Annotated in this window: 44 protein-coding genes and 2 tRNA genes (1 of these 46 running past the window's edge); 16 read left to right on the plus strand and 30 right to left on the minus strand. The window is 74.1% G+C overall.

The window, feature by feature from the left end; all coding sequences use genetic code 11:
• From B5D80_RS13480 to B5D80_RS13495, 4 genes are all read left to right on the plus strand, one after another.
• Positions 1 to 1,542: glycosyltransferase family 2 protein (locus tag B5D80_RS13480; RefSeq protein WP_211291483.1), on the plus strand; the 1,542-nt coding region annotated here is incomplete at its 5' end.
• Entirely contained in the window at positions 1,539 to 2,537 is a 999-nt protein-coding gene (locus B5D80_RS13485) for a glycoside hydrolase family 26 protein (RefSeq protein ID WP_088644205.1), read from the plus strand. The genes B5D80_RS13480 and B5D80_RS13485, both read left to right, overlap by 4 nt.
• Before the next feature lie 109 nt (positions 2,538 to 2,646).
• Positions 2,647 to 3,873 (plus strand): type VII secretion protein EccE, encoded by a 1,227-nt coding sequence (locus B5D80_RS34795; RefSeq protein WP_158224168.1) that lies wholly within the window; start codon positions 2,647 to 2,649, stop codon positions 3,871 to 3,873.
• On the plus strand, positions 3,870 to 5,045 hold the full coding sequence (locus B5D80_RS13495) for a hypothetical protein (RefSeq protein ID WP_088644207.1): 1,176 nt from the start codon (positions 3,870 to 3,872) through the stop codon (positions 5,043 to 5,045). The genes B5D80_RS34795 and B5D80_RS13495 overlap by 4 nt, the downstream gene beginning before the upstream one ends.
• On the opposite strand, the gene B5D80_RS13500 is transcribed toward B5D80_RS13495, so the two are convergent.
• A complete protein-coding gene (locus tag B5D80_RS13500) occupies positions 4,996 to 5,754 on the minus strand; it encodes a PBS lyase heat domain-containing protein repeat-containing protein (RefSeq protein WP_088644208.1) in 759 nt (252 codons plus the stop codon). The two genes, B5D80_RS13495 and B5D80_RS13500, sit on opposite strands and share 50 nt — an antisense overlap.
• A gap of 104 nt (positions 5,755 to 5,858) precedes the next feature.
• Here B5D80_RS13500 and B5D80_RS13505 point away from each other — a divergent pair, with 104 nt between their 5' ends.
• Entirely contained in the window at positions 5,859 to 6,569 is a 711-nt protein-coding gene (locus tag B5D80_RS13505; RefSeq protein WP_088644209.1) for a DUF3800 domain-containing protein, read from the plus strand.
• A 133-nt stretch (positions 6,570 to 6,702) separates the two neighbouring features.
• On the opposite strand, the gene eccCa is transcribed toward B5D80_RS13505, so the two are convergent.
• A complete protein-coding gene (gene eccCa / locus B5D80_RS13510) occupies positions 6,703 to 10,650 on the minus strand; it encodes a type VII secretion protein EccCa (protein ID WP_088644210.1) in 3,948 nt (1,315 codons plus the stop codon).
• A gap of 217 nt (positions 10,651 to 10,867) precedes the next feature.
• On the opposite strand from eccCa, the gene eccD reads away from it, so the two are divergent.
• Together eccD and eccB are read left to right on the plus strand one after the other, a co-directional pair.
• The gene (gene eccD / locus B5D80_RS13515; protein WP_245854532.1) at positions 10,868 to 12,244 is read left to right on the plus strand and encodes a type VII secretion integral membrane protein EccD; all 1,377 of its coding nucleotides are present in this window, start codon (positions 10,868 to 10,870) and stop codon (positions 12,242 to 12,244) included.
• 7 nt (positions 12,245 to 12,251) lie between these two features.
• Complete coding sequence (eccB, locus tag B5D80_RS13520; RefSeq protein WP_088644212.1) at positions 12,252 to 13,646, plus strand: type VII secretion protein EccB; 1,395 nt, start codon at positions 12,252 to 12,254, stop codon at positions 13,644 to 13,646.
• Between the two features lie 24 nt (positions 13,647 to 13,670).
• On the opposite strand, the gene B5D80_RS13525 is transcribed toward eccB, so the two are convergent.
• From B5D80_RS13525 to B5D80_RS13535, 3 genes are all read right to left on the minus strand, one after another.
• Positions 13,671 to 14,891, minus strand: a complete 1,221-nt coding sequence (locus B5D80_RS13525) for a S8 family serine peptidase (RefSeq protein WP_158224169.1) — start codon at positions 14,889 to 14,891, stop codon at positions 13,671 to 13,673.
• Positions 14,892 to 15,051: 160 nt separating this feature from the next.
• Positions 15,052 to 16,032, minus strand: a complete 981-nt coding sequence (locus tag B5D80_RS13530) for an SMI1/KNR4 family protein (protein WP_245854534.1) — start codon at positions 16,030 to 16,032, stop codon at positions 15,052 to 15,054.
• On the minus strand, positions 16,029 to 16,958 hold the full coding sequence (locus B5D80_RS13535; RefSeq protein WP_088644214.1) for an SseB family protein: 930 nt from the start codon (positions 16,956 to 16,958) through the stop codon (positions 16,029 to 16,031). Before B5D80_RS13535 ends, B5D80_RS13530 begins: the two co-directional genes overlap by 4 nt.
• Before the next feature lie 128 nt (positions 16,959 to 17,086).
• Between B5D80_RS13535 and B5D80_RS13540 the strand changes: the two genes are divergently transcribed.
• A complete protein-coding gene (locus tag B5D80_RS13540) occupies positions 17,087 to 17,557 on the plus strand; it encodes a hypothetical protein (protein WP_088644215.1) in 471 nt (156 codons plus the stop codon).
• Positions 17,558 to 17,577: 20 nt separating this feature from the next.
• On the opposite strand, the gene B5D80_RS13545 is transcribed toward B5D80_RS13540, so the two are convergent.
• The 10 genes from B5D80_RS13545 to B5D80_RS13590 form a co-directional block, all read right to left on the minus strand.
• Complete coding sequence (locus tag B5D80_RS13545) at positions 17,578 to 18,126, minus strand: hypothetical protein (RefSeq protein WP_245854536.1); 549 nt, start codon at positions 18,124 to 18,126, stop codon at positions 17,578 to 17,580.
• A complete protein-coding gene (locus B5D80_RS13550) occupies positions 18,123 to 18,683 on the minus strand; it encodes a hypothetical protein (protein WP_245854538.1) in 561 nt (186 codons plus the stop codon). The genes B5D80_RS13545 and B5D80_RS13550 overlap by 4 nt, the downstream gene beginning before the upstream one ends.
• Positions 18,680 to 18,910: a hypothetical protein gene (locus tag B5D80_RS13555; RefSeq protein WP_088644216.1), complete on the minus strand. Its 231-nt coding sequence runs from the start codon at positions 18,908 to 18,910 to the stop codon at positions 18,680 to 18,682. The genes B5D80_RS13550 and B5D80_RS13555 overlap by 4 nt, the downstream gene beginning before the upstream one ends.
• A 103-nt stretch (positions 18,911 to 19,013) precedes the next feature.
• Positions 19,014 to 19,676 carry a hypothetical protein gene (locus B5D80_RS13560; protein WP_088644217.1) on the minus strand — a complete coding sequence of 221 codons (663 nt, stop codon included), beginning with the start codon at positions 19,674 to 19,676 and terminating at the stop codon, positions 19,014 to 19,016.
• A gap of 104 nt (positions 19,677 to 19,780) precedes the next feature.
• Entirely contained in the window at positions 19,781 to 20,548 is a 768-nt protein-coding gene (locus B5D80_RS13565; protein WP_144081658.1) for a hypothetical protein, read from the minus strand.
• Between the two features lie 2 nt (positions 20,549 to 20,550).
• Positions 20,551 to 30,708 carry a WXG100-like domain-containing protein gene (locus B5D80_RS13570; protein WP_088644219.1) on the minus strand — a complete coding sequence of 3,386 codons (10,158 nt, stop codon included), beginning with the start codon at positions 30,706 to 30,708 and terminating at the stop codon, positions 20,551 to 20,553.
• 48 nt (positions 30,709 to 30,756) lie between these two features.
• Entirely contained in the window at positions 30,757 to 31,128 is a 372-nt protein-coding gene (locus tag B5D80_RS13575) for a hypothetical protein (protein ID WP_088644220.1), read from the minus strand.
• Positions 31,121 to 31,522 (minus strand): YbaB/EbfC family nucleoid-associated protein, encoded by a 402-nt coding sequence (locus tag B5D80_RS13580; protein WP_088644221.1) that lies wholly within the window; start codon positions 31,520 to 31,522, stop codon positions 31,121 to 31,123. The genes B5D80_RS13575 and B5D80_RS13580 overlap by 8 nt, the downstream gene beginning before the upstream one ends.
• Before the next feature lie 110 nt (positions 31,523 to 31,632).
• Positions 31,633 to 31,923 carry a WXG100 family type VII secretion target gene (locus B5D80_RS13585; protein WP_088644222.1) on the minus strand — a complete coding sequence of 97 codons (291 nt, stop codon included), beginning with the start codon at positions 31,921 to 31,923 and terminating at the stop codon, positions 31,633 to 31,635.
• Positions 31,924 to 32,002: 79 nt separating this feature from the next.
• On the minus strand, positions 32,003 to 32,362 hold the full coding sequence (locus tag B5D80_RS13590; protein WP_245854545.1) for a WXG100 family type VII secretion target: 360 nt from the start codon (positions 32,360 to 32,362) through the stop codon (positions 32,003 to 32,005).
• A 248-nt stretch (positions 32,363 to 32,610) separates the two neighbouring features.
• Here B5D80_RS13590 and B5D80_RS13595 point away from each other — a divergent pair, with 248 nt between their 5' ends.
• A complete protein-coding gene (locus tag B5D80_RS13595) occupies positions 32,611 to 33,657 on the plus strand; it encodes a WXG100 family type VII secretion target (RefSeq protein ID WP_088644223.1) in 1,047 nt (348 codons plus the stop codon).
• A 15-nt stretch (positions 33,658 to 33,672) separates the two neighbouring features.
• Entirely contained in the window at positions 33,673 to 35,697 is a 2,025-nt protein-coding gene (locus tag B5D80_RS34800; RefSeq protein WP_088644224.1) for a WXG100 family type VII secretion target, read from the plus strand.
• A 41-nt stretch (positions 35,698 to 35,738) separates the two neighbouring features.
• On the opposite strand, the gene B5D80_RS13605 is transcribed toward B5D80_RS34800, so the two are convergent.
• The gene (locus B5D80_RS13605) at positions 35,739 to 36,572 is read right to left on the minus strand and encodes a phosphoribosylaminoimidazolesuccinocarboxamide synthase (protein ID WP_088644225.1); all 834 of its coding nucleotides are present in this window, start codon (positions 36,570 to 36,572) and stop codon (positions 35,739 to 35,741) included.
• A gap of 134 nt (positions 36,573 to 36,706) precedes the next feature.
• Here B5D80_RS13605 and B5D80_RS13610 point away from each other — a divergent pair, with 134 nt between their 5' ends.
• Complete coding sequence (locus B5D80_RS13610) at positions 36,707 to 38,038, plus strand: ABC transporter substrate-binding protein (RefSeq protein WP_245854547.1); 1,332 nt, start codon at positions 36,707 to 36,709, stop codon at positions 38,036 to 38,038.
• A 36-nt stretch (positions 38,039 to 38,074) separates the two neighbouring features.
• Here the strand turns inward: B5D80_RS13610 and B5D80_RS13615 are convergent, their stop codons facing one another.
• From B5D80_RS13615 to B5D80_RS13645, 7 genes are all read right to left on the minus strand, one after another.
• Positions 38,075 to 38,344 carry a hypothetical protein gene (locus tag B5D80_RS13615; RefSeq protein WP_088644227.1) on the minus strand — a complete coding sequence of 90 codons (270 nt, stop codon included), beginning with the start codon at positions 38,342 to 38,344 and terminating at the stop codon, positions 38,075 to 38,077.
• 156 nt (positions 38,345 to 38,500) lie between these two features.
• A tRNA-Met gene (locus tag B5D80_RS13620) sits at positions 38,501 to 38,574 on the minus strand.
• 257 nt (positions 38,575 to 38,831) lie between these two features.
• A tRNA-Met gene (locus B5D80_RS13625) sits at positions 38,832 to 38,905 on the minus strand.
• Between the two features lie 57 nt (positions 38,906 to 38,962).
• Positions 38,963 to 39,907, minus strand: coding sequence for a hypothetical protein (locus B5D80_RS13630; RefSeq protein ID WP_088644228.1), 945 nt, complete (start codon positions 39,905 to 39,907; stop codon positions 38,963 to 38,965).
• Positions 39,897 to 40,406: a SigE family RNA polymerase sigma factor gene (locus B5D80_RS13635; RefSeq protein WP_088644229.1), complete on the minus strand. Its 510-nt coding sequence runs from the start codon at positions 40,404 to 40,406 to the stop codon at positions 39,897 to 39,899. Before B5D80_RS13635 ends, B5D80_RS13630 begins: the two co-directional genes overlap by 11 nt.
• 146 nt (positions 40,407 to 40,552) lie before the next feature.
• Positions 40,553 to 43,549 carry a UPF0182 family membrane protein gene (locus B5D80_RS13640; RefSeq protein ID WP_211291484.1) on the minus strand — a complete coding sequence of 999 codons (2,997 nt, stop codon included), beginning with the start codon at positions 43,547 to 43,549 and terminating at the stop codon, positions 40,553 to 40,555.
• Positions 43,550 to 43,678: 129 nt separating this feature from the next.
• Complete coding sequence (locus B5D80_RS13645) at positions 43,679 to 44,692, minus strand: YlbL family protein (RefSeq protein ID WP_088644231.1); 1,014 nt, start codon at positions 44,690 to 44,692, stop codon at positions 43,679 to 43,681.
• 113 nt (positions 44,693 to 44,805) lie between these two features.
• Here B5D80_RS13645 and B5D80_RS13650 point away from each other — a divergent pair, with 113 nt between their 5' ends.
• Positions 44,806 to 46,104 carry a zinc-dependent metalloprotease gene (locus B5D80_RS13650; protein WP_088644232.1) on the plus strand — a complete coding sequence of 433 codons (1,299 nt, stop codon included), beginning with the start codon at positions 44,806 to 44,808 and terminating at the stop codon, positions 46,102 to 46,104.
• Between the two features lie 132 nt (positions 46,105 to 46,236).
• On the opposite strand, the gene B5D80_RS13655 is transcribed toward B5D80_RS13650, so the two are convergent.
• Together B5D80_RS13655 and B5D80_RS13660 are read right to left on the minus strand one after the other, a co-directional pair.
• Positions 46,237 to 46,836 carry a hypothetical protein gene (locus B5D80_RS13655; RefSeq protein WP_088644233.1) on the minus strand — a complete coding sequence of 200 codons (600 nt, stop codon included), beginning with the start codon at positions 46,834 to 46,836 and terminating at the stop codon, positions 46,237 to 46,239.
• A gap of 135 nt (positions 46,837 to 46,971) precedes the next feature.
• A complete protein-coding gene (locus tag B5D80_RS13660; RefSeq protein ID WP_088644234.1) occupies positions 46,972 to 47,502 on the minus strand; it encodes a M48 metallopeptidase family protein in 531 nt (176 codons plus the stop codon).
• Between the two features lie 511 nt (positions 47,503 to 48,013).
• On the opposite strand from B5D80_RS13660, the gene B5D80_RS32915 reads away from it, so the two are divergent.
• Positions 48,014 to 48,181, plus strand: a complete 168-nt coding sequence (locus tag B5D80_RS32915; RefSeq protein ID WP_007464795.1) for a DUF5679 domain-containing protein — start codon at positions 48,014 to 48,016, stop codon at positions 48,179 to 48,181.
• A 132-nt stretch (positions 48,182 to 48,313) separates the two neighbouring features.
• Here B5D80_RS32915 and B5D80_RS34290 read toward each other — a convergent pair whose 3' ends face one another.
• A complete protein-coding gene (locus B5D80_RS34290) occupies positions 48,314 to 49,606 on the minus strand; it encodes a transposase (protein WP_245854557.1) in 1,293 nt (430 codons plus the stop codon).
• A gap of 458 nt (positions 49,607 to 50,064) precedes the next feature.
• On the opposite strand from B5D80_RS34290, the gene B5D80_RS13670 reads away from it, so the two are divergent.
• A complete protein-coding gene (locus B5D80_RS13670; RefSeq protein WP_088644235.1) occupies positions 50,065 to 51,162 on the plus strand; it encodes a ThiF family adenylyltransferase in 1,098 nt (365 codons plus the stop codon).
• Positions 51,163 to 51,357: 195 nt separating this feature from the next.
• Complete coding sequence (locus tag B5D80_RS13675) at positions 51,358 to 52,689, plus strand: ABC1 kinase family protein (protein WP_088644236.1); 1,332 nt, start codon at positions 51,358 to 51,360, stop codon at positions 52,687 to 52,689.
• A gap of 312 nt (positions 52,690 to 53,001) precedes the next feature.
• On the opposite strand, the gene B5D80_RS13680 is transcribed toward B5D80_RS13675, so the two are convergent.
• The 3 genes from B5D80_RS13680 to B5D80_RS13690 form a co-directional block, all read right to left on the minus strand.
• Entirely contained in the window at positions 53,002 to 53,367 is a 366-nt protein-coding gene (locus B5D80_RS13680; RefSeq protein WP_088644237.1) for a WhiB family transcriptional regulator, read from the minus strand.
• A 131-nt stretch (positions 53,368 to 53,498) separates the two neighbouring features.
• Positions 53,499 to 53,756: a hypothetical protein gene (locus tag B5D80_RS13685; RefSeq protein ID WP_088644283.1), complete on the minus strand. Its 258-nt coding sequence runs from the start codon at positions 53,754 to 53,756 to the stop codon at positions 53,499 to 53,501.
• Between the two features lie 124 nt (positions 53,757 to 53,880).
• Positions 53,881 to 56,061, minus strand: coding sequence for an ATP-dependent DNA helicase UvrD2 (locus B5D80_RS13690; RefSeq protein WP_088644238.1), 2,181 nt, complete (start codon positions 56,059 to 56,061; stop codon positions 53,881 to 53,883).
• A gap of 89 nt (positions 56,062 to 56,150) precedes the next feature.
• On the opposite strand from B5D80_RS13690, the gene B5D80_RS13695 reads away from it, so the two are divergent.
• Positions 56,151 to 56,393, plus strand: coding sequence for a mycoredoxin (locus B5D80_RS13695; RefSeq protein WP_088644239.1), 243 nt, complete (start codon positions 56,151 to 56,153; stop codon positions 56,391 to 56,393).
• Positions 56,394 to 56,457: 64 nt separating this feature from the next.
• On the opposite strand, the gene B5D80_RS13700 is transcribed toward B5D80_RS13695, so the two are convergent.
• On the minus strand, positions 56,458 to 57,671 hold the 3' portion of the coding sequence (locus B5D80_RS13700; RefSeq protein ID WP_088644240.1) for an MFS transporter. It continues 64 nt past the right edge of the window; only the last 1,214 of its 1,278 coding nucleotides appear in the window; its start codon lies off the right edge, out of view; the stop codon is at positions 56,458 to 56,460.

Below are 57,671 nucleotides of genomic sequence, written 5' to 3' on the forward strand. Positions count from 1 at the left end.
GCGACGGTCGACCCGTCGCTACCGTTGCCGCCGGACGACGACGAGAAGGCCGCCTACCGGCACCGCCGGCTGCCGGTGCTGATGATCGCCTCGTTCGTCAGCTTCACCGGGCTGCTCACCAGCCAGTTGCTCTTCGTCCGGATGGCGCCCTGGCTGCTGGCGCTGCTGCCGCTGTTCGGCTTCACCGTCCTCTACTACCTGATCTCGGCGACGGTGAACATCGGCACGCCCGGGTTCGACCTGGACCGGCACCGCCGGCTGGTCCGCGACTTCCAGCCGCCCGTGCACCCGTCGGTGGACGTGTTCCTGCCGGTCTGCGGCGAGGCGACCGAGGTGCTGCGCAACACCTGGGAGCACGTCAGCCGGATGGTCGACCACTACCCGGGCCGGGTGCACGTCTACGTGCTCGACGACTCGGCCACCGACGAGCGGGAGGCGATGGCGCTCGCCTTCGGCTTCGTCTACCAGCGCCGCCCCAACCGGGGCTGGTACAAGAAGGCCGGCAACATGCGGTACGCATACCAGCGCACGCTGGGCGAGCACATCCTGGTGCTGGACGCCGACTTCACCCCCCGGCACGACATGCTCGACGAGATGGTGCCCTACCTGGCCGCCGAGCCGGATCTCGGGATCGTGCAGTCCCCGCAGTACTTCCGGGTGCACTCCGGCCAGGGGTGGCTGGAGCGTGGGGCCGGGGCGGTGCAGGAGCTGTTCTACCGGATGGTGCAGGTGTCCCGGCAGCACCACGAGGCGGCGATCTGCGTCGGCAGTTGCGCGCTCTACCGCCGGGAGGCGCTCGACGCGATCGGCGGTTCCACCCTGATCGAGCACTCCGAGGACGTGCACACCGGGTTCGACATGCGGCGGCGCGGCTGGCGGCTGCGCTACCTGCCGGTACCGCTGGCCACCGGGCTGTGCCCGGCCGACGTCAACTCGTTCTTCACCCAGCAGTACCGCTGGTGCGCCGGCTCGATGAGCCTGCTCGGGTCGACGAAGTTCTGGAACACCCGGATGCGGCTGCGTACCCGGCTGTCGTACCTCTCCGGGTTCTGTTACTACCTGCACACGGCGCTGTTCACCTTCGTCGGCCCGCTGGTGCCGATCGTGCTGCTGGCCTGGTTCCCGCAGTCGGTGGCCCCGGCGAACTACCTGTGGATCGTGCCGAGCCTGGTCTACAACCTGGTGGTGTTCCCGCTGTGGCACCGGTGCGCGTACCGGGTGGAGGCGTGGACCGTGAAGATGATCTACGGCTGGTCGCACGCCTTCGCCATCTGGGACCTGCTGCGCGGGCAGAGCATGGGCTGGCAGCCCACCGGCGGCACGGGACGGAAGAACAGGACGGGTCGACTGTGGTGGGGAATGGCCGTCTGCACGGCGGGCAGCGGAGCACTGTGGACCGGCCTGGCGGCCCACCGGATGATCACCGACGACCTGTGGACCTTCGCGCCCGCCTTCCTCGGTGGCGCGTTCTACCTGGCCGTCGCGTTGCAGGCGCTGCTGGTGAAGCCGGCGCGGGACATCCGGCCGGAGCGTTCCCGGTGACCTCCCGCCAACTGTTCACCATCGTCACGCTGTTCGTGATCGGGGTGTTCGGCTACGCCGCGCTCGCACCCAGCCCGGCCAGCCGTCCGGCCCGGTTCGCCACCGAACCCAGCGCGTCGCCCTCCCCCACCGGCCCGCCCCCGGCGTACGACGTCCGCCCGCTGGTCCAGCCGCAGGGCCGCTACCTGGGGGTGGCGCTCAGCGGCGCGCCGCAGGACATGAGCCGGGTCGACCGGTTCGCCGACCTGGTCGGCAGCAAACCCAACATCATCACCATCTACGAGAGCTTCGACGACGAGTTCGCCGCCGCCGAGGTCCGCCGGGTCCACCGGTACGGCGCACTGCCGATCGTCCGTTGGGAACCGTTCAAGGCGAAACTGAAGGACATCGCCGCCGGGCGGCACGACCCGTACCTGGTGGAGTTCGCCGTCGCGGTACGGCGGCTCAACCTGCCGGTCGCGCTCACCATCGCGCACGAGATGAACGGCCACTGGTACTCCTGGGGCGCGCACGACAACACCGCCAAGGAGTTCGTCGCCGCCTGGCGGCACATCCACGCCGTCTTCGCCCGTGCCGACGCCACGAACGTGATCTGGACCTGGACCCCGAACGTGGTCAACCCGGTCCCGTCGGTGAAGCTCGCCCCGCTCTACCCCGGCGACGCGTACGTGGACTGGGTCGGCATCGACGGCTACTTCACCAGGCGCGGCGAGCAGACCTTCGACGAACTGTTCGGCCCGACCATCACCCAGGTCCGGAAGTTCACCGCCCGGCCGCTGCTGATCGTGGAGACCGGGTCCGAGCCGGGCGCGATGCGCCGCCGGGCGGTCGACGAACTCTTCACCGCCCTGCGGAAACGACCCGACCTGCTGGGTTTCGTCTACTTCAACCAGAAGGGCTCCGGCGACTGGGTGATCGACTCGGACCGGCCGGCGCTCGCCGCGTACCGGTCCGGGACGGCGGCCGACCCCCGGATCGGCTTCCGGGTCAACTGACCCGGGCCGCCCACCCACGGGCCCCGGGGCGCTGCGCCGGGTTCCTATGATGAGGGCGGCCCGCCGTGGGCGGGCCGAACGGGTCAACGCGTCTGGGGGGCAGCCGGAGATGACCGGAGCACCACGGCCGGCACGCGCCGCACTCCGGCCGGACGACCCCGCCGCCCGCGTACACCTGGCACCCCGCCGCCGGCCCGGCCGGATCGGCGAGTTGCACGTGCTGCAACTGCTCCTGCTGGAGGCGGTGCTGCTCGGCGTCCTCGCCAGTGGACTGTTCGGGATGCCGGTGCTGGTCGTCGCCGCGCTGTGCGGCGTACTCCTGCTGACCGTGGTGTTCCTGCGCTCGCGGGGCCGCTGGTGGCTGGAGAAGCGGGCGCTGGCCCGGCACCAGCGGCGACGGGCCGCGGCGGCGGTACCGGTCGCCGCCGACCCGGGGTTGGACGCCCTGCAACGACTCGCCCCCGGCCTGTCGGTGGGCACCGTGACGATGGCCGACGGCACGCGGATCGGGGTGGCCCGTGACGACGCCGGCTGGTTCGCGGTGGCCGCCGTCGACGGCTCCGGACCGACCGGTGACGCGCCGGCCGGCCTGCCGCTGGACGTGCTGGCCACCGCGCTGGCCGAGTCCGGCCAGCCGGGCACCGTGCTCCAGGTGGTGACCAGCACCGTGCCGGCCGGCGGCCCGACCGACGACCCGTCCGCCCCGGCGCGGGAGTCCTACCGGCAGTTGCTGGCCGGCCTCGGCGGCACCCCGGTCCCGGCCGGTCGGTCGACCTGGGTGGCGGTCCGGCTGGACGCCCGCGCGCTGGCCGAGGCGGTCGGCGACTACGCGGTCGACCTGGGCGTCGCCCCCTCGGTGGTGGCCGCGCTGGCCCGCCAGACCGGCAAGTCGCTGCGCCGCAGCGGGGTCGAGCACCGGCTGTTGGACGCGCACGGCCTGCTCGCCGCCGTCGGCCGGTCCTGCGGCTTCGCCCCCGGCGTCCCGGCCGGGGTCCGTGAGGAGTGGTCGGCGTGGCACTGCGGCCCGCTCGCGCACCGCTCGTTCTGGATCCGCCGCTGGCCGTCGGTCGACCGGGCGGCGGCCATGCTCGGCTGGCTGGAGACCCTGCCGGCGTCGCTGGTGACGGTGTCGTTGACGGTGGCCACCAACGGGCCCGGTGCGGATCTCGACCTGCGGGGCCTGGTCCGGGTGAGCGGGCCGGCGGAACTGCTGCCGCAGTTGTGCGGGCCGGCGGTCGACGGGGTACGACAGGCCGGCGGGGAACTCTTCCCGCTCGACGGCGAACACGGCCCGGCGGTGTACGCGTCGGCACCGACGGGAGGTGGCGCGGGATGACCGGCCCTGGCGACGAACGGCGTACGGCGGTGCCGGCCACCTTCGGCACCTCCCCCGACCAGCCGGCCGGACCGTACCGCGACCCGGCCGGCGGGCCGTACCCGCAGGTGCCGGCCGGTGAGCCGGACCCGTCCGGAGGACCGTATCCGCAGGGGCCGGCAATCGCCGGTGGGTACCCGGGCGGGGCGGTCGCCTCGGCCGCCGTACCGCCGCCGGTGGCCGCACCACCGGTCACCGCGCCCCCGGCCGCCACGGACGCGCCGGTGCTGGGTGCGCCCCGCGCCCGGGTCGACGCGGAGGCCGGGGCCGACGCGGCCGGTACCGCCGCCGCGACCGCGCTGGCCACCGCCGACCCGCTGACCCGGGCCCTGGCCAGTCCGCTGGCCGCCCCGGAGAGCCATCCGTCCGTTCCCCCCGGCCCGCCGCCGGCCCACCGTTGCGAGGTCGGGGACGCGACCGGTCGGGGTGCGCCGTCCGGTCGGCTGCCCCGGCTGCGGATCGGCACCCACGCGGTCTCCCCGGCGGCGCTCGCCCGGCTCAGCCCGAGCCCGCTCCCGGCCGGTCTGGTGCTCGGTGCGGACCGCCGTCGGGCGGCGGTCACCATCCGGTTGTTCCGCCCGGAGCCGACCCGGGTCGCCCTGGTCGGCGGGGTGTGGGCGGGTCAACTCGTCGCCTTCCGGGCGCTGGCCCTGGGTGCCCGGGTCGTCGTGCTCACCACCGAGCCGACCACCTGGGCCGGGTTCGGCCCCGCGGCGCTCGGCCGGGCCGCCGGCCGGGTCGAGGTACGCGCCGACGACCGGCCGGTGCCCACCGACGGCAGCCCGCAGCAGCCCACCCTGATCGTGCGCGACCTGCCGTCCGGCGTGACCCGCCCGACCGCCTCCGGGGCGGCGGCCCCGGGTTCGTGGCAGGCCGAGCTGACCGTGTTGCGGCGGCTCGATCCGGGCAACGCCCCCGCCCTGCGGGACAGCGACCTCTGCGTGTTGCAGCGGCTCTCCGCCGACGAGTCCGTGACCGCGCAGCAGGCGCTGCGGCTGCCGCCGGACAGCAGCCGGTTCCTCCAGGTGATGGCCGACGACATGCTCAGCCTGGTCGGCGGCGGCGCGGACCGGCACCTGTGGATCAGTCAGACCCCGGTCGAGCAGCATCTGCTGGGCGTGCCGCGGCGCTGACGAGCAGCCGCGCGAGGCGCTTCTTCCGGCCGTTCTCGCGGACGATCCAGGCCACGTCGCCGTCGTCGACGGCGGCCAGCGCCCGGAACGCCGGCAGGCCACCGGCCGGATCGGCGGCCACCGCGACGCTCCAGCAGTAGCCCAACGCCTGCCGCAGCGCCCGGACGCCCTCGTCGCGGCGCTGGTCGGCCGGCAGCTCCGCGAGGGCCGTCGTCGCCCGTTCGCACAGGGCGACGGCGCGGGCGGCGGCCTCCGCAGCGGTCAGCAGGCGCGGTTCGCACACGGCCGCGACGGCCGCCCGCCGGACCAGCGGGTGCGGGTCCCCGACCCAGGCCGTGCCGAGGTCGAGCAGGCGCGGCAGGTCGGCGTCGGCGAGCCGCTGCAACGCCAGGGCCACCGCCTCGCGTACCCGCCAGCGGGGGTCGGTCGCGTGCCCGTGCAGGCGCGCCTCGATGCGCGTACGGGCCCGTGCCGGCGGGCCGTCGGCCAGCAGCCGACCGAGGCCCAGCACACCGCAGAAGACCAGGTACTCGTCGTCGGTGGCGAGCAGGCTGTCGAACGTGTCGGGCCCGCCCTCGTCGGCGACGGCCTGGGCGAGTTCGAGGTTGGCGCGCGGCCCCGGCAGCCCCGAACGCTCCCGCAGGTACGCCGGCCACCCCGCCGGCCCGCCCGCCCGCAACTCGGCCCGGTACTGGTCACGGCGGCTCACCAGCGCAGCGTAACCCGCCCGATTCCCACGCGGAGTCGCCCCGACACGCGGACCCTCGGGTGGCAGGTCCCGCCCGTCACCCAAACGGGTCGTACCCTCACGTTGTGCTGCTCTGCTACGTCGACGAGTCGTGCACCGCCCGGGTCTACTGGATCGGCGCGTTGCTGGTGCCCGACACCGTGGCGATCCCGCTCAGCGAGGCTCTCGATCGCGTCATGGTCGACGCCGCGAAGACGTACGGAGTCCCCGCCGACGCGGAGCTGCACGGTTATGAGATCTTCCACGGCCGCAGGGCATGGTCCGGCATTCCGCCCCGGGCCCGCATCGCGGTCTACCGGTCGGCGATGGAGGCGATCGGTACACCCGGGGAGGTGGCGATCATTCTGCGTGGGGTGCAACGCGAAGGGCTGAGCAGGCGGTACCCCAACCCTCGCCCGGCCCACGAGGTCGTACTGTCGCACCTGCTGGAACGGGTGGACGGATACGCCGCGTCGAAGGCGGAGTACGCCCTGGTCATCGCGGACGAGGTGCCGGATCAGGCCGGTCACCGTGCCGACCTGGGTCGCTACCGCGTGTCGGGCACGGGTGGATACCGGTCACGCAGGCTCACCCGGATCGTCGACACGCTGCACTTCGCCCCGTCGCACGTCAGTCGCCTGGTGCAGGCGGCCGACCTGGTCACGTATCTCTTTCAGCGCTTGGAACTGCCCGGCACGGACCCGCGTACGGCACGGGTCAACGAACAACTCTGGTCGCTCGTCGAGCCACGTCGCTACCACTCGTGGTGCTGGGATCCGATGCGCAGGCAAAGCTGAGACGAATGCACGAGAGGCCCGCATCAGCGGGCCTCAAGGCGGGCGCGGGAGCCCTGCGGGCGTCCTGCACCATCCAGGCTAGCAGGCGGTTCCGGTCCTCGGGAGCAGAACCGACCGTCGGACCGACGGCCCGCTACGTCGGGGGCACCAGCGGAAGCTGGACCAGCTGGGCGCCGTGCCGGCGGGTGAACAGCCAGCCCCGGCCGGGCGGCAGCCGCTGCGGCTTGACGGTGCCGAACAGCGCGCCCTCCTCACGCGGACCGGACATCATGATGCCCGGGGAGGCGAGTTCCCTGATCCGCCCGATCACCGGGTCGAACATGGCCCGCCCGGCACCGCCGATCCGCCGGGTCAGCACCAGGTGCAGGCCGATGTCGCGGGCCTGCGGCAGGTACTCCAGCAGCGGCGCGAGCGGGTTGAGCGCCGCCCCGGCCACCAGGTCGTAGTCGTCGACCAGCAGGTAGAGTTCCGGACCCTTCCACCAGCTCCGGTCGCGTAGCTGCTCGGCGGTGACGTCCCGCCCCGGCAACCGCTCCCCCATCACCGTGGCCACCTGCTTGACCAGGTCGGCGGTGACCTGCGGGGAGGTGCCGTAGCCGATCAGGTGCTCGGACTCCACCGCGCCGAGCAGGCTGCGCCGGAAGTCGACCAGGATGATCCGGGCCGCCGCCGGGTCGTTGCCCTCGACGATGCTGCGGGCCAGCCCGCGCAGGAACGTGCTCTTGCCGCACTCCACGTCCCCGAAGAGCAGCAGGTGCGGTTCGGCGGTGAAGTCGAGGCGTACCGGCTGGAGGTCGGTCTCGGCGATGCCGATCGGGATGACGCCGCCCTGCGCGGCGGGCAGCGCCTCGTAGGGAAGCTCGGCGGGGAGCAGCCGGACGGCCGGGGCACCCGCCGACGTCCAGTGCTGCTGCACCCGCTTGACCAGGTCGGCCAGCGCGTCCGGCAGGTCGTCGACCACCGGCCGGCCGTCGAGGCGGGGCAGGCCGGCGAGGAAGTGCAGGCCGTCGGGGGTCAGCCCGTGGCCGTGCTGCTCCGGCACGTTCACCGCGGCCCGCCGGTTGATCACCGAGTCGGCGGGCTCGCCGAGGCGCAGCTCCACCTTCGCGCCGAACATGTCCCGCACCGCCGGGCGGACGTCCATCCACCGGTTGGTGGCGGCCAGGATGTGGATGCCGTAGCCGAGACCCCGGTTCGCCAGCTCGGTGACCAGGGGCTCCAGGTCCTCGAACTCGGCCCGCAGCGCCGCCCAGCCGTCCACCACCAGGAACACGTCACCGAACGGGTCCTCGGCGAACCGGCCCTCGCGGCGGGCCCGCCGGTAGGCCGCCGCGCCCTCCACCGCGTGCGTGGTGAACAACGCGTCCCGGGCCTGCATCAGCCCGTGCAGCTCGGCGATGGTCCGGCGGACCTTGTCCACCTCGCGCCGGCTGGCCACCCCGCCGACGTGCGGCAGGCCGGCCAGCGCGGCCAGGGTGCCGCCGCCGAAGTCGAGGCAGTAGAACTGCGCCTCGCGCGGGGTGTTGCCCAGCGCCAGGCTGGTGACCAGGGTACGCAGCAGGTTGCTCTTGCCGGTCTGCGGTGCGCCCACCACCATCACGTTGCCGGCCGCCCCGGCCAGGTCCAGCCAGAACGGGTCGCGGCGCTGCTCCAGCGGCTTGTCGACGATGCCGGCCACGCCGTGCAGCGCGCCGTGCCGGTCCTCGGCGGCGATGGTCAGGCCCCGCACCGGGGACACCTGCACCGGTGGCAGCAGGGCGTCGAGGGTGGGCGGCTCCTCCAGCGGCGGCAACCAGACCTGGTGGGCGGCCGGCCCGTGCCCCTCCATCCGGGCCACCAGCACGTCGAGCAGGCTCTCCCCGACGTGCTCGTCGACCGGGGCCTCCGCCGGCTCGTCAGGCGCGTCGTCGGTGGCGAGCGGGACGTAGTCGGTGGTGTAGTCGCGGACCGGGTCGATCAGCCGGCCGCCGACGGTGGGCACCCCGCCGTGCTGCCGCACCGCCCCCGAGACGTACGCGGCCTTGAACCGGATCAGCCCCTCGGTGCCGGCCTTGAGGTAACCGTGCCCCGGTGAGCGGGGCAGTTCGTAGGCGTCGGCCACGCCGAGCACCGCGCGGGACTCCATCGAGGAGAACGTGCGCAGGCCCAGCCGGTACGACAGGTGCGTCTCCAGGCCGCGCAGCCGCCCCTCCTCCAGCCGCTGCGAGGCCAGCAGCAGGTGCATGCCCAGCGACCGGCCCACCCGGCCGATCTGCACGAACATGTCGATGAAGTCCGGTCGGGCGCTGAGCAGCTCGCTGAACTCGTCCACCACGATCAGCAGGCTGGGCAGCGGGGCGAGCGGCACCCCGGCCGCGCGGGCCCGCTCGTAGTCGCGCTGCGAGGCGTAGTTGCCGGCCCGGCGCAGCAGCTCCTGCCGGCGGGTGATCTCGCCCTGGATCGCGCCGAGCATCCGGTCGACCAGGAACAGCTCGTCGGCCAGGTTGGTGATCACGGCGCTGGTGTGCGGCAGCCGGTCCAGCGCGGCGAACGTCGCGCCGCCCTTGAAGTCGACAAGCACCAGGTTGAGGATCTCCGGGCTGTGCGTGACGGTCAGCGCCAGCACCAGCGTACGCAGCAGCTCGCTCTTGCCGGAGCCGGTCGCGCCGACGAGCAGCCCGTGCGGGCCCATCCCCTCCTGCGCGGACTCCTTGAGATCCAGCTCGATCGGCCGGCCGTTCTCGTTGACCCCGATCGGCACCCGCAGCCGGCTGCGGTTGGGGCGGCTGCCCCAGGCGTCGGTCAGGTCCAGCTCGTAGGGGTCGCCGAGGCCGAGCAGGTCGGCCAGGCCCAGGTCGGTGGCGACGGCCGGCTGGTCGGCGTACGAGGCGGCGGAGAGCCGCAGCGGCGACAGCTCCCGGGCCAGCACCTCGGCCCGCGCCGGGTCGAGCGTGTCGGCGCGGCCGACCCGGGTGACGCCGTCCGTCGTGGTGCCCGAGATGGTGCCGTCGTCGGCGACGTCGAGCACCACGGAGGTCTCGTCGAGCAGGCGCGGCGGCCGGCCGGTGAGGTCGAGCAGGGTCACCCCGGCGACGCCGCCCTCGGTCATCAGGTGGTCGGAGCCGGCGACCTGCCCGCCGTCGACCACCACCAGCACGTACGGCGTGACCGCCGCCGTCGCCGTCGGGTCGAAGCGGGGTCGGTTGGCCAGCACGTCGACGAGCATCGCCTCCAGCGCCACCACGGTCGGGGCGAACAACCGGATCGGGCCCACCGCGTCCAGCTTCGTCGGGTGCTGGGCGTGCGGCAGCCACTTCGCCCACTCCCAGCCGTCCCGCCGGTCCGGGTCGACGCAGAGCGCGACCAGCAGGTCGTCGGGGGCGTGGAAGGTGGTCAGCTGGGCCACCACCGCGCGGACCAGCCCCCGTACGGCGTCGTCGGCACCGCGCAGGTACACGTGGGAGAAGTCGCGCAGCGCGATCGCCACCGGCAGGTCGGGCACCACCGAGTAGGTGGCGACGAACCGGCGCAGCGCCACCGCGCACAGCGGCTCCAACTCGTCCACCGGGCGGGTCTGCGGCGGGATCAGCGGGGTGGCGACCTCCTGCGGGCCGAGCCCGATGCGGACCACGCTGAAGTCGGCGTCACCCCGGCGACGTTCCCACAGCCGGCCACTGGTCACTGTGGACCAGAGCGAGTCCGGGTCGGGGTGCCGGTAGTGGATGGCCTCCCGCTGCTGGCGTACCGTCGCGCGGACCTGGGCGCGTAGCTGGGCGAGGCGGCGCATGTACTGGCGGCGGGCCTCGATCATCTCGCGTTTGCCGGGCCCCGACTGGTTGACCGCCATCACGGCGATCATGCCGAGGATGGAGATCCCGTACATGCCACCGACCACATAGGTCATCACCCCGCCGCGCTGCATGCCCATCATCAGGCCCATCGCCGCGGCACCCGCCGCCATCGGCAGGATCATCAGCATCCGGGTCCAGCCCCGGCCACCGGCCGCCGGCACCTCGGGCGGCGGGTCGAGGAGCACCTCGCCGGTCGGCAGCGGGGGCGCCGGCCGGCGGGGTGGACGCTTGACGACCACCAACGACGACATCTCCCCCGTACCTCCCACCACGTAGGTCTCCGGCGGCCCACTCTATCGACCGGTCGCCCCTGGCAGGGACCGCCGTCCGCGCTCGGACGGCCACCCGGCGGGCGGCGCGACCGTGCTACCTTGACCGCCGCGGCGGGCCCAGCAGACGCCGCGCGAACGCGTGGCACACGGGGAGGTGACCAGCGTGACGGCCCCGGGCGGTCTCAGTCTGGCCAGGGTGACGATCGCCGCTCCCCAGCGGCGGATGGACGTGGCGTTGCCCAACGGCATGCTCGTCGGGGAACTCCTGCCGCACCTGCTCCGGCACGCCGGGGAGGGCCTCGGCGACGTCGGCGAACAGCAGGGCGGATGGGTGTTGCGCCGGGCCACCGGCACCCTGCTCGAAGCCACCCGCAACCTCGCCGTGCAGGGCGTCCGCGACGGCGAGCTGCTGCACCTCACGCCCGGCCGCGACGAGTGGCCCGAGCTGGCGTACGACGACGTGGTCGAGGTGATCGCCAGCGGCGCGCGCCGCACCGGTCGATCGTGGAGCGACGACGCTACCCGGCGGGCCGGGCTGGCGGTCACCGCCGCCCTGCTCGGGTTCGGGCTGGTCGCGTTGATCGCGGTCGGCGCGCCGTGGCGTACCCCGGGGCTGCTGGCGCTGGGGGTCGCGGCGTTGCTGGCGGTCGTCGGGCCGGTGCTGTCGCGGGCCGTGCCCGACGCCACCGCCGGGGCCGTGGTGGCCGCCGCCGGCCTGCCCTACGCGCTGCTCGGCGGGGCGCTGCTCGGCGCACCGGACGGCGCCCGGCTGGTCGACCTGGGGGCACCGAGCCTGCTGCTCGGCTCCGCCGCGCTGCTGGTCTTCGGCATCGTCGGCTACGCGGCGGTGGGCGGGGTGCAGCGGCTGTTCATGGCCGGGGCGGCGGCCGGGCTCACCGGTGTGCTGGCCGCGCTGCTCTGCTACGCCGGGGTCTCCCCCGCCGGTGCGGCGGCGGCCACGTTGACCACGGTGATCGGTCTGCTGCCCGGCTATCCGCTGATCGCCGGCTGGCTGGGCAGGCTGCCGGTGCCGGAGCTGCCCGACCGGCCGGAGGAGATCCTGACCGACCGGCCGGTGCCCGAGCGGGCGAAGGTCTTCGTGACCGTGGCGCGGGCCACCGAACTGCTCACCGGGATGCTGCTGTCCGCCTCGGTCTGCGGCGCGCTGGCCATCGCGTTCCTGCTGACCGCGGACCGCACCCCGGCCGGCGCGCTGCTGGCGCTCTGCGGCGCCGGCGCGCTGCTGCTGCGGGGACGGCTCTTCCCCACCCCCGCACAACGGGTGCCGCTGCTGGTCAGCGGCCTGCTGGGGCTGTCGTCGCTGGCGGTCGCCGCGCTGCTGGGCACCGCGCCGGGCGGTGGCCGGGTGCTCGTCTGGCTCGGTGTGGTCGCCGCGGCGGCGCTGACGCTGGTCGCCGGGCTGGTCTACAGTCGACGCCGGCCGTCGCCCTACCTGGGTCGGGCCGCCGACATCGCCGACGTGATCGCCATCATGGCGTTGATCCCGCTGGCCTGCGCGGTCATCGGCCTGTTCGGGGCGATCCGGGGGATGTTCGCCTCGATCGGCGGGTGAGACGACGATGACGACGCGGCGGGACCAGCTCCAGTCGTACCAGTTCATGACCCAGCGGGTGATGTCGGCGTTCGTGATGCGCGAGACCGACCCGCAGCAGTCGCCGCTGCGCCGGGGCATCGGCGCGCTCTTCGGCGGGCTGATGGTCGCCGTCCTGGTCGCCGCCGGGGTGGGCATCTACGGGCTGCTCACCAAGGTCGGCGGGAACAGTTGGCGGCAGCCCGGCGCGGTGGTGGTCGAGAAGGAGAGCGGCGCGACCTACATCTACCTGGACGGACGGCTGCACCCGACGCTCAACTACGCGTCCGCGCTGCTGGCCGCCGGACGCCCCGGCACCCAGGTGGTACGCGTCTCGGCCAGCACCCTCGGCGCGGTGCCGCGCGGGGTGACGATGGGCATCCCGAACGCCCCCGCCTCGCTGCCGGCCGCGAACCGGCGGGCCGGTCTGCCGTGGACGGTCTGCTCCACCCCGACGACCGACGACACCGGCCGTACCACCGACACGGTGACCCTGGCGTTGGCCGCCCGGCCCGCCGGTGGGCGGGGGGTCGGCGACGACGGGCTGCTCGTCAAGGACGCCACGCTGGGCATGAACTACCTGGTCTGGCACGGTCGCCGGCACCTGGTGCAGGGCTCCCGGGTGGTCGTGCCCGCCCTGTTCGGGGCGGTCACTCCGACCCCCGTCGGCACCGCCTGGTTGAACGCGCTGCCCGCCGGGGTGGACCTCGCCGCGCTTCCCGTCGCCGACCGGGGGAAGACCTCCCGGGAGGTGTCCGGGCGGCGCAACGGCGACGTGCTGGTCACGCAGACCGCCTCCGGCCCGCAGCACTACCTGGTGCTCGCCGACGGGGTCGCCCCGATCACCCCGGTGCAGCAGGCCATCCAGACCGGCCAGTCGGGGCGGCAACCCGTCCCGGTCGCCGTCTCCGACGTCACGTCGCTGCCGAAGAGCCAGCGGGTCCCCCGCCCCCCGGACCGGGGCCAGCCGCCCGCCACCCCGCCGAAGCTGCTCGGCCCCGAGCCGGGGCAGCAGATCTGCGCCGCCACCGCCGACGCCGGCACCCCGCCGGAGTTGACCGTGGGCGGCACCCTGCCCGACGCGGACCGGGCCGCACCTACCGGTTCCGTCTCCCCCGACGGCATCCCGCTGGCCGACCGGATCGCCGCCCCCGCCGGCCGGGTCACCGTGCTGCGACTGCTCGGCAGCCCCGGCGCGTACAGCATCGTCACCGACCTGGGCATCAGGTACCCGGTGCCGTCCGCCGAGGCGTTGCGCCTGCTCGGCTACCCGGCGGAGGGGGCGCTGACGGTGCCACCGAGCCTGACCATGCTGGTCCCGACCGGCCCCACCCTGGACCCCCTGGCCGCGGTCCGCCCCGCGCCGATCACCACCGGCGGCTGACCGCCGACCGTCCGCCGTGGTGGGTCAGCGGCCGGGTGTCGGATCGTCGAAGAGCTGCACCGGCGGGCCGGGTTCGGTCGGCGGCGTCGACCGGGCGGGTGCCGGCGCGACGGCCGCCCGCCACCGCCGACGCCGCACCCGGGGCAGGGTCAGTGCGACGGCGCACACCACCAGCACGGTGGCGAGGGCGAGCGCGGTGCCGGCCAGGGCGATCCGCCGGCTCTCCCGTACGGCCGGGTCGGTGCGGTCGTCGGCGGGCCGGAACCGGGGCAGCGGGGCCGGCCGGGCCTGCGGCAGCAACTGGTCGTTGACCGCCCCGTACGGGTTGACCGTGCCGTGGCCGTACTCGGTGCGGTCGGCGCCGGGGACCGCCGTCACGGTCAACAGCCGGACCAGTTCGCTGCGCGGCGCACCGGACCGCTTGGCGAGGGTCAGCGCCCCCGCACCGGCCACGAAACCGCAGGCCAGTGCGGTGCCGTCGGCAGCCTCGACCAGTCCTTCACCACGCTGGGTGGTGGTCACCGCCACCCCCGGCGCGACCAGGTCCAGGTACGGCCCGTACTGCGACTTCGGCCAGCGCCGCCCGTCCGGTCCGATCGCCCCGACGGCGAGCACCTCCGGGTAGGCGGCCGGATAGGACGCCGGGTTGCCGTCCCCGCCCCGGTCACCGCTGGCGGCCACCACCAGGACGCCCCGGTCGACGGCCCGCCGCACCGAGGCCCGCAGGGTCGCGGCGTCCCGGTCGGCGGCCACGGTCACCGCGACCACCCGGGCACCCCGGTCGACGGCCCAGTCGATGCCCCGGGCGAGCACCGCCGGGTCGACCGGGGCGGCACCGAACGCCCGGTCGTCGACCACCCGTACCGGCAGCACCCGGGCGCTCGGCGCGAGTCCCGCGAACGGTGACCCGCCGGCCTGCCGGGCGACGATCAGCCCGGCCACCCGGGTGCCCTGCCCGGTGCAGTCGGTGTCGGCCGGGCCGCTGCCCCGGACCGCGTCGAAGCCGCTGCCGACCCGCCCCCGCAACTGCGGGTGGTCGGCGTCCACCCCGGAGCCGAGCACCGCGACGGTCACCCCGGCCCCCTGGCTGAACGGCCACACCTGCTCCGGGGCGAGCACCTGCTGCGCCCACGACGGCGTGCCGACCTGCCCGCCTGCCGGCGCGCAGTCGGGTGCCGCCGTGGCGGGCCGCACCGGGCCGGCCAGGTTGGCGGCGACCAGCCCGACGACGAGCCCGACCGCCACCTGACGCACCCGGCCGGATGTCACCCGACGTCGCCCCCGTCGGGCCCGGTCGGGGGTCGTCGGCAACCCGACGGCAGGAGGGCGACCGCCCGTACCGGTCCGGTCGTCCGGTTGCCGGTGGACCGGCTCGTACCCCGTCATGTGTTCCTCCGTCCCGGCCTCACGCCGCCGGTTGCCGGCGGGCGGGCGGCAGCGCCGACCCGGTCCGCCCGTCGTCGACCCGGCCGACCCGGCCCCCGGCCACCGCGTCGACGGCCAGGTCACGCAGCGACCCGGGGACCGCCCGCAGGGCGTGCCAGAAGACGCCGAAGCTGTCGGCGCAGCGGTGCAGCAGCCGGTCGGCCACGTCGGCGGCGGTGTCGTCGTCGCGGGCCCGGGGGTCGTCGTCGTCCCAGTACCAGACCGATCCCTCGTCGCCGCCGGCCACCCGGACGGCGAGCAGGCCGCCCTGCACGTGCCCGACGGCCAGGAGGTCGGCGGTGAACCGGTCGGTGAACCAGGCGTTGGCGTGGCATAGGTCCTGCATCCAGTCGGCCCGGACCACGCCGAACAGCGGCTGGTCGACCACGAAGCCGAACCGGGGGTGCACGGCCGGCCAGTCCGGCCAGCCGCCGTTGGTGCGGGCCAGGAAGTCCCGGTAGCCGGCCGGCAGGGTACGGCCGAGCCGCTGTTCGACGCGGGCCACCGCCTGCGGGGTGAGCCGTTGGGCGAACCGCAGCGGCGGCGGGGTGGCGGTGTCCACCGGCAGGCCGCGCCGCCGGTGGTCGGCGTCGCCGGTGCTCACCCCGCCCAGGTGCCGCAGTGCCGCGTGCAGTTCCGCCGGCACCAGCGCGACCCGCCGGCTACGCGCCAGGTGCGCCCAGACCCACCCCGCCGGGGTACGCCCCGACGCCTGCGGATCGGCCGGGTCCGGCACCGCCAGGTTGGCGGTGAGCACGTCCAGCACCCGGGCCTCGTCCACCCCGATGCCCGGCGGCAGCGGCGGCAGCTCGACCACCGCCCGCGCGTACGGCGTCCAGTCGGGAAAGCCGTACGGGTCGACCGGCACGCCCTGCCGGTAGCGGACCCGCAGCATCGGCGCGACCGGGTGGGCCACCCCGAAGGCGTACCGGGCTGCGGGGACCGGCCCGCCCCCGCTCACCGGCCCCACCCGTCGGGGGTGCTCTCGTCGGGGGTGGGCCAGAGCAGGAGGAACGGGACCTGGTCGGCGGGGACGGTGACGCCGGCCGGGGAGTCCGGGTCGACGGCCAGCGCGTGCCCCGGCGGCCAGACGGTGAGCAAGGCGGCCATCGTGGCCCGCAGGCTCGGCGTGCCGTCCGGGTAGGCCCGCGCGAAACGTTCCGGGGCGGTGAACACCTCGATCACCGGCGTCTCCTCCGCGCCGACCGCACGCCACGGGAAGTCCGGGTCGACCAGCCGGGCCGGGTCGGACACCGGGGCGGCGGTGGGGAGCACCACCAGCGCGTCGAGCAGCGCGTCCAGGTAGCCGACGGAGTCACCGCGCTCGGCCGCGTCCCGCAACAGCACGGCGGTGTCCGGCCCGTCCGCCGGACCGGGGGCGGGAGCCGGTGGGGCGAACCCGGCGGCCGGGTCGTCCGGCCCGTCGGCCGCCGCGGCGGCGATCTCGTCGTCGGCCGCCGCCTCGGCCAGTTCGGTGAGCAGCTCCGCCCCGGCGGGCACGGTCAGCTCCCCGTCCGCCGCCGCCCGGACCGCCTCCACCGGCAGGTACGCGTCCAGCGGGGTGCCCGGGTTGACCGCCAGCCGCCAGCCGGCCACCGGCCACCGCTCGCACAGCTCGTCGTACCCGGTCACGGTGTACGCGTCGGCGACCCCGGCGACCTGCGGCGCCATCGCCTCCAGCGAGGTGAACACGGGCAGGAACGGCGCTCCGAAGAGGTCCATCGTGACGAACCGCTGCCCGCCGTCGGCCGGGTCGTCGTCGCGCACCTGCGGAAGGAACAGCTCGGCCCGGGTGAGGATGCGGAAGAACCCGGTGCGGTCGTCGTCGCGCGCCGCGCGCAGCAACGCCCGTTCGGTGTCGTTGGCCGGCTGCCACGACTCGTCCACGACGGGTCTCCCTCCCTGCCCGGTGCCGACCTGAGCCTAGCGATGTCCCGGCGGCGGGCGGGACCCGCAGCGGGCGCACGCTAGGCTACGGGCCGGTCGCCGTCCGCCGACGTTCCGCAGGAGGTTCCATGCGACGTGTCGTCGCGGTCGCCGCCCTGGCCGCCACTGTGGCCGGTTGTTCCGCCGGCCCGCCGCCCGCCCCGGACCCGGACCCGGTGGAGCACGTGGTCACGCTCACCGTCGAGGTGGTCGGCGGCGGGGGTGGGCTGTTCGGGATGGCGGTCACCTGGGGGCACAGCAGGTTGGAGACACAGTCCGCCACCAGCCTGACCTGGGCCTGGTCCCACGCGGTGACGCTGCGCTATCCGGACGTGGAACGGGTGTGGGTGTCGGCGACGCCGCAGGTCCGGCCGGGGGTCGACGAGCGGTTGGCGTACGCCGGCGGGACCCCGACGCTGCACTGCACGATCCTGTTCGGCGACCGGCTCGTGCAGGACCAGAGCAGCATCTCCCCGACGTGCGAGGCGAACCTGTCGGCCAGCCCACCGGCAGGCAGGGCCCCCACCCCCGCGCGGCCGTCGGGCGGCACCGCCGACTGACCGCGTCCACCCCCGACGGTTCAGCCCAGCCGGCGCAGCGCCCCCACGTACGCCGACCGCACCGCGACCAGCCGGCTTGCCCGGAACCGCCCCGGCTCCCGCTGGTAGACGGTGCGGCCCAGCGCCGTCCAGACCGCCGTGAACGGCACCCGGGCACCGCCGGGCGGCACGAACTTCACCACCTCGTCGAGCGCGGCGACGGCGGCGCTCAGCCGGGCCCGGCACCGCCGACGGTCCGCCTCCGGCAGGGTCCGCGCCCCGGCCGGCACCCCCCGGGCGTGGTTCTCGGCCACCCACAGCCACTCCCCGGCGTCGATCAGCCGGGACGGCTCCGGGCCGCCGTACCGGAAGCCCTCCTCCACCCCGACGGGCGCGGCGGGCAGCCGGAACAGGAACTCGCGGGGGGTGCCGCACCCCTGGCACGCGCCGGTGTAGCGGCGGGCCAGGTCGCCGTCGGGCAGGGTGAGCACGGTGGAGGCACGCGGGAAGCCCCCCTGCCCGCAGCCGCACGGTTGCAGGTCCATGTAGAGGTGGGCCTCGTGGGTGGAACGCGCGGCCAGCGGCGTCACGCCGGGCTCCACGGCATGTGGTCGAGGTGGAAGTCCCGCACGACCTCGATCCGGCGACGCCGGAACCGCCCCGGCTCCCGCTGGTAGACCGTCCGCCCCCGGGTCGACCAGAACGCCGCCTCCGGCACCGCGTCGCCGGCCTCGGGGAGGAACTTACGGACCTCCTCCAGGGCGGCCACGGCGGTCCACCGCAGGTCCGCCGCCTCGGCGTCGTCGCCCTGCCGCTCGGCCACCTCCGCCGCCTGGCCGCACCAGTCGGCGACGAGCAGCCACTCACCGGGGTCGAGCAGGGCGGAGGGTTGCGGGCCGCCGAACCTGCTGCGGGGGTGCGGACCGGCGTCGGCGGGTGCCGTCCGCCCCTCGGGCAGGGCGAACAGGAACTCGCGCCGCTCGTGGCATTCGGCGCACCGACCGGAGTACCGGTACGCCGGTCGGGACTCCCGCGTCGTGGCCGTCGCGGTCCAGGCGGCCTCCATCGACCCGCACCTGGCGCACGGGTGCAACTCCAGGTAGAGGTCGACCTCGTCCCGGGTCCGGGCGGCGGGCAGCAGGGTCACTCGGGGTCCCGGTAGTGGCCGGTGTCCGGGTCGAGGCCCATGATCTCCCGGGCCTGGCGCATGTACTCGCGCTGTGCCTGCGCCGACGGTGACCGACGCTGCGCCGAGTCGGCACCCTCGGGGGTGAAGTCGGCGTCGTCCACCTGGTGTGTGGCCTGCCACCGGGCGTGCAGGTCGGCCAGTTCGCGCAGCCGGCGCTGCCGCTCCGGATCGTCGGTCATCGCCATCGGGTCACCTCCGGATGCCGCCCGTCACCGGGCGGACCGCCCGCCCGGACCGCCGGACCGGGGCTGGTCTCTGCTGGCCGGCCGCTGCCGGCGGTCCGACCGGTCACGGCAGCGGACGCTCCACCCGCTCGGCGACGGTCTCCCGGGCCCAGGTCGCCGCCCGGTCCGGCCCGCCCGTCACCGTCCACCGGTACACGTCGACCGCGGAGCGGACCTCCAACAGGTAATGGTTGTGCGAGAAGAACCGCAGAGTCCAGCCCCCGTCCGGGTCCGGCACGAACGTCGGGGACGTCACCGCCGGAGCGTCCGGCACCGCCAGCACCCGGGTGAAGTGGTCGGGGTCGCGGACCAGCCAACCGGCGCGGGTGCCCTCGGTCACCGAGAAGGGGCGTACCACCGGGCCGTCGATCTCCCACGTCGAATACAGCTCACCGAGCAGCTCCGCGTAGGCCAGCGGGTCCAGCCCGGCTCCCACCCGGCGACCCAGTTCACCCATCACCTCGGGCCGGTTGAGATGCAGCGTCCCGCCCGACACGGTGAGGAGCAGGGCATGGGTGACGAAGATCGGCTGCCGGGCGGCCACCACCCGGACCGCGTCGGCCACCCACTCCTCGTCGGCGACCGCCCACCGCGCCGGGCGGGCCAGGTAGCGGAAGCGGGCGGTCCGCACGGTCACCGACTCCGGACCGACCCACACCCGCTCGGTGGCTTCGCCCGGCTCCAACACGTACCGCTGGAGCGCCTCGGTCGTCCGCTCCGTGTCCACCAGCAACCTCCCCGTCACGGCCGTCGGCGCACGTCATCCTGCCACAGCGACGCACCCGGCCGTCCCGGTCGGGCGCCGGAACGCGCCCGCTGCGGCTGTCGGTGTCATCCCGCGACCGGGCCGGGTGGTACAGGCGTCCACAGCAGGGCCGCGCCCGCCAGCGCCGCCCGCTGGTACGGCGGCAGCGGTTCACCGGCCCAGAAGGTCTCCACCTGCGGCGCCTCCTCGTCCTCCTCGGCGAGGGCGCGCTGGGCATCGTAGGTGATGTCCCAGGCCCGCATCCCAGGGCTCAACTCGGCAAGGCAGACCCGCCGCTCCACCGGCGAGCCGTCGACCGCCGACCGCCACGCCCGCCAGACACCCCGGACACCGGGATGACGGGAAACACTCACCACGAACCGGGTGTCGGGCCAGTCGGTCAGCTCGTAGGCCAGATCGGCGAGGTGACCGAGCCGAGCCGGCAACCCGGTGGGGTCCTCCGGGTCACCACCGGTCAGGTCCAACGGGTTCGGCAGCCGGTCCCCGGCGCGCTCGACGACCCCTGTCCGCGCCGGCAGGAAACGGAAGGCATCCGCCGACGGCGTCTCCTCGGAGACCGGCACCTCGTCGTACAACTGAGGCTCACCCCCCGGCACGTCCAGCGCGCGCAGGACCCGGCCCAGCAGCTCCCGGTCCGCAGCGGAGATCGGTACGTCGTACTGCACCGTCGCTACCGACACCGCATCCGGAAGGTACCGCAGGTCCCCGTCGCCGAGGAGTTTCCGCAGCTGGGTCACCACCTCGTCCGGGAACCGCCCCGCCAACCGCAACAGCATGCGGTGTACGGCGGCGAAGAGTTCGTCCGCCTCATCCCATACAGGACTGTCGATCACTGTCAGATCTCTTCCATGATTATTATCGTGCAGTTGTCCTGGAACTCGGGAGGCAACTGGGCCCGTACCTGTTCCTCGAGGTCAGGATCGGAGGTGCGACGCATCCGCGAGCGTGGGGGGAAGACCGCCTCCTCATCGACGGCGAAGGACGAGAACACCGATATGTCGCGGGCCTGCTGCCCGGTGAGCCGGTAGACCACCAGGATCCTCCCGCCCGTGGCAGGGTTCTCGGCCATGAACCGTACCGCCACGTCGAGGCGGCGACTGACGCTGAGGAACTCCCGAGCCCTACCGGTCGGCAGCCACGAGTTGCCATAGATCGGGGAGTACACCGGGGTGGTCCAGTCACCTCGATAGGCGACCACCGGCCGGTCCGGACTACCGACGGCCGGCAACTGCATCATCGCGTCGTGCACCATGTCAGCGTGCCACCGCACCTCGTCGAACAACCGGGGTGACACCGAGCGGAGCCGGCCGGTGAGGTCGTCCCAGGCCCTGTCGAGCGCCTGGGCGGCCCGGACCCGCTCGACGGCGCTCTGCGCGCCCGGCTGTTCCCGCGCCCGCTGCCTGGCCGCCGCCATGCGCCGTTGCGCCTCCACCCACCGCGCGGCCGGGCCACTGAGCGGCGAGCGTGCGGTGAGGTGACCCGCCCCCTCATGTACCACCGGACGGAGCAGCAACGGCAACGGCAACGCCTTGGTACCGGCGGCGATATTGCCCAGGTAGTTCCTGACGAGTTCGTCGACCTTCCGGTCGAACACCTCCCTCGTCGGCCGCTCCGCCACCCCACCGGTGAACAGGTGGGTACGGATCACGTTGTTGATCAGGTAGTGGCTGTGTCGGGTGTAGACGGCCAGCGCCATGACGTGGGGCTTCGACAGCCGCTGACCCAGACGGCGCACGGCTGCGGTGTCGGCCGGGTCGATGCCGTTGCGCCGCAGCCAACCGGCGAGGTCGGCGTCCCGCACCCGGCCGCTCTCCAGTTGGGGCCACAGCCGGTCCGCGATCGCCGGGACCTTGTGCTGGGTCTCCGAGAAACCGTGCGGGTCGACGGCATGATCCAGGTAACGGGCCTCGTGGGGGAAGAGCCCGTCCACCGTCACCTCGGCCCGCAGCGTGGGCAGGTCGACGTCGGGCAGGCTGCGGTAGAGGTCCACCGCCGTCAGGCGGCTGTCGGGCGGGCGCAGCTCCACCCGCTTGACACCGGCGATCTCCGCTCCGCGCAGGATCTCGAAGAGGGAATGGTCCCGGGCCGGCAGCATCCAGCCCATCAGGCCGCTCAGGAACCGCTCGGTCTGCAGGCCGTCGAGCCCCACGAACCGGGCGGCGGTGAGCATCCGGGCGGTGGTGCCGGAGACCCCGTCGATGACCGGGAAGCCGTCCCGACCCACCCAGCGGGCCCACGGCCCATGGTCGGTGTCGTGCGCGGTTGCCCCCTCACGCCACGGCAGCAGGCTGTGGTCGCCGAGCGGAGCGCCGGCCTGCTCCCGGTTCACCTGGTCGACGTACGCCCGTTCGAGCCGACCGAGCGGAGTGCCCAGCCGGGCATAGTGGTCGGGGGTGTTGGCCAGGGCCAGCTGTTCGTCATCCGAGCGGGGCCGGCGGGGAGACTGACTCGCCGTCATCTCGGCCAGGTCCCGGATGCCGTGCTCCGAGTTCCTCGCCACGTTGCCGGTGGCGAAGAAGTCCCGGCCGAACTTCAGCCTGTCCCGCAGTGGGTCCGGCATCAGCCGGTTCACCGTACCGTCGAGCAGGTCCCCCATCCGACGGACCGCCGCCACGTCGACGCCCGCGTCCCGCGCCTGCTCCCACCGGCCCTCGTCGAGCACCGACAGCAGCGCGTGGGACAGGGTGTACGGGTTCTTCCAGTTGCAGTAGGCCGCGTTGTAGAAGGCGGTCATCGTCTCCCGGAGGTTGCCCTCGGCGAGCAGCCGATCGAAGCCGACCGAGGTGCCCACCTGGCCGGCGCTGTCGGGCGCGTCGTCCCGGAAGAAGGCGCTCTCCACCCGGGCGACCACCTCGGCGCGGGTCTGCCCCGGGTGCGCCGACCCGGTCAGTGCCACCAGGATGTCCCGCATCCGGGTCAGCGCCGTCCGTACCGTGTCCTGCACCTGCGGGTCGCGGAAGTAGTACGCCCCCAACCGCTGCTCGAACCGGGTCGCCTCCCTGGACCAGCGGGGATCGTGCAGGAACCGCGCGAACTCGAACGGCACCCGACTGACCCGGGCCGGATAGCTCGCCGGGGCGAGGTCACCCGGGGGCTTCGACGGGTCAACCGCCTCCGGCGGCAGCACATCGCCGTCGCGGGCACGCCCCGACGGGCCGCCGCCGGAGGGACCGGCACGCCCCTCCGGTGGGCCCTCCCGACCCAGCAGCGCATCCCGGCCGGCGTCGCCGAGCCGCCCGTCGAGCAGCCTCAGCCGGGCCGCCGCCCCCGGATCGTCCGGATGCAGGCCGAGATGGTCGCGCAGGGCCCGCAGTTCGGCGCGGGCGTACGTCGCCTGCGCCGGGTCGCGCAGCAGGTCGGCCAGCACCTCCACCTCGGCCAGCCGGCCCAGGTCGTGCGGGCTGGGACCGATGCCGTCGGCCAGCACGCCCGGGGTGAGCGCGTCCGGCGCGAACGGGTCCAGCCCACCGGCGGCCCGCTGCCTGATCGCCGCCAACTCGGCCGCCTCGTGGGCGACAGCCCGCGCCACGTTGATGTCGGCAGCCCGGTCGGACAGCTCGATCCGCCAGCCGCCCCCCTCCGGTGGCACGGTGCCGTGCGGCAGGTCCCGGCCGTCCGCGTCGACCGGCACCGAGCGGGCCACCGCGCCGTCGGGCAGGGCGTCCGCCGGCACCGCGGTCAGGTCCAGCCGTACGCCGCGCAGCGTGCCGTCCGCCAGCGACCGGTCCATCAGCAGGCGCAACGCCTCGTCGCCGAGTCGACATACCAGTTCCGGCGCAGCCACCTCCCGGCCGTACCCGTGGAACTGCGCGTCGGGCACCCGGGCGGCGGTGACCGGCGCAGGACCGTCCCCGCGGAGCAGTCCGTGGATCGCCGACGGGTCGGGCACCCGGGGCAGCCCGGCGGTGTACGCCGACCGGGGGTGCAGCGGACCGGTGTCGCTGATCGACTTGACGCCCTTCCAGTCGGCGCCGAGCAGGGCCCGCTTGCCGATCCAGGAGGCGTCCCGCCCCCGGTGGTGCTCCCCCCAGCCGGCCTGGCTGATCTCGAACGGCGTCGGGTACCGGCCGCTGCCGAACGGGTGGCTGCGGGCCCGGTCCAGGATCTCCCGTCCCGCCTCCCGCTGCCGGTACGCCTCGGTGAGCACCTGCTCCGGGTCGCTGGTGCCGTAGCGTGCCCGGAGCCGGTCGACGTCGACGGGGCCGTCGCCGTCGGCCGCCCGCCGGGCCAGCGCGATGTCGACGTCCACCGCGCGCAGCTCACTTCGGAGCCGGTCGAGCACGCCCTCGGCCCGGTGCCCGGTGTTCGGCGCCCAGTCGAATCCGTCGCGCGCCCACGCGTACCCGCCGACGGTGGAGGCGGCGTGCACCTCGACCCGTTCGACGCCTGAGTACCGGTACCAGTCGGTGAGATGGCCGTTCCACTCCCGGGCGAAGCCCTGGCCCTGGACCCGTTCGCTGAGCTTCAGCGAGACGTGTTCGACGAAGAGGCTGCCGTCGTGGTCGCGGTGGAAGGACCGCACCACCCGACCGACGGGCACGCCGTCCGGATCGTGCACGGCGGCCCGGACGACGACCTCGTCGCGGTGCACACTGACGCTGTACGGATCGTCCAGTTCCACCCGGACGCGCAGCCCGGCGAACTCGCGCCCGTCGAGCTGGTCGGCGAACTCCCGGCGGACGGCGTCGCCCCAGGCGTCGGCCTCCTCCCGGCTGCCGGGGATCAGCTCGTCGAGCGAGGGACGCCGGTCCTCCCGCCGCCACGGCGGGTCGGACCAGATCTCGTCGTTGCGGGTGGGCTCCCGCCCGTCGGCCGGTGTCGCCCCGTCCGCCTGCGGCACCTGCTCCAGCTCGTGCACGGGGTAGCCGCGTCGGGCCAGGTCGGCGTCGAGCCGGTGGAGGTCCTCCCGGAGCCGGGCCCGGTCGATCGGGTCGGTCGCCGCCCGCAGCTCGTCGACGACGCACCGGCGCTCGGTCAGCCCGAGCAGAGTCCGTGCATCCGGAGCCACCGCGTCGGCCGCCCCGCGCCCCGTGCCCGGTCGGCCCGCCGAACGTGCCGGCTCCGGAGCGGGCCAGCCCGGCCCCGGTTCCGGTGCCGATGTCCGGTGGTCCGCGGCCCACGCCGGAGCCGACCACGGTGCGACGGTTCCCTCGCCCGGTCCACCCGGTCGCGGCGTCCCCGCTTCGGGGGTGACCGGCCGGGGTGCCGCTCCCCGCTCCGGCGCGAGCGGGGTCGGGTCGGCCCCGCCGAGGAGGCCGGTGATCCGGTGCAGGGCCCGACCCAGCACTCCCGGGCGGTGCCCCGGCCCCGGCCGCGTTGGCTGTCCGGCCGCCGGCCGGTCCGCCGGGGCACCGTCGCGTGCCGGCCCCCACTCGGCGAGCGGTGGCGCACCGGGGCCGGAGCGGGGTGGGGCCGACACGTCCGGGGCGGCCGGATGGTCGCGGAGCGCGGGCAGCGACCGTCCCGACTGCTCCTGTCCGATCGCGTCGAGGTCGATGCCGTACCGGTCGGCGATCTCCCGGCTCAGCGGGCCGTGGAAGGCGCCGCCACGACGCTCGCCGGGGATCGGATGGTTCGCCTCGGCGATGGCCAGGCGGGCCCGTTCCACGATCTGTGCGACAGGTTGGTCGACCGCCCGGTCGAGCAGTTCCCGGGGCAGGACGGCCCGCTCGGCCGGATCCAGCACGTACCGGTCGAGGACGTAGTCCCGCATCTGCTGCGGGGTCCAGTCGGCCATCTCCTGGTAGGCGTCGCTGCGGGGTAGGCGCGGGTCCCCTGCGTGGTCGGCGGCGCGGAAGCCGGCCAACCCCCGGAGGAAGTGCTGCTGGACGGCGAACGCCTGGAACTCGCCCTCGAACCGGAACGGCACCAGCACCTGCGCCGGGATGTCGTCGCCGAAGCGTCCCTCGGCGACTCCCTGGGCCAGCACGTCGCCCAGCACGTCGGGGCTGGGCTGGAGCCGGTGCATGCTCTCGTGCACGACGGTCGCGGCGACCGCGCTGATCGGCCGGTTGGTGGCGCCGTCGCGGGGGTCGACATAGAGGATCTCGGTCCGGGTGTCGAAGCCACCCCGCGCCGGTCCCCGGACCCAGTCGTCCAGCTCGGGCAGGCGCAGCTCCGGTGGGAGCAGCGCCTCGACGCTCTCCATGTCCTTCGGGATGACGCGTTCGAAGGTGTCGGCCGCGTGCCGCTCGAACGCCGGACCGAGCACGTCGCCGATCTTCGCCACCGCGATCGCCTGGTCGATGACGTGGAACCGGTGGGTGACCGGGTCCACGCCGACCACCCGGTGCGCCATCTCGACGGAGTTGAGCGGGTCCACCCCGTCCAGGTCCCGCCAGCCCGGGTCGGCGTGTTCCCCGCCCCGGGAGAAGTCCCGCCAGTCGCGGTAGCGGTCGGCGTACCCGTCGACCGCCCGGCTCAGCGCGCGTACCTCCCGCACGACGTCGCCGAGCGGGCCGCCGTCGCGGGCCCGGTCGGCGGCCGCCTGCAACCGGTCGGCCTGCCCGGCCACCGCGTCGAGGTCGGCGAGCCGGCCGGCGACCGCCGCCTCCGGGTACCGGGCGAGCAGGTTCTCCTTCGCCCTGCCCACCAGCTCGTGCACCTGCTCGGGCAGCTCCGCGCCGGTCCGGGTGCGGTGGGCCGGGAAGTTGCCGCTCGGCGCGAGTTCCTGACTGATCGGCAGCTCGTCGCCCGCCCGTAGCGGCACGGTCGCATCCGGCACGGCGGCGGGCGGCCCGGCATCCGGGCCGACGGTCCTGGGCGCGGCGACGTCCGGGGGCACGGGCCCCGGCCCGGCGAGGTCCGGGGGCACCGGCCTCGGGGCGGCCGTGTCCGCAGGTGCGGGCCGCGCGGCGGGGGCGGGAGGTGCGGCGTTCGGGTCGGCCGGGGTCCGCTGCGCGACCAGCGCGGTCGTCTCCGCGCGCAGCCGGGCCACCACGGCGTCGATCTCGGCCTGGCTGCGCGGCAGGTAGGAGCCGTCCTCCCGGCGTACCGCGAGGTGTTCCCGGGCCCAGTCCCGCAGCTGTCCGGGGGTGGCCGGGTCGTCGGCGAGCAGGCCGCGCACGGTGTCCGGGGTCAGCGGCCGGGGCGGTGCCGGCGCGGGGGCGGTGGCGTCCCGGAAACCGACCGCGTCGGCGTCCAGCACCGGCGGGTCCGGCCGCGCCGGTGCCTCCAGCGCCGCGAGCGAGGGCTCCGGCGACGTCCGCGCCGGTCCGGGTCGCGCCGGCCCGTCCGGTGGCGTCGCCCCGGCCCGTCCCCCCTCCGGTACGCCGTCCGTCGGCACCCCGGCCCGGCCGGGCCCGACCGGGCCGTCGAGCACCTGGTGGATCTCGCGGTGCAGGGTGCGCCAGGCTTCGCCGAGCTGCCGGTCGACGAAGGCGGCCCGCGCGGTCGGGTCGGCCGGCAGGTGCTCCGGCAGTACGACCCCGGCCGGCTCCCGCTGCACCCACTGCCCGTGCTCGACCGCCATCCCGGGCCGCAGCACCACCGGCTGGCCGGGTGGCAGCGCCGAGTTGACCTGGAGCACCACCCCGACGCGCAGCCCGTCCGGGTACTCGACGGTGAGCAGGCGGGACGACTCGTCCCAGCTCGCCCGGTGCGGCTGGTCCACCGGCCCGGCGTCGCGGCCGGCCAGCAGCTCCCCGACGTGCCCGTCGAACATCGACCGCACCGCCTCGGGCAGCGGCACCGCGGGCCCGACCGGATGCGATCCGGCCGGCACCAGCTCGGCCGGGACGCGTCCGTGCGCTACGCCGCGTAGGTGCCCCCCGGCGGCCAGCTCGCCGCCTCGGCCTGCATCCGCAGGATCTTGCCGTACGCCTTCCTGTACTGCATGTCCGCCGGCCCGTCCAGCACCTGCCCCTCCCGGGACGCCTTCTGGATGACCAGCCGACGGTCCTTCTCCGGGTGGCCGAAGCTGTACTCGACCTCCCGACTGTCCTCCCGGACCAGTTCGAAGTCCACCAGAATCGCCATCACCGGTTCTCCTCGGCCACGAGTTGTCCAGGTCCTCTCCGGTCCGGCCGGGTGCGACCCGCTCCCAATTGAACAGGCTCTGGGCGTACGCGTGGGCATCCGGGTAGGTGGCGTCCGGGTGCACCAGCAGGTAGCCCGACTCGGCCAGCTCGTGCTCCAGCAGGACCAGGTCGGGTTCGAGCGGGCGACCCTCCCGCAGCCTGATCCACGCCTCCGCGATGTCCTCGTCCGCGTCGAAGCGTCGGCGGACCCAGCCGTCCGGGTAGTCCCGCAGCACGTGCTCGTCGACCATGAGGTGCTGTTTCACCCGGGCGATCTCGGCGTGGGTGAAACCTGTCGTGCCGCCGGGGCGGGCGACGGTGGCGAGGTTCGCCGCGATGTCCGCGACGTCCCCCGGGTCGGCCCGGAACCGGTCGTAGGCCCGGTCCGCCCACTCCATCGCACGGAGTTCGTCGCGGGGACGGATCGAGGCCCCGCTCTGCGCGTCCCGGTCATCGGGCCCCCGGTTCTGCGCCCCACGGTCCTCGGGGGGCCGGTCGTGCGGGGGCCGGTCGGTGGCCGGGCGGTCCTCGGGCCGGGCGTGGTCCGGGCGGGGCTCTGCCCTGTTCATCCCGGTCGGGTCGGTGACCGGCCCGGTCCGGCCGGCACCGGTGGCCGCCTGGTGGTCCCGGATGATGGTCGCCGGTGGTTCGACTCGGCCGGCCGGCGACGGGGGTGGCGCGTCGTCACGGTCCCGGCGTGCCGGCTCGGCGTCCCGCCCGCCCGGCTCCACGTCCCGGTGTCCCGGGCCGGGATCGGCGTCGGGGCGGACCGGGTCGACGTCGGACCGGACCGGACCCGCGTCGCGGCCGGGCGGACCCGCGTCGCGGCCGGGTGGGGCGTGGTCGCGGCCGGGCGGGCCGGCGTCACGGCTGCCGGGGTCCAGGTCCCGAGCAGGCGACGGTCCATCGGGGCGGGTGGGAGCGCCGTCGCCGGGTCCACCCGGCGGCGCGGTGTCAGCCGGTGTCGGCCGGGTCACCGGGTCACCGGCCGTCCGCCCGCCGGTCGGCGGGGTCGACTCCCCCGCCACCCGGTCGCCACCCGGGCGGGACCACTCCCCCGGCATCCGCTCGCCCCCGGGCCGCACCGGATCGGCAGGCGGGCGGGCCGGATCGGCAGGTGGACGGGCCGGGTCGAGAGACGGGCGGGCCGGGTCGGCGAGGCGGGTCCCCGCCTCCGGGGTGCGCACCGGTGCGGGGTGGCGCGGGCCGCCGCCGTCCCCGGTGCCACCCACCAGGTCGGTACGTTGCGGCAGGTCGGCCGGGGGCAGCTCGGGTCGCGGCGGGTGCGGGCCACCCGGGCCGCCGGGGTCGGGCCCGTCGCCGTCGACCACCGTCGGGTCGGGTGACCGGACGCCGTCGCGGGCGAGCACGGTGCCGTCGGCGGCGATCGCCCCGCCGTCGAGCCGTTGGCCGTCGCCGTCGACGTGGGCCCAGACCGCGCCCCGCTCGCTGTAGGTGACCCGCAGGCCGGCGGCCCGGTCGACGGCGGCCATCCCCTCGGGGAGCAGCATCACGTCGCGCCCGATCCGCAGGTTCGTCCCGCCGACCCGGACGGTGTCCAGTTTGTTCTGCGCGCCGAAGATGACGCCGGCCTTGGCCCCCTCCGCGCCGCCGTGCAGCATGTTCTGGAGGTCGAACTTCCCCTGTGCGGCGTCGGTCGCGCCGGTCACCAGGGCACCGGTGACCCCGCCGCCGATGACGTGGCCGGGAATGCCGCCGAACATCGACGCCCCGAACAGCCCACCCTGGACGGTGGAGACGCCGAGCTGACCGAGGTCGAGGCCGGCGCGTTCGCCACCGGCGATCTGGTACATCTGGCCCAGCAGGTTGCCGCCGCCCATGAACGCCGCCCCGAACGCCACCCGCTGGCCCAGGTACTTCGTCAGCTCCCGGCCGAAGGTGGTGGTGGCGATCTCGCGGGTCGCGTACTGGCTCAGGGTGGCCCGGCTGAGCTGCTCGAACGCCTCGGTGCCGGCCAGGCGCACCCCGCCACGGGCGGCGAGGTCGGTGCCGACCCGGGCGCCGAACTTGCGCAGCAGTTGCTCCTCGATCTCCCGGGCGAGCTGGTTGCGGGCGGCGAGCAGGCTCCGCCCAGCCAGCCGTCGGGACTCCAGCCCGGCCTCACGGCCGAGTTGGCGCAGCAGTTCCCGGTTGGTGACGCCGCGCAGCCACTGCCCGGCCATCCGGTCGGCGACCGACCTGGCGACGACGTTGCGCGGCAGGGTGTTGCGGGCGAGGTTGCCGGCGCCCTGCCGGATCACCGTCGGCAGGGTCTGCCGGACGAACGCGGGGACCTGGGTCCGCGCGAAACGCGGCAGCTGGGTGGTGACCAGCCGGGGGACCTGGGTACGGACCAGGTTCGGCAACTGGGTCCGGACCAGGGTCGGTAGCGTACGGGTCAGCAGCGCGGTCACCTCGGCGAGGGCGGCGCGGACGGAGATGCTGCCGATGGCCCGTACCGCGTTGGTGGCGGCGGCCCCGATCGCGGCGCGGCAGGCGGCGAACGCCCCCGGGATGCCTGCGGTGGACAGGCCGAGCGACGGGATGGCGGCGGCGACCAGCATGAACAGCGAGACGGCGAGCATGATCAGGCCGAGCAGGGCCATGAACTTCATCAGCTCGATCTGGAGGCCGAAGCTCTGCACCGCCTCCTCCATGGAGGCGAGGGTGTCGACCGTGCCGGCGAGCGACTCGAGGTAGGACAGCCATTCCCGGGTGAACACCTCGGCGGCCCCGTCGCCGCTCCAGTTGGTCAGGATGCCGTCGGCGGCGTGCACCGCCTCCTCGTAGAAGGCGGCGAGTTCCTGCGTCGCGGCACCCCAGGCGTCGGAGAGTTCGTAGACGGCGTCGATGTCCGACTCGGGGATCTTGCCGATGAGGATCTCACCGACGGTGGAGCGGACGCCCGGGATGGCGGCTTCGAGGTCGGAGAACCACTCCAGGATCTCGGCGAGGGCGTGGTCACTCTCGCTCACGCGGGGTCCTCCCCGGCACCGTGGAGGTCCCCGGCCGGCCGCCTCGGGTCAGTGCCGGCCACCGGCCCGGTCGATGTCGGTGGCGTTGTCGTCGTCGGTGCCGGTGTAGCTCCACATGGCGTCGGCCACGTACGCGCCGAGCTTGTCCATCGCCTCGCCGAGCTTGGGCACGGTGGCCTTGACGGCCTCGTTCATCTGCTGCCCGCCCCCACCGGGCACCTCGACCGACTTGTGGTACGTCTTGAGGAACTCCTCGGTGAACTCGTCGCGCGGCAGCGTCCCGGGCGCGGCCTCCAGCCCGGTGATCGCGCCGAGCTTGCCGTCCATCGCGGTGCGCATGGACTGCCCGCTGATCCGGAGCCGGTTGGCGATGCCGAGGATGTCGGCGACGCTCGTCTTGATCTCGACGAATCTACTCATCGTCGTCCCCCTTCAGGCGCACGTCGGCGTCGTGACTGTGCAGCAGCTTCTCCAGCTGCGCGCCGCCGGGGGCCATCCGGCGCAGGTCGGGGGCGAGGCTGCCGTCGAGGATCTCGCGGGACTGCTCGGCGGCGTCCTCGACGGCGAGGCGGACGGTCGCCACGATGGTGGCGGCCAGCGCCTTGGAGTTGGGGTTGCGGAACACCCGGGGGTCGATGTCCAGCTCCAGCAGGTGCCCCCGGGGGCCGACGACCGCCTTGACGGTGCGGTCGTCCGACCAGGCCGTGCCGGTCACCCGGAGCATCCGGCGCTGCACGTCGTCCATCCCGGACCAGGCCTTCTTGAGGTCACCGATCATGGCGGTCAACGCGCCGAAGTTCGGTCGTTCCTCCATCGTCCCTCCCCCGAGGTCCCTTCCGCCGGGCAGCCTAACCGGGGCGGCCCGGCCCCGGCTGCCCCGCCGGTCCGACGCCCTCCCGGCCGGGAGGGCGTCGGACCGGACGGTCACATGCCGGCGGCGATCTGCTGGTCGACCTGCTGCATCCGCTCGGCCGACGCGCCGAGCTTCACGCCGACCCGGGTCAGCGCCTCCTTGATCTCGGTGGCGCCCTGGTTCCACTTCTGCCGGGCCTCGTCGCACGCCTGCCCCGCCGGCCCCTGCCAGTCCTGCGCGAAGAGCTGGGTGAACTGGGTGTAGAGGTCCTGGAGGCTGCCGTCCATCTGGCCCTGGTAGGTGCCGATGGCGGTGGCCACATCGGAGATCTGGGCGAAGTTGTAGGTGATGGGACTGCTCACTGGAAGGTCACCTTTCGCTGGTCACGGCGGCACGGGTCGCCCGGGAGGGTCGACGCGGCCGCGGCGGATACCGGAGGCGTCAGCCGCGCAGGATGCTCATCACGCTGGCGTCGCCGGTCTCGGCGGCAGCCTGGCGGATCTCGGTCGCGGCGTCCTCGTCGTTCATGCCGTACTGCGTGGCGGCGCTGGTCATCTTGCCGGACAGCTCGTCGAGCGCCGAGATGATCTTCTTCAGGCCGTCGTTGAGCTGCACGGAGACGTCCTGCAGCGCGTTGTTGGCCGAGCCGCGCATGCCGCTGCCGCCCAGCGCCTGCACCCGTTCGACGAGCCGCGCCATGCCCAGTGCGAGGCCCTCGCCGGTCTCGTTGCACCGTTTCGCCATCGCGTTCAGCTGTTCCTGGGTGGCGTGAACCTGACCCAGTCCCGGAGTGTCGGTCAAGGTGGACTCACCCGCTCCTCTGCTTGCGCCCCCCGGTCAGGGAAGCGTCCCCTTGATGGTGGTGGCCGTCGTGGCCGACCCTGACGGTAGCGCCCCGTAACGAATCGGGCCACCTCACTTCGTCCGAAGTGGCTGGTCGGGGTGGCGACAGCGGCGACACCGGGTCCCGGCGGTGGTCGGCAGCGGTTACGCTCGGGGCGATTTCCGGTGACACTCGGGCGGGGGCCCGCCGCACCAGGGGAGGTTCGGTGGCGGAGGACGACGGCAGCAACCCGTACCAGCACGAGACCGACCAGAACACCAGGACCGACTGGCTGGCCGATCAGAAACCCGTCGACGTCGATCCGGACGGGCTGGTCGACTACGGCAGGAACATGGTCGTCATCCAGGAGAACCTGCAGAGCCACGGTGGCCGGTTGAGCCAGCTCGGCCAGTTGCCGCACCGCGCCTGGGAGGGTGCCGCGCTGCCCGAGGGCGTCTACGTCCGCACCCAGCTCACCCTGAACTACGCCGAGTTCCAGCAGTACCTGACCTACCTGGGTGCGGCACTGACCAACATCGGCATGGCCGCGCAGACGGTGGCGGACGCCTACGCCAACACCGACGGCTGGTCGGCGGCCTCGCTGGACGCGGTCCGGTTCGCCTTCGGCGAGGCCGACGCGCCTCGTCCCGCCGGGCTGCCGCCGTTCGTCTCCGGCAAGACCTGGTGGGACCAGTACCTCGAAACGATGTCGAGCGGTCAGGCCAACGCCGCGCCGACCCCCGAGCAGTTCGTCGACCAGGGCCAGCCCCGGGTCGCCCCGGACGGCAGCATCACCTTCACCGCGCTCGGCCCCGGCGGCGTGGTGCGCACCATCGTGCAGCGGTCGTTGCCCGGCGGCGTGGGCACCGAGACGGTCACCACCACGACCGACGCCACCGGCAAGGTGCTCGACAGCAGCACCAGTCGGACGACCACGGTCGTCACCGGCAACTCCACGGTGGTCACCACCACCAACACCGACGCCGACGGCCGGCGCACCGGCGGCAGTCGGGAGACCACGTCGTACGGCGTCGACGGCGGTCGTACGGTGACCAGCGAGCAGCTCGACGCCGGGGACAAGCCGACCGCCACCCGGATCGACGCGCAGCACGCCGACGGGACGCACACGATCACCACGACCGACGGCACGGGCACCGTCACCCAGGAGCTGCACATCGGTCAGGACACCGAGGGCGTGGACCCGGCCGAGCTGACCGACTCCCCCGCCAAGGCGGCGCTGGACGAGATCAAGCAGCACGACTACGGCATCTGAGCCCGGGAGGACACGATGGCCGACTACTGGGGCGCCCAGGCGACGTACGCGCACGGTGGCCCGCGCGGCGAGGGCACCCGGTACGTCATGCCGCCGGAGAACCCGGACCTGAAGTTCACCCCGGCCCCGGGCGGCGAGGGCGGGGCCACCATCGAGACGGTCCGCCAGCAGGTGCTGGGGCAGCACCCGGAGGACATCTCGGCGCTGGCCGACCAGTGGCAGAACGCCTACAACCTGTTGCAGAGCATCCACCAGCAGTTGCTGTCCGCCAGTCAGACCCTGCACGACGAGCACTGGAAGTCACCGCAGGCCCGCGACGCGTTCCTCAAGGCGGGGCCGGGCAAGACGCTGGCGTACCTCGACGAGTGGATGGACGCGGCCCAGCACAACGTGACCGCGCTGCGGGCGATGGTCGGCATCGCCCGCGACTCCCGGGCGGAGATGGACCGGCTCTGGACGGAATACCGGGAGGCCATCGACGACGCGAAGAACTCCGACGGCTGGACGCAGTTCTCCGAGGGCTTCAAGCAGGGTTTCACCCTGGGCCTGTACGACGGCGAGAAGGGCATCCAGGCGGCCGAGGCCGAGGCGGTGCGGGAGAAGCAGGAGGAGTACAACCGCCGGGCGCAGGAGTTGGCCCGACGTACCGCCGACGACTACTTCGACACGTTGAGCAAGGTCAGTGGCGGGCACGGTCCGCCGTTCTTCCCGATGGACGCGGTGCTCAACCCGGTCGGTCACCCGCCGTGGCGCGGGCCGGTCGGCGCCCCGCCGCCGGTGGGGCCGCCCGGTGCCCGCCCGCCGGGGGTCGGGGCGACCCCGCCGCCGGCGTCGGTGCGGCCGGTACCCCGGCCCACTCCGAATGATCCGGACCAGTTGGCCCGGCAGGTGCTGGACACGCTCAGGCCGCCCCCGGAGGTCGGTGCGCCGACCCCGACGCCGGACACCGGCAACCGGGCGGGTCCCGCCGTGGCACCGCCGCCGGTGGTGCCGCCGCCGCTGGTCGCGCCGCCACCCGGCCTGTCCACCGGGGCACCCGGGCCGAGCGGCGTGAACGCCAACGCCACCGGCGCGGGCCGGGCCGGGCTGACCCGGCCACCGGGCCTCGACGGGGCCACCGGTGAGCGTGCCGGGCTGCGCAGCGGGGTGCTGCGCGGCGGTGCCGGAGCGCCGGCGGTCAGCGAACCGCCCCAGGCGTCGTTGCGGTCCCCCGGCGCGAACGCCACCCCGCCGCCGACCGGCGGCCGGGCCGCGCCGCCGAACGGGCTGCGTGGTCCCGGTGCCCCGTCGACGGCGGCCCCGCCGGCCGGTGCCCGGGGCACCCCGGCGGCCGGTTCCCCGCACTCCCCGGCCTCCCGCCGGCCGGGCAGCGGGGAACAGGCGGACCCGGCCCGGCGGGGCACCGTCCGTGCGGGTGCCGGCGACGAAGACCTGTTCGGCCGGCCGGCCGGGGAGACCACCGCGCCGGTGTTGCAGAACCGGCGTCCGCAGGAGCGGCGCGCGTCCGGCGGTGCCGGCCGCGCCGCCGGTGGGCAGGCCGGCGACGGCTCGACGCCGACCCGGCCGGGGACCGCCCCGCCCGTGCTGGGCAGCCCGGCCCGGGGTGCCGGGGTGGCCGGGACGCCCCGGTCGAAGCGCCGTGACCGGGCCGGCGCGGCGCAGCCGGCGACGCCTGGCGGCGAGTGGCTGGGCGACGGCCGGTCGGAGGCGACCGCACCGGTGCTGGACGCGCCGGCCGCGCCGCTGTCCGGGGGGCGGGTGTCGCGGCTGGATGAGGTGCCGGGCGCGTTGCGGGGCCGGCCGTCGGCCGAGCCGGCGCCCCGGCGGGGGCGCGGCGGCCAGCCGGTGCCGCCGGAGCTGGCTCCCCGGCGGACCACCGCCGCGAAGCGGGACGACCGGGACGAGCACCGCGACGGTCCGGGGATCGTCACCGACGAGCAGGCGTTCAGTGTGGAGACGCCGGGGGGTGGTGTGCTCGGCAAGCAGGCCGAGGACCGCTCCTACCGGGCCGAGCCGAAGACCGCGCTGGGCGGCAGCTGACCGCGTTCCGGCCGGCCCGCCACGGGCCGGCCGGGGGCGGGTCAGGACCAGCGTTCGCCGGTCAACCGTTCGTAGACGTCGACGTACCGGGCCCGGGTCGCCTCGACCACGTCGGCCGGGACCTCGGGTGCGGGGGACTGCTTGTCCCAGCCGCTGCTGGTCGCCCAGTCCCGCACGTACTGCTTGTCGTAGGAGAACTGGGTCCGGCCCGGCTGGTACGACTCGGCCGGCCAGTAGCGGGACGAGTCGGAGGTGAGCACCTCGTCGCCGAGGACCAGGGTGCCGTCCGCCGCCCAACCCAGTTCGATCTTGGTGTCGGCGACCAGGATGCCCCGGTCGGCGGCGAGTTCCGCGCCCCGCCGGTAGACGTCCAGGGTGATCTGGCGCAGCCGCTCGGCGGTCTCCGCACCCACCTTGTCCACCACGTCGGCGAAGGTGATCGGCTCGTCGTGCTCCCCGGCCGGAGCCTTGGTCGACGGGGTGAAGATCGGCTCCGGCAGGATCGACGCCTCGACCAGGCCACGCGGCAGCGGCACGCCGGAGACCGCGCCGGTGCGCTCGTACTCCTTGAGGCCGCCACCGGTCAGGTAGCCCCGGGCGACGCACTCGACGGGCACCATGTCCAGCCGGCGGCAGCGGATCGCCCGGCCGGCGAACTCGGCGGGCACGTCGGTGGTCGAGAGGACGTGGTGCGGCACCAGGTCGGCGAGCTGCTCGAACCACCAGAGCGACAGGGCGGTGAGCAACCGCCCCTTGTCGGGGATCGGGGTGGGCAGCACCACGTCGTAGACGGAGATCCGGTCGGAGGCGACCAGGATCAGGTCGTCGCCGTCCGCGTAGACGTCCCGGACCTTGCCGGAGTGCAGAAGTTCCACGTGCCCTAGTACACCACGGGGACGACGCCGGCCGGGTCGCCCACCCGGGCGGCCGGCGGGCGGGCGTTGACACCCGGCCGCGCCACCTGCGTGAATGGTCCGGCTACCGGCCCGCCCGTCCCCAGGAGCACCCCGTGTCCGCTGTGCGTCCCCCGCTGGTCCGGCCCGGCGTCGACCCGGCCCGGCGGCGGCTGCTCGGCGCGCTGCTCGGTGTCCCGCTGCTGGCCACGGGCGGGCTGAGCGGGTGCGGCGTCGAGGCGGAGTCGCCGACGCCGGACGGCCCGGTGGAGCTGTCCGTCTTCTGGTACGGCGGCACCCGACGGGCCGAGGCCACCGAACGGGCCCTGCGGCTGTATTCGGCCCGCAACCCGCAGGTCACCTTCCGGGTGACCTGGCAGGGGCAGGGCGGCTACTACGAACGGCTCGCCACCCAGGCCGGCGGCGGCAACGTGCCCGACCTGTTCCAGATCGACGACTCGATGCTCGGCGACTACGCCCAGCGCGGCATCCTGCTCGACCTCGGCGGCTACGTCGACGACGGCCGGATCAACCTGAACACCCTGCCGCCCGGCCTGGTCGACTACGGAAAGATCGACGACCGGGTGTACGGCGTCGCGGCCGCGCAGACCCACGCCGCCGTGGTGTTCAACCGCGACCTGCTGCGCCGGCTCGGGGTCGCCGAACCGACCACCTCGATGACCTGGGCCGACTATCTGAGCTGGGCCGCCCGGGTGACCCGGGTCAGCCGGGGCCGGGTCGCCGGCTCGATGGACCCGTCGGGCGACCACCGGGCGCTGTGGCTCTGGCTGCGCGGGCTGGGCACCCGGTTCTACCAGGGCCGCCAGTTGGGTTTCGGCCCGGCCGCGCTGCTGGACTGGTTCGAGTTCTGGGAGCGGGCCCGCAGCCAACGGGCCACCCCGGCCGCCGCCCTGGTGGACCGCGCCGATAGTGGCGAGCCGGCCCGGCAACTGGTGGTCAGTCGGCACACCGCCGCCTCGTTCGCCTGGTCCCACCAGTTCCCCGAGCTGCAGCGCTACAGCGAGGACGAACTGGCCCTGGTCGGCTTCCCGGGCCCCCGGGCCGCCCAGTGGGACCGGGCGTCGATGTACTGGGCCGGGTTCCGGGGCACCCGGCACCCGCAGGTGGTGGCCGACGTGGTCGACTTCCTCACCGGCAGCGTCGAGGTGGGCCGGCTCCTCGGCACCGAGCGGGGCCTGCCGGCCAGCCTGACCGTACGCCAGGCGGTCGTGCAGACCCTCGACGATCCGCTCGCCGAACAGGTCGCCGCCCTCGGTGAGGCGCTGCACCAGCAGGTCGGCCCGGCGCCCGCCCCGCCACCGCGGGGGCACGGCGAGGTGCGTGCCCTGCTCACCGAGGCGGCCCGGAGCATCCGCGCGGGACGCTCCGGGGCGCGGGCGGCGACGACGCAGTTCATGGCCCGGGCCCAGGCGGCCCTGGCCCGGTGACGGGTCGGCGGGACGGGCGGTGACGCCGGTCTCGGGTCAGCGGGGCGGACGGTTGCGCCGGTTGCGGGTCAGCAGCACCACCAGCAGGACGATGCCGCCGACGACCACCAGGCAGCAGAGCAGCCCGAGGACGCCGAACCCGCCGCCCCTGGACCGTCGCCGGGCCGCCTCCACCACCAGCTCGCCGGTGCCGCTGGACGCCCAGGCGGCCACCGGCACGAAGACCGAGAGCACTACCGCGCCGAGGACCGCGCTCAGCCGGCCCCACCATGTGATCGGAGTTGACGTCTTGATCTCAGTAGACATGCCCTCATCCTGACCGAGGGCGGCAAGTCCGGCACCCCGAAGCGCGCAGCGGTTCCGGACGGGAGGCCGGGAAACGACGACAGGCCCCGGAGACGGCAGCAGGTTCCGGAAACGCGACAGGCCCCGGAGACGAACTCCGGGGCCTGTCGAAACAAGTAGCGGGGACAGGATTTGAACCTGCGACCTCTGGGTTATGAGCCCAGCGAGCTACCGAGCTGCTCCACCCCGCGTCGGCCCGTTAAGCCTAACCCATCCGTCCGACGGAGATCGGCCGGCCCCCCGATCCGCCGTCCGCCCAGCTCAGGACGCCCGACGGGGCGTGCCGCCGCCCGCGCCGCCCGTTTGCCGGCTGCGGCACGGCCGATCCCCGACCCCGCGACGGCGGACCCGCCGCCGGGGCGGAATCGGCAGCAGGCCCCGGAAACGGCAGCGGTCCCCGGAAACGCGACAGGCCCCGGAGACGAACTCCGGGGCCTGTCGAAACAAGTAGCGGGGACAGGATTTGAACCTGCGACCTCTGGGTTATGAGCCCAGCGAGCTACCGAGCTGCTCCACCCCGCGTCGGCTGGTTAACCGTAGCCTACCGACCCCCGGGCCCGCAAAACGGCACCCGGGCCGTCAGTCCAGCCAGTCCCGCAGCGCGTCCACCGCCCGCCGGCTGTCGGCGTCCACCTGCGACCGGTCACTGGACGTGCCCTCCCAGCCCTGCTCCCAGAGCACGGTCACCACGTCCCCGAGGCGGATCGCCCGGACCAGCCGGATCTCGTCCCCGCCGGCCGGGTCACCCGCCCCTTCGGAGTATGACCGGCGCAGCTCGAACAGCACCGACTCGTCGCCGTAGCCGCCACCGGCCAGTAGGCGGTACCGGGACGTCACCCCCGGGGTGTCGGACGACTGCTGGATCGGGCAGTCCCGCACCGCCGCCCGCAGCTCACCGAGGACGTCCCCGGCGCGCCCGGCCCGGTACAGGGTGATGGTGTGCCGGTAGCTGCCGTCCGGGACGTACCCCTTCGGGGTGTCGGCGTACCGGAAGGCCAGGACGCGGCCCCGGCGCTGGACGACACCGGAGTCGCCGGGGTGCGCGCCGCAGAGCTGCGGCAGCGGCGGGCCGGGGGTGAACATCGGCCGCACACCGGTCTCGTTGGCCGCGGCGAGGGTGAAGAACGCCGCGTCGGGGATCGCGGTCGGCGGCCGGCCGGACGACGAGGTGACGGCCGGGCTGACCGGGCCGGCCGGCGACCGCCCGGCGGAACCGGTGAGCGCGGACGCGGCCGGGACGGAGGTCCTGGTCGCCGCCGGCGACACCGCCGGGGCGGGCACCGCGACGGCGGTGGTGGGTGGGGAGGCGGGCGGCCCGGCCGGCGTGCCGGGCGCGGCGGTGAGCACGAACCGGGTGCCGGCCGCCGTCCCGCCCACCAGGGCCGCCACGACCAGCACCCCCGCCGCCGTCCGCAGCCGGGCCCGCCGGTCGGCGTACCGACGGACCAGGTCGGGCGGGACCAGGCCGCCGGGGTCGGTGTCCTGGGCCAACGACCGGTAGAGACGGTGCAGCTCACGCGACATCGTTGACCTCCAACTCCTTCGCCGAGACGCCGGGGAGCAGCTCGGCCAGCCGGGACCGCCCCCGCGACAGCCACGACTTCACGGTGCCGCTGGGCACCCGGGCCTCCCGGGCGATCTCCTCCACCGGCATGTCGAACAGGTAGTGCAGGGCCAGCGCCTGACGCTGGTTGGCGGGGAGCTGCCGCAGCGCGGCCACCAGCAGCACGGTGTCCTCGCCGGGTGGCCGCACGTCCTCCGGTGGCCCGGTGCGGCTGATCGCCGTCCGCCAGCTCCGTAACCGGCGGAACCGGTCGGCGGCCAGCCGGCTCACCACCAGCCGCAGCCACGCCTCCGGCGCGGGGTGCTGCGCCAGCCGGCCCCACTGCCGCCAGGCGCGGGCGTACGCCTCCTGGACGAGGTCCTGTGCCTCGCCGTGGTCGCCCGCCACGGCGTGGCCGTAGCGCAGGGTCCGCGCCGAGGTGCTCCGGTAGAACTCGTCGAAACTCCGCTCGTCCCTCATCCGCGCACCACGTCCCCCCGTCCCGGCCACCTGCACTGGAGACGGTCAGCGGCATCGCCAGGTTGCGGGACGACCGGTCGGAAAAGCGACGGGGCCCACGATCCCGGTGGCGGATCGTGGGCCCCGTCGACGCGGGAACGGGCGGGTCAGCCGCCGCCGGACGGCGTCGGCGTGGCGGGCGGGTTACCGCTGGACGTGCCCGACGGGTTGCCCTGCTGGGCCTGCTGGAAGGCGGTGATCGCCTCGTCCAGCGCCTTCAACGCACGGCCGTACCGCTCGAAGTCGCCGGACGCCTGCGCGGCCTTGACCTCGGCGATGGCCGCCTGGACCCGCTGCGTGGCGGCGGCCAGGTCGGCGCTGGCCGGTGGGCTGCTCGCCCCGGGCGAGGCCGTCGGCGAGGGCGAGGTCGGGGTGCCGCCCGAGGGTGGCGGCGTCTCGCCACCAGGTGGCGGGGTGGTTCCCTGCCCGGCCCGTTTGCCCTGTTCGACGAGCTGCTTGATGCCGTCGCTGACGTTGTTGGCCAGCACCACGTACGAGCCGCCGTCGCCGTACGACAGGAGCACCTTCTGCAACAGCGGGTACGCGTCCTGCTGGTTGCTCTTGACGTAGACCGGCTCCACGTAGAGCATCCCGTTGCCGAACGGCAGCGACAGCAGGTTGCCGTACTGCACCTGGGCCTGGTTGGAGGAGAGCAGGTTCAGTTCGGTCCGGATGGTCGCGTTGTTGGTCATCTGTTGGTGCACCTGCACCGGGCCGGAGATCCGGGTCTGGTCGGGCAGCTCCAGCACCTCCAGCTTCGGCCGCCCGTCGACGTACGACCCGGAGATCAGCGCGGCGAGGTTCTGCCGCCCGTTCGGGGTGACCGCCGAGGTGAGCTGGAACCGGGGCGCGTCCTGGTTGGGGAACTGGGTGAACAGGTAGTACGGCGGCTGCTTCTGCCCGCTGTCCGGCGCGTCCGGCACGTTCGGCACCTGCCAGAAGTCCTGGCCGGAGTAGAAGTCGCCGGGGTTGGTGACGTGGAACTTGGTGAGCAGGTTGCGCTGCACCTTGAACATGTCGGCCGGGTAGCGGAAGTGGGCGGCCAGGTCGGCCGGGATGGCGCTCTTGGGCAGCACCAGGTCCCCGCCGAACGCCTTGTTCCAGGCCTTGAGCACCGGGTCGCCGTCGTCGAACTCGTAGAGCCGGACGGTGCCGTCGTACGCGTCGACGGTGGCCTTCACCGAGTTGCGCATGTAGTTGACGTTCTCCCGGGCGAGCTGGAACGTGCCCCGGTTGGTCAGCTCGTCGGTGGTCTCCTGCTGGAGGTTGATCCGCTCGGCGTACGGGTACGTCGCGGCGGTGGTGTAGCCGTCGATGATCCACTGGATCTTGCCGCCGACCACCGCCGGGTACGGGTCGCCGTCGAGGGTGAGGAACGGCGCGACCTTCTCCACCCGGTCCCGGGGGTTACGCACGTACAGCAGCTTGGAGTTGTCGTTGACCGCCTCGGAGAGCAGGAAGTTCGTCTCCTGCTCCTTGATCGAGTAGAGCAGCCGCCTGGTGAACGAGCCGATCTCGACGCCGCCCTCACCGGTGTAGGTGTAGTACTGCTCGCCGCCGGTGGTCGGGGTGGGCCGGTCGAACTCGACGTCCTTGTCCGCGCTGGTCTGGCCGACGATGGCGTAGTCGTCGGGCTGCATCCGCTCGCCGTAGTAGATCCGCGGCTGGCTGGCCGGGATCTGCTCGGCCTGCGAGGAGCACGCCTCCTGCGCCTTCTCGCCGAGGAAGCCGGAGACGAAGTACGGCTGCCCACCGCAGACCACCTGGTTGGCCGGGGCCGCGACCAGCCCGTAGCCGTGGGTGTAGACGGTGTGCCGGTTGATCCAGTTGTTCTGCTGGTCGGTCAGCTCGCCGTAGTTGATCTCCCGGACCCCGACCACGTAGTCGGAGGTCTTGTTCTCCACCGAGTAGCGGTCGATGTCCAGCTTGGGGCCGAAGTCGTAGAACCCCCGGACCTGCTGGAGCTGGGTGTACGTCTCGGAGACGAGCTGCGGGTCGAGCAGCCGGACGTTCGGCACCACCGAGGTGTCGGTGGCCAGGCTGGCCGGGGGCACCAGGTTGCTCGCCGCGTACCCCTCGGTCTGCACCTCGGATATGTCGAAGGCGTTGCGGGTGGCGTCGATGCTGCGCTGGATGTACGGGGCCTCCTTGTCCCGGGCGCTCGGCTTGACCTCGAAGGTCTGCACCGCCCAGGGGTAGATGCCGCCGATCGCGACGGCGGAGACGCCGAGCAGGGCCAGCGAGATGCCCGGCCAGACCAGGTTCCGCATCACCGCGTTGGAGAACACGATGATGGCGATGGCCACCACCACCGAGATGTACGCCAGGATCTCCTTGGCCGGCAGCAGCGCGTTGACGTCGGCGTAGCCGGCGCCGTACAGCTTGGCGCCCTCGTTGTACTCCAGCAGCATGGCCCGCCGGTCCAGCACGTACGCCACGGCCTTGAGCAGGACGAAGACCGCGACCAGCGTGCTCAGGTGGGCCCGCGCCGCGTTGGTCATCCGGTCACCGACGCCCTGCAGGCGCACCCCGCCGAAGATGTAGTGCACGGCCAGCGCGCCGATCAGGGCCAGCACCACGGCGGTGAAGCCGACCCCGAGCAGGTAGCGCCAGAACGGCAACTGGAAGACGTAGAAGCCGACGTCGATGCCGAACTCCGGGTCCTTGACGCCGAAGTCGCCGCCGTTGCGGAACAGCAGCCACTGGCTCCACCGGCCCTGGGCGGAGAGCCCGGCGAACAGGCCGAGCACCACGGCGGTGAGGCTGATCCAGGTGCCGATGCGCGGGGTGAGCAGCATCCGGTACCGCTCCAGGGTGGCCTGCTCCAGCGAGTGCGGGCGCAGCTTCGGCCGCAGCCGGTACGCCAGCCACAGGTTCCCGCCCACGAACGCGGCCAGGCCGAGCCCGACGGCGAGGAAGAGCAGCAACCGGGTGAGCAGCACACCGGTGAACACCTGGGTGTAGCGGACCTCGTCGAACCACAGCCAGTCGGTCCACGCCTGCACCCCCCAGCCCAGCAGGGTGAACAGGAGGAACACCCCGACCAGGACCCCGATGGTGACGCGTCCGCGCCGACTCATCCTCGGCAGGGGGCTGCTACGCATGGCCACTGTTTGGCTCCGCACGCTCGATGTGATCGGCTCCGGACAGGCACCCAGAGTACGGGGTGTTCCTGAACGTGTCGGGTCAGGTCGTGCCCGGGTCGCCGCCGGTGTCCCGGGGTGCCCCCGCCCTCAGCAGCGGGTCGGTTCCCCACCGGCGCGCAACGTGTCCAACGCGGTCAATGCCTCGTCCAACGAGCCGACCTTGAGCATGGGCAGACCGGGTTGCGGGTTACGGACCGCCTCGGCGCAGTTGTCGGCGGGGACCAGGAACGCCTTGGCCCCGGCCTTCTTCGCCCCGACCAGCTTCTGGGCGATGCCGCCGATCGGGCCGACCCGGCCCTCGTCGTCGATCGTACCGGTGCCGGCGATGATCTTCCCGCCGGTGAGGTCCTCCGGCTTGAGCTTGTCGATGATGCCGAGGGCGAACATCAGCCCGGCGCTCGGGCCACCGATGTCCTTCAGGTCGATCTTCAGGGTGAACGGGTGCGGCTGCCGCTGGTCGGGGACCACGCCGATGCGCGGGCGACCGTCGGATTCCCGGCTGGTCACGGTGGCGGTGCCGGCTGCGCCGTCGCGGACGTACCCGATGGTCAGCGCGGTGCCGGCGGGCTTGCCCCGGACCAGCTCGACCAGCCGGGACGCCGAGGTGACCTTCGCGCCGTCGACGGTGGTGACCACGTCACCGGCCTTGAGCGCGCCGGCCGCCGGACCGTCCGCGGCGACCTCCTTCACCACCACCTCGACCGGGTAGCCGAGCTTGACCAGCGCGGCGGTCTCGGCGCTGCTCTGCGAGTTCTGGAAGTCCTCCGCGTTGCGCTTCTCGACCTCCTCCTGCGACTCGCCCGGCGGGTAGACCAGTTCCCGGGGGACCACCGCCTCGTCCTTGGACAGCCAGCCGACGATCGCGGCGCGCAGCTTCACCGTCGGCTGCACGCCGACCGTGGTCATCCGGAGCTGACCGGCGGAGGTGGAGGTCTCCCGGCCGCTGACCTGGATGACCTCCCGGCCGTCGTTGGTGCCGAGGGTGTTCACCGTCGGCCCGGGGCCGAGCACCACGTACGGGATGGGCGCGCCGAGCACGCCGATGCTCAGCAGGGTGGTGAGCAGAGCACCGAGGAGGACGGTCACGCCACGACGTCTCATGCGGCAGAGCGTACCGACCGGTGGCGGCGGGTCCGGCGGGCTGCGGCGGACTTCGCCCTCAGCGCAACGCCGACGGCGGCTACCAGGGGCGCGGCGCGCGTACCGTAGACGTCGTGCCTGATATTCCGTTCGGTTTCGCGCTCCCGGGTGGGCAACCACCAGACCCCAACGATCCCGCGCAGATGCAGCAGTTCATGTCACAGTTGCAGCACCTGCTCTCCGCGCCGGGCAGCGGGCCGGTCAACTGGGACCTGGCCCGCCAGGTGGCCGCCAGCCAGCTCGCGGCCACGGGTGACCCGATGGCCTCCCCGTACGAACGGCACGCGGTGGAGGAGGCGCTACGCCTGGCCGACCTCTGGCTGGAGCCGGCCTCGGCCTGGCCGACGGGTATCCGCACCTCCCTGGCCTGGAACCGCAACGAGTGGATCTACAAGACGCTCGACGTCTGGCGCAAGCTCTGCGACCCGGTCGCCAGCCGGATGGTCGGCGCGATGGGTGACCTGGTCCCGCCGGAGGCCCGCGCCCAGCTCGGCCCGATGCAGTCGATGGTCGCCACCCTCGGCGGGGCGCTCTTCGGCGGTCAGCTCGGGCAGGCCCTCGGCCAGCTCGCCGCCGAGGTACTCTCCGCCGGTGACATCGGCCTGCCGCTCGGCCCGGCCGGCACCGCCGCGCTGATCCCGGCCAACATCCGGGTGTACGGCGAGGGCCTGGAGCTGCCGGAGGACGAGGTACGCCTCTACGTCGCCCTGCGCGAGGCGGCCCACCAGCGGCTCTTCGAGCACGTCCCGTGGCTGCGCGGGCACGTGCTGACCGCGGTCGAGAACTACGCGTCAGGCATCCGGGTCAACCGGGAGGCGATCGAGGAGGCGATGGGCCGGGTCGACCCGACCGACCCGGAGTCGATGCAGGCGATCGCCCTGGAAGGGATCTTCACCCCGGAGGACACCCCCGCGCAGAAGGCGTCGCTGGCCCGGCTGGAGACGGTGCTCGCGCTGGTCGAGGGCTGGGTCTGCCACGTGGTGGACAGCGCGGCGGCCGACCGGCTGCCCAACGTGGTCCGCCTCGGCGAGGCGTTCCGTCGCCGCCGGGCGGCCGGCGGGCCGGCCGAGCAGACCTTCGCCGCGCTGGTCGGCCTGGAGCTGCGCCCGCGCCGGCTGCGCGAGGCGTCGGCGCTGTGGGCGGCGTTGACCGAGCACCGGGGCATCGCCGGGCGGGACGCGGTCTGGGGCCACCCCGACCTGCTCCCCTCGGACGCCGACTTCGCCGACCCGGTGGCGTTCGCGACCACCTCGACGGATCTCGACGACGAGCTGGCCACCTTCGACTTCACCGCCCCGGGCGGCCCCGAGGAGCAGGCGCCGGGCAGCCGTCCCCGCCCCGACGACACCGACGGCGACACCGACCGGCCCTGACCGGCCCCGACGAGCCGTGCCACCGGCCGGACCGCCCGCGACCCGGGCGGGCCCGGCCGGTCGCCGTTGGTCGGTCGGCTGCGATGGCCGGGCCGGGTGCGGTAGTCGGGCCGGCTGCGGTGGCCGGGCCGGTCAGGTGCGGTGGCCGGAGAGCAGGGCGCGGGTCGCCTCCCAGCCCTCGACGGCCGGGTCCAGGGCGGCCAGGTCAGCCGGGCCGCGCAGCCGGTGCCAGCCGGGGGTGACCGCCACGTCGGCCGGGGCGGGGGCCGCGCGCCGCAGGTCCGCCGGCCCGGCGACGTCCAGGTCCAGCGCCGGCAGCCAACCGGGTACGGGCAGCCGGGACGCCACCCCGAGCAGCCCCGGGCCGCCCTCGACGGGGGCGACGGCGACGGGCCGGCTGGTCAGTGGTCGCAGCAGCTTGCCCAGGACGAGCCCCGGCAGGTCGGGGGCGTCGGGGGCGACCACGGCGGCCTGGTCGTACCCGTCGAGGGCGGCCAGCACGGCGGTGACGGTCGGCTCGGGCACCTCGTACACGGGGGTGTCGGGCCAGCGCACCGCGTCGGCGAGCCAGCGGTCGGCCGGGGTCACCGCGAGCGCGGACTCCACCTCGGCGAGGGTGGCGAACAGGTCCACCACGTCCTCGGCCAGCGCGGTACGCCAGCGCGCCGGTTCCACCCCGGGCGGCGACCAGGCCACCGGAGCGAGCAACGCCACCACCACCCGTCGGACCATTCCCCGACCCTAGTGGGCGCGGTGCGGATGATCGACTCCTGTGGGCCGGAGTAGTGCCGTCGACGCCGCCCGGACACCGCTACCTGCGCGCAGATGAGTTGATCACCCCCGGCAGGGCGGCCGACGGGGGGGCGGTCAGCCGGCGATCGGCACGGCGGAGGCGGCGGCGACCCCCTCCAGGTAGCCGCGGGCCCGTTCGGTCTTGGCGTACCGGCCGACCAGGGCCCAGAAGCGGGCGTTGTGGCTCGGCACGATGAGGTGCGCCAACTCGTGCAGCAGCACGTAGTCGAGCACCCAGTCGGGCATCTCCTGGAGCCGGTGCGAGATCCGGATGGTCCGGTCGGCGGGGGTGCAGGAACCCCATCGGCCGTTCTGGTTGGTGACCCAGCGGACGCTGGCCGGCAGGGCGTCGCCACCCTGGTCGGCCAGGTACAGGTTGATCAGGCGCAGGGCCCGGTCGAGCAGTTCGGTGTCGTTGCGGGCCAGCCGACCCTCCCGGGCGGCGAGCCGGGCGAGCATCCGGTCGACCCACTCGCTCTCCTCGGCCCGGGAGAACTGGTCCGGGATGAGCACCACGACCCGCTCGCCGTCCCGGTAGGCGGACACCGTGCGTCGCCGGCGCTGACTGCGCCGTACCTCGACGACTGGCTTCCGCGCCGCCGCCATCAGTGGGCCGCGCAGCCGTGGTTTCCTGCCACGAGGGAAAGCTAATGCGTACTGACCAGGGGTCCGCAAGGGTCAACACCCCGACACGCGCCCAGAAAATGGTGGTTAGTAGTAAGGAGTCCGAAAAAAACTGGTGGTGACCATGAGCCTGGACCCCCGTCACCCTTCGTGGCGACGCCGGAAGCCACCTTCGGGCGCGATCTCCACGGTAGGTGATCGGCCCCGACCGTGTCGCCGCACCCCCGTCCGGGGGACCTCCCAGAGGGCTCCACACGGCGTGTCCCCGGCAAACTCACTTATCCCGCCTATTTCGGGATGCACACTCTCGACGTCGACTTGCTCACAGTGTCGATGCACCGCTGACATGGAACCGCCCAGACCTGGGTAGGGTCCGCCAACCGGCGGTCACGTGGGTGGCCGCGGAGAAGGACCCGGCGCCGGCGCCCCCACGGCCCGCCGCCGGGAGCACCGCCGGACCGACGTGCCCGGCGGACGAGACGAGGAGGCTACCGTGGCCGACCAGGCCCAGACCTACAACGGTTACTGCGTGAAGTGCAAGGAGAAGCGGGACTTCGAGGGGCACGTCGAGGTCTCGAAGACCGGGATGAACATGGCCAAGGGCAAGTGTCCGGTGTGCGGCACAACAGTGAACCGCATCCTGGGCAAGGCCAAGGTCTGACCTGTCCGGGTACGACGCGGGAGGGGCGGCCCGGTGGGCCGCCCCTCCCGCGACCTCGTGTTTTGACCGTTGTGTGGGCAGGGTGGTCTGGCGGTGTGGTGTGGGTGTTCGTGGTGGTGTGGGGGTGGGGTGTTATTTGCCTTTGTGGATGGCGTTGCGGCGGATGACGGGGTAGCGGGTTCGGCGTTTGCGGCGTTTTCCGGCGGGGCGTCCGGGTCCGGGGTGTCCGGGTTTCGGGTGGCCTGGTGGTTGCCAGGCGTTGCGTAGAGCGGGCGAAACCTGTCGGCGGGTCTGGCCGGGGGTGGGGGTTGTGGTGGTGGTGGGTTCCCAGGGCAGCCGGTGGTGGGTGAGGTGGGTGCGGGTGCAGAACAGGTGGAGGTGGGCGTAGGCGTGTAGGCGGAGCCAGGTGGTCAGGGTGTCGGGTTGGCGGGGGTGGAAGTCCGGGGCGTGGGCGGTGGTCTTCAGGTAGCGGAAGTAGTGCTCGATGTCGTAGCGGGTCAGGTAGGTCATGACCAGGGTGAGTAGGTCGTGGCGGGTGCCGGAGTACCAGAGTGCGAGGTCGCCGGCGCGGCGGCTGGGGCGTAGGTGCTGGACCCGGGCGAGGAGCACGGTGCCTTCCACGATCGGGAGGGTGGTCTGGTCGGTGAATCCGCGGCTGGCGCGGGTGAGTTTGGGGTGGACGTGGTGCCAGGCCCGGACGGTGACGGTGCCGTAGATGTCGAGTGGTCCGCTGACACCGGCGTCCGGGGTCAGGTCGGGTTCGCGCAGGGTCAGCCGGAATCCGTGTCGGCGGGGCCGGCCTCCGAGTGGGTGGGCGGCCCGGTGTTCGGGTCTGGTCCACATGGTCTGCGAGGTCGCGAGTCTGACCAGGACGTCCGCGGGAATCCTGCGTTCGTGGATCAGGTGGGTGATCCGGGCCGCGGGGTAGCCGGAATCGAGGAGGAACAGCGACGGGTCGCCCGGGCGGGCGCCGTCGGCTGCGCAGATCTGTGCGATGTGGCTGACGGTGACCTCGACCAGGTCGTCGTCGGAGGTGATGCGGTCGGCCAGGACCGGCACGACCCACGAGTCCGGGGTCAGCGTCAACCGGACGACGTGCTGATACCGCCACCCGGTCTTGATCAGCGCCGCGCCACGCGGGCCGCCCGGGGTGTACTGCGGTTGCCGGTCCGGGCTGGTGGCTGCGTTCGGCCGGGGCCACGCGGTGGTATCGACGGCATACACCCGCGGCAGACCGGACCGAGCGGCGATCCGGCACGCCGCCCGCAACGCCCGGCCGGTATCGATCTCGCCGTCGCGTAACGCCCGGTACGCCGCGGCGTGCCCGGTGACCGTGCCCAGCGACAGATGCGCCGGGCAGCCACACCGTCCCTGGTCCGCGGCCAGCTCATCGACCAGCGAGAACAACGTCCTCGACCGCGACACGAGGACACCCTCGTACAACTCCCGCCGCCACGAATCCAACAAGATCCGGCCCAGCTCGCTGTCACCGGCACCGGTAGCCGCTACGCTCCTCATCGAGAACCCTGCCCATTGATGATCTTTGTGTGAGAACTCAGATCATGGACAGGGTTCTCCCTGTTCCGCTAGACCTCGACCACCACAAATCCCCACGATGGTCAAAACACGAGGACGCGGGAGGGGCGGCCCGGTGGGCCGCCCCTCCCGCGACTCCGACCCGAACCGGTCGCAGCGCCGCACGCGGCCGCCCGCGACGGCACCCGTCACCCGTCCCCTCGGACCGCTGATCTGTCGGCTGCCCGACATTACTCGCGGTGACCTGTGGATAACTCGCCGAATCCTGTGGACAGCGCTGGATCTGGCGCTGCACACCTGTGGACAACGATCGACGCACCGCAGGGACTCGGTCACGATTCGTCGTCATGAGCCCGCCCCACCCCGCGCCCTCCCACCCCGCGCCCTCCCACCCCGAGCCCTCCCGTACCGCGCTGCTGCGTCCCGCCCTGCTGCCGGGCCTCACCCGGCTCTGGCGGGACCGGCACACCCTGCAACTGGGGCTGACGCCCGGCCGGGCCGTCCTGCTGGAGGTGGCCGACTCGCGGGTCACCCGGCTGCTCGACCTGCTCGACGGCACCCGCAGTGAACGCGGCGTGCTGGCGGACGCGGCGAGCGCCCGGGTCGACCCGGGGCAGGCCCGGGGACTGATCGACACCCTGCACGCCGCCGGGCTGGTCGTACCGGCGCACACCCTGCTCCCCCGTGACCTGACCGGCCCGGACCGGGCCCGGCTGGCCGCGGAGGCCGGGGCGCTCGCCCTGGCCGCGCCCGCCCTGCCCGGCACCCCGGCCCAGGTGCTCCGTCGCCGCCGTGCCGCCAGGGTGGTGGTGGCCGGCTCGGGTCGGCTCGGCGCGCCCGTCGCCGTGGCCCTGGCGCAGGCCGGCGTCGGGCGGGTGGCGGTCGGGCTGACCGGTCCGGTGCAGCCGGGTGACCTGGTGGGCACCGGGCTGGCCGCCGCCGACGTCGGGCAGCCGCTGGCCGACGCGGTCCGGACCGCCATCGACCGCGCCGCCCCGGGCACCCGCACCCGCCAGGCCGGCCGCCACCGGGTCGAGCTGGTGGTGCAGCTCGGCACGGACCGCCCGGCGGACCTGCTCGCCACCGGGTTCGCCCGGCGTCGCCAGCCGCACCTGCTGCTCACCCTGCGGGAGGGGACGCCGGTGGTCGGCCCCCTGGTCCGGCCGCCGGTGGGACCCTGCCTGCACTGCCTGGAGCTGCACCGCACCGATCGTGACCCGGGCTGGCCCGGCCTGGCCGCCCAGCTCGCCACCGGCCCGGCCGACCAGTCCTGCGGCACCGCCACCCTGCTCACCGCCGCCGGTTACGCGGTCGCCGAGGCGCTGGCCCAGCTCGACGGCGGCACCCCGGAGACGGTGGGTGGCACGGTGGAGGTCGGGCCGGGCGGCCGGTTACGCCGTCGGGCCTGGGCCCCGCACCCGGACTGCTCCTGCTCGGGCCGCTGACGCGGGCCACCGCCCGACCGGCCACGGTCGGTCCGGGACGAACCCGTCCGGTCGGCCCGTCCGGGGCGGGCGGGGCGGCGGACGGGCGTCGCGGGGATGACGGACGGGCGTCACGGGAACACGGAACGGGGGACGGGGCCACCCAGCCCGGCTTCAGCGCAGCAGCGGGGCCACCAAGTCGGTAACAATGGCCAGGTGACCGACATCCCGCGCCGCGCCGTGTCCCGGACCGCCAAGCTCGCCGCTCTGCCGCTCGGCTTCGCCGGTCGGACCGTCCTCGGGATGGGCAAGCGCGTCACCGGCATCGCCTCCGACGTCATCTCCGCCGAGATCCAGCAACGCACCGCCGAGCAGTTGTTCAGTGTCCTCGGGCAGCTCAAGGGCGGGGCGATGAAGTTCGGCCAGGCGCTGTCGGTGTTCGAGGCGGCGTTGCCGGACGAGATCGCCGCGCCCTACCGGCAGGCGTTGACGAAGCTCCAGGAGGCCGCCCCGCCGCTGCCGGTGGCGAGCGTGCACAAGGTGCTCGCGGAGCAGCTCGGGCCGGACTGGCGGGACCGGTTCGTCGAGTTCGACGACGCCCCGGCCGCGGCGGCGAGCATCGGCCAGGTGCACCGGGCGGTGTGGCGGGACCCGGAGACCGGGGTGTCCCGGTCGGCCGCCGTCAAGATCCAGTATCCGGGCGCGGGGGACGCGCTGCTCGCCGACCTCAAGCAGCTCTCCCGGCTGGGCGGGATGTTCCGCGCCATCCAGCCCGGCCTGGACGTCAAGCCGCTCCTGGCCGAGCTGCGGGAACGGATCACCGAGGAGTTGGACTACGAGCTGGAGGCCGAGTCGCAGCGTGCCTTCGCCGCCGCGTACGCCGACGACCCGGAGATCTTCATCCCGGCGGTGCTCTCGTCGTCGCCCCGGGTGCTGGTCACCGAGTGGATCGAGGGAACACCGCTGGCGGACATCATCCGGGAGGGCACCGAGACGCAGCGCGACACCGCCGGCCGGTTGATGGCGACCCTGCACCTGTCCGCCCCGCCCCGGGCCGGGCTGCTGCACGCCGACCCGCACCCGGGCAACTTCCGGTTGCTGCCGGACGGCCGGCTCGGTGTGATCGACTTCGGCGCGGTGGCCCGGATGCCCGAGGGCACCCCGGAGCCGATCGGCCGGCTGCTCGGGCTGTCGTTGCGCGGCGACGCCGACGCGGTCGTCGCCGGACTGCGCGAGGAGGGCTTCGTCAACCCGACCGAGCCGATCGACGCCCAGGCGCTGCTGGACTACATCCGCCCGATGCTGGACCCGGTGGCGCAGGAGGAGTTCCGGTTCACCCGGGCCTGGCTGCGCGCCGAGGCGACCCGGCTGGCCAGCCCGAAGTCGCCCGCCTTCCAGTTCAGCCGGCAGCTCAACCTGCCGCCGTCGTACCTGCTGATCCACCGGGTGACGCTGGGCTCGATCGGGGTGCTCTGCCAGTTGGAGGCGAAGGCCCCCTACCGGGGGATCCTGGAGCGCTGGTTGCCCGGCTTCGCCCCGGTCGCCTGACCGGCGACGGCCGACCGACACGACGCGGGGGCGGTGACCGTGATCCGGTCACCGCCCCCGCGTATCAGTGGTGGTTTCAGAGAACGCCCAGGTCGCGAGCCGACTGGCTCCGGCTGTTCATCGCGACGGTACGGGCGGAACGGTGCGCCTCAGTGCTCGTGGTGGTACGACCGGCCTGAGGCCGGCGCATTCGAGCCCGGGACAACGCTTCGTGGAGTAGTTGCATCTCGGTTCCGTTCGGCAGGTGCAGCATCGGGGTCAACTTTCTCTGGGCCGACGACCGTCGGCGGTGGGTGGAACGGATCGGGTAGGTCAGGCTGCCAGTCGGACCGCGTTACGCGAGGTGGCCACACCACTGGCCGCCAGTCGCGCCTCGGCCTCGACCCGGAGGGCGGCATCGCGGGCGAGGTCCTCCTTGCGCGGACGGCCCCGGGGCCGCTTCCGCGGGACGACCGCGCCACGCTCGAAGATCTCGCCACCCCAGACGCCCCACGGCTCGGCCCGCTCGACCGCCCCGGCCAGGCACTCGACGCGCAGCGGGCAGTCCCCGCAGAGCGACTTGGCCAGCTCCAGGTCGGTGGGCGAGTCGGAGAACCACAGGTCGGGGTCGAACTTCCGACAGGGCAGGTTCGCCTCCAGCTCGACGCTCACGTCGAGGGGGGCCAACGCCAGACTCATCTCCCGGTCACCTCTCTCTCACTTCGATCTCGTGGATCGCATTTCCGACGTACTTCGACGGGCAAAAAACTGAGGCCGCGGATCCCGGTGAGCGGGTTCCGCGGCCTCGAGGTGAGCCGGTGGTCTGAGTGTCAGACCGGTCTACCTCGAGGTGGAACGCCGCGGACATCCATGCGCTTCTTGGCGACATCGATGCCCAGACCCGTGAAGCCACTGGTCCCCTCGACACCCGCAGTGGGCGCAACAGTCAGGTTCAGCTCGGCCTGAACCGAGACCTGGTGCACCTGCGGGATCGACGGTCGCGGAGCGGCAAGGGCCACCCACGCAGCCGACAGCGGAGCGCAGGCAGCTGGCATCGCCGCCGGACGCTCATAAGTGATGATCTCCACGGGTGCCACCTCCCTCACGTTCCTCGTGCCGATTCGGACTCAGCCCCCGTGAGCAGCCGTTATGGCGCTGCTCCCGAGGTGCGTCCTGAGGCTATTCCTCGCCACGGGGCGAGGGCAAACGAATTTACGACGAGATTTCGAGAGTTTTTTCCGGGCCGATCTCGTCGACCGTCGCGCCCGCCACCAACGCCAGCACCGCCTCGCCGTACAGGCCGAGTTTGCGGGGGCCGATGCCGGCGATCGCGATCAGCTCCTCGACCCGGCCCGGCCGCCGTTCGGCCAGCGCGACCAGGGTGGCGTCGGTGAAGACCACGTAGGCCGGGACCCGCTGCGCCCCGGCCACCCGGGCCCGCCAGTCGCACAGCCGCTCGTAGAGCTGCTCGTCGATGTCGGACGGGCAGGTGGGGCAGCGGCCCAACTTGCGGTCGGCGCCGGCGAGCAGGGTCGCGCCACAGATCCGGCAGGACACCACCGGGGCCCGCCGCCGCTCGACCGCCCGCTTCGCCGCGCCCGCACCGCCCGACCGGCCCGTACCGGCCCGTTCGCCGCCACCGCTGCGGTCCAGTTGGGGCAGGAACCGCGACGGACGGCGGGCCCGCCCACCCGGGGAGCGGGCCGACGCGTACGACAGCCAGAGCCACTGCCGGGCCCGGGTGATCCCGACGTAGAGCAGCCGCCGTTCCTCCTCGACCTGCTCCGGGGTACGGGCGTACGAGGTGGGCAGGGTGCCCTCGGAGAGACCGACCAGGAAGACCGCGTCCCACTCCAGCCCCTTGGCCGAGTGCAGGGAGGCCAGGGTCACCCCGTCCACCGTCGGCACGTGCTGCTGGGCGGCCCGCCGGGCCAGCTCGTCGTTGAAGTCGGCCAGGCTGGCCGGACGCTCCACCGTCGCGGCCTCGCCGATCGGCAGCACCTCGGGGGTGGCCGCGTACTCCTCGGCGAGCTGGACCAGGGCGGCGAGCGCCTCCCAGCGTTCCCGGGCGGCGCCACCGGGCGGGGCGGTGTCGGGCGTCCAGCCGACGGCGGTCAGCGCCTCCCGGACGGCGATCGGCAGCGGCGTCTCGCCCGGGATCGAGCGGGTGGCGGCCCGCAGCGCCACCATCGCCTGGCGGACCTCGGCGCGCTCGAAGAACCGCTCCGCCCCCTGCACCACGTACGGGACGCCGACCTCGGTCAACGCCTTCTCGTACGCCTCGGACTGGGCGTTGGTGCGGAACAGCACGGCGATCTCCTTCGCCGGGGTGCCCCCGTCGACGAGCACCCGGCAGCGGGCCGCCACCGCGGTCGCCTCGGCCGGCTCGTCGGTGAAGATCCGCAGCTCCGGTTCGGGGCCGGGCGGGCGCTGGCCGTGCAGCTCCAGCCGCAGCCGCGCCTCGGTGCCCCGGGCCTGCCCGATCACCGCGTTGGCCAACCCGACCACCTGGGGGGTGGACCGGTAGTCGCGGACCAGCCGGACCACCGTGGCCGCCCGGTGCCGGCGCGGGAAGTCGATCAGGTACGCCGAGGTGGCCCCGGTGAACGAGTAGATCGTCTGGCTGGCGTCACCGACCACTGTCACGTCGTCCCGGCCGCCCAGCCAGGCGTCGAGCAGCCGCTGCTGGAGCGGGTTGACGTCCTGGTACTCGTCGACGACGAAGTGCCGGTACTGGCCGCGTACCTGCTCGGCGACGTCCGGGTGCTCCTCGATGCCCCACACCGCGGCGCGCAGCATGTCCTCGAAGTCGATCACCCCGGAGGAGCGTTTCAGCCGCTCGTACGCGGTGAACACCTCGGCCACCCTCGCCGGCTCGTACGGCGTCTCGCGCAGCGCCCGGGTCGCGGCGACCACGTACTCCCCCGGCTCGACGAGCGACGACTTGGCCCACTCGATCTCGCCGGCCAGGTCCCGGGCGGCGGCCCGGTCGGCCCGCAGGCCGACCTTGGCGGCGGCCAGGGTGACCACCCGGACCTTGCTGTCCAGCAGCTCCGGCATGGCCCGCCCGGACAGCAGCCGGGGGGCGAAGTAGCGCACCTGGCGCAGCGCCGCCGCGTGGAACGTCCGGGCCTGTACGCCCGGCACCCCGATCAGGGCCAGCCGGTGCCGCATCTCGGCGGCGGCGCGGGCGGTGAAGGTGACCGCGAGCACGTGCCGCCCGGAGATCCCGCCGGTCAGCACCCGGTGGGCGATCCGGGAGGTCACCGCCCGGGTCTTGCCGGTGCCGGCGCCTGCCAGGACGCAGACCGGGCCGGCCGGGGCGGTCACCACCGACCGCTGCTCCGGGTCCAGCCCGGCGAGCACCGTCTCCGCCGCTGAGTGAACCGCCACAGCGAGGAATCATCTCAGCTCCGGCCGGTGTTGCACCGGTTAGCCTGGCCTGACCCGGGCCGGTGCGGCGACCCTTGGAGGATCCGACGATGTTGACCATGTATTCCACCCCGTGGTGCGGCTACTGCCACCGGCTGAAGTCGCAGCTGGACCGGGAAGGCATCGGGTACGAGGTGGTCGACATCGAGCAGGACCCGAAGGCCGCGGAGTTCGTGATGAGTGTCAACGGCGGCAACCAGACCGTGCCGACGCTGCGCTTCGACGACGGCAGCGCCCTGACCAACCCCTCCATCACCCAGGTCAAGCAGCACCTGGCCACGATCGCGGGCTGAGCCCGGTCGTACGACCCGCAGCGGCCGACCCCGGTGGGGCCGGCCGCTGCGGCGTGTCGCGGGGTCAGCGCCCGGTCAGCCGGTCACCGGTCGGGTCGGGCAGCGGACGACGGGGGGCCGGGATGCGGGCCACGGCCGGTGTCGTGGGCGGGACCGGCGGATTCGGCGGGGTGAGCCGGCGTCCCCGCCAGAGCCACAGGCCGGCGGCTGTGGTGACCACCCCGACGACCACGAAGAGCAGCCGGTAGTCGAACACGCCGACGAGCAGCGCCCCGGCCCCGATGGAGACCGCCTGCGGCCCGCTGACCAGCGCCTCGGAGGCGGCGGTGACCCGACCGAGCAGCCCCGGCGGGGTACGCCGCTGGACCAGCGTGGTCAGCCCGACCATGGTCAGCGGCAGGGACAACCCGGCGAGCAGCAGGGCCAGCACGCCGAGCCGGAGGTCCGGCCAGGCCAGGGTCAGCGCGGCCGGGCCGAACAGGGTCACCCCGACGGCGAGCGCGCCCAGTTCACCGACCCGGCGCACCACCGTCGACGAGAGCAGGCCGCCCACCAGGCCACCGATCCCCTGCACGGCGATCAGCACGCCGACGAAGGCGGCGTCGCGGCGTAGCCCCTGGTCGACGTACGCGAAGATCAGTGATTCGGTGAAGCCCATCACGAGCGAGCCCAGGCCGTAGCCGAGCAGGGCCCGGCGCAGGGCGGCCTCGCGGCCCAGGTGACGCAGCCCCGCCCCCAGCTCGGCCGGCCAGCGCAGGGCGGCGGCGGCCGGCGGTTGTTCGGTCACCCGGAGCAGTCCCACCACGGCGGCGGCGACCACGAACCCGGTCATCGCGAGGCTGGTCAGCAGCCAACCGCCGACCGCGGCGTAGAGGGCCGCGCCGGCCAGCGGGCCACCGAGGCGCAGGCCCTGTCGCACGGTCTGCAACGCCCCGTTCGCGTCGGCCAGCAGTTCGCTCGGCACGAGCTGGCGCAGCAGGCCGCTCAGGGTCGCGTGCAGGGTCAGGTAGGACAGCCCGTAGCAGGCGGCCACCACGTAGATGATCCAGACGTCGGCCCGGTCGTGGACCGCGAACAGCGGGCTGAGCAGCAGGGCCGTGCCCAGGTTCGCGGCCACGAAGAACGGCCGGCGGCGGTAGCGGTCGACCACCCAGCCGATCAGCGGGGCCAGGATCATCGGCGCGATGATCGCGAAGATCGTCGCGCCGGCCAGCCCGTCGGAGCCGGTCAGGTCCTTGACCCAGATGGCCAGGGCGAGCAGCAGCACCGACTCGGCCG

Origin of the sequence: Micromonospora wenchangensis (assembly GCF_002210435.1) — a bacterium.
Lineage (GTDB): Bacteria > Actinomycetota > Actinomycetes > Mycobacteriales > Micromonosporaceae > Micromonospora > Micromonospora wenchangensis.

What these genes read in the sequence shown, in the direction of transcription:
- B5D80_RS34795 (WP_158224168.1), top strand. Translation starts at nt 2,647, where the DNA reads ATGACCGGAGCACCACGGCCGGCACGCGCCGCACTCCGGCCGGACGAC.
- B5D80_RS13495 (WP_088644207.1), top strand. Translation starts at nt 3,870, where the DNA reads ATGACCGGCCCTGGCGACGAACGGCGTACGGCGGTGCCGGCCACCTTC.
- eccCa (WP_088644210.1), bottom strand. Translation starts at nt 10,650, where the DNA reads ATGTCGTCGTTGGTGGTCGTCAAGCGTCCACCCCGCCGGCCGGCGCCC.
- eccB (WP_088644212.1), top strand. Translation starts at nt 12,252, where the DNA reads ATGACGACGCGGCGGGACCAGCTCCAGTCGTACCAGTTCATGACCCAG.
- B5D80_RS13540 (WP_088644215.1), top strand. Translation starts at nt 17,087, where the DNA reads ATGCGACGTGTCGTCGCGGTCGCCGCCCTGGCCGCCACTGTGGCCGGT.
- B5D80_RS13555 (WP_088644216.1), bottom strand. Translation starts at nt 18,910, where the DNA reads ATGGCGATGACCGACGATCCGGAGCGGCAGCGCCGGCTGCGCGAACTG.
- B5D80_RS13575 (WP_088644220.1), bottom strand. Translation starts at nt 31,128, where the DNA reads ATGAGTAGATTCGTCGAGATCAAGACGAGCGTCGCCGACATCCTCGGC.
- B5D80_RS13580 (WP_088644221.1), bottom strand. Translation starts at nt 31,522, where the DNA reads ATGGAGGAACGACCGAACTTCGGCGCGTTGACCGCCATGATCGGTGAC.
- B5D80_RS34800 (WP_088644224.1), top strand. Translation starts at nt 33,673, where the DNA reads ATGGCCGACTACTGGGGCGCCCAGGCGACGTACGCGCACGGTGGCCCG.
- B5D80_RS13615 (WP_088644227.1), bottom strand. Translation starts at nt 38,344, where the DNA reads ATGTCTACTGAGATCAAGACGTCAACTCCGATCACATGGTGGGGCCGG.
- B5D80_RS13630 (WP_088644228.1), bottom strand. Translation starts at nt 39,907, where the DNA reads ATGTCGCGTGAGCTGCACCGTCTCTACCGGTCGTTGGCCCAGGACACC.
- B5D80_RS13635 (WP_088644229.1), bottom strand. Translation starts at nt 40,406, where the DNA reads ATGAGGGACGAGCGGAGTTTCGACGAGTTCTACCGGAGCACCTCGGCG.
- B5D80_RS13640 (WP_211291484.1), bottom strand. Translation starts at nt 43,549, where the DNA reads ATGCGTAGCAGCCCCCTGCCGAGGATGAGTCGGCGCGGACGCGTCACC.
- B5D80_RS13645 (WP_088644231.1), bottom strand. Translation starts at nt 44,692, where the DNA reads ATGAGACGTCGTGGCGTGACCGTCCTCCTCGGTGCTCTGCTCACCACC.
- B5D80_RS13655 (WP_088644233.1), bottom strand. Translation starts at nt 46,836, where the DNA reads ATGGTCCGACGGGTGGTGGTGGCGTTGCTCGCTCCGGTGGCCTGGTCG.
- B5D80_RS13660 (WP_088644234.1), bottom strand. Translation starts at nt 47,502, where the DNA reads ATGGCGGCGGCGCGGAAGCCAGTCGTCGAGGTACGGCGCAGTCAGCGC.
- B5D80_RS13670 (WP_088644235.1), top strand. Translation starts at nt 50,065, where the DNA reads ATGAGCCCGCCCCACCCCGCGCCCTCCCACCCCGCGCCCTCCCACCCC.
- B5D80_RS13680 (WP_088644237.1), bottom strand. Translation starts at nt 53,367, where the DNA reads ATGAGTCTGGCGTTGGCCCCCCTCGACGTGAGCGTCGAGCTGGAGGCG.
- B5D80_RS13695 (WP_088644239.1), top strand. Translation starts at nt 56,151, where the DNA reads ATGTTGACCATGTATTCCACCCCGTGGTGCGGCTACTGCCACCGGCTG.